The organism is Zhongshania aliphaticivorans (genome assembly GCF_902705855.1).
GTDB classification, from domain to species: domain Bacteria; phylum Pseudomonadota; class Gammaproteobacteria; order Pseudomonadales; family Spongiibacteraceae; genus Spongiibacter; species Spongiibacter aliphaticivorans_B.
Map to the genome: position 1 here is coordinate 115343 of NZ_CACSIJ010000012.1, position 57671 is coordinate 173013.

General features: G+C 49.0%; 53 protein-coding genes (2 of these 53 running past the window's edge). 31 read left to right on the forward strand and 22 right to left on the reverse strand.

What is annotated here, in order from left to right; genetic code table 11:
* The 3 genes from GVJ32_RS07625 to GVJ32_RS07635 all read right to left on the reverse strand — a co-directional run.
* Positions 1-456: the 5' portion of a hypothetical protein gene (locus tag GVJ32_RS07625; protein ID WP_159239464.1), read on the reverse strand. 24 nt of this gene lie to the left of the window's left edge; the window shows 456 of its 480 coding nt (coding positions 1-456); the start codon lies at positions 454-456; the stop codon falls past the left edge of the window.
* Positions 457-608: 152 nt separating this feature from the next.
* Positions 609-2195 (reverse strand): peptide chain release factor 3, encoded by a 1587-nt coding sequence (locus GVJ32_RS07630; protein WP_159239465.1) that lies wholly within the window; start codon positions 2193-2195, stop codon positions 609-611.
* Between the two features lie 196 nt (positions 2196-2391).
* Positions 2392-2829, reverse strand: a complete 438-nt coding sequence (locus GVJ32_RS07635; RefSeq protein WP_159239466.1) for an excinuclease ATPase subunit — start codon at positions 2827-2829, stop codon at positions 2392-2394.
* A 423-nt stretch (positions 2830-3252) separates the two neighbouring features.
* On the opposite strand from GVJ32_RS07635, the gene GVJ32_RS07640 reads away from it, so the two are divergent.
* The 19 genes from GVJ32_RS07640 to GVJ32_RS07730 all read left to right on the forward strand — a co-directional run bounded on the left by GVJ32_RS07640 (position 3253) and on the right by GVJ32_RS07730 (position 20086).
* Positions 3253-3963 carry a beta-ketoacyl synthase chain length factor gene (locus tag GVJ32_RS07640; protein ID WP_159239467.1) on the forward strand — a complete coding sequence of 237 codons (711 nt, stop codon included), beginning with the start codon at positions 3253-3255 and terminating at the stop codon, positions 3961-3963.
* A 4-nt stretch (positions 3964-3967) separates the two neighbouring features.
* Positions 3968-4795: a lysophospholipid acyltransferase family protein gene (locus GVJ32_RS07645; protein ID WP_159239468.1), complete on the forward strand. Its 828-nt coding sequence runs from the start codon at positions 3968-3970 to the stop codon at positions 4793-4795.
* Positions 4719-4991, forward strand: coding sequence for a phosphopantetheine-binding protein (locus tag GVJ32_RS07650; protein ID WP_159239469.1), 273 nt, complete (start codon positions 4719-4721; stop codon positions 4989-4991). The genes GVJ32_RS07645 and GVJ32_RS07650 overlap by 77 nt, the downstream gene beginning before the upstream one ends.
* 4 nt (positions 4992-4995) lie before the next feature.
* Positions 4996-5247, forward strand: a complete 252-nt coding sequence (locus tag GVJ32_RS07655) for an acyl carrier protein (protein WP_159239470.1) — start codon at positions 4996-4998, stop codon at positions 5245-5247.
* Positions 5240-5800: a hypothetical protein gene (locus GVJ32_RS07660; RefSeq protein ID WP_159239471.1), complete on the forward strand. Its 561-nt coding sequence runs from the start codon at positions 5240-5242 to the stop codon at positions 5798-5800. The genes GVJ32_RS07655 and GVJ32_RS07660 overlap by 8 nt, the downstream gene beginning before the upstream one ends.
* Complete coding sequence (locus tag GVJ32_RS07665) at positions 5787-7484, forward strand: AMP-binding protein (protein WP_159239472.1); 1698 nt, start codon at positions 5787-5789, stop codon at positions 7482-7484. The genes GVJ32_RS07660 and GVJ32_RS07665 overlap by 14 nt, the downstream gene beginning before the upstream one ends.
* Entirely contained in the window at positions 7477-8244 is a 768-nt protein-coding gene (locus GVJ32_RS07670; protein WP_159239473.1) for a glycosyltransferase family 2 protein, read from the forward strand. The genes GVJ32_RS07665 and GVJ32_RS07670 overlap by 8 nt, the downstream gene beginning before the upstream one ends.
* A complete protein-coding gene (locus tag GVJ32_RS07675; RefSeq protein WP_159239474.1) occupies positions 8241-9182 on the forward strand; it encodes an LpxL/LpxP family acyltransferase in 942 nt (313 codons plus the stop codon). The genes GVJ32_RS07670 and GVJ32_RS07675 overlap by 4 nt, the downstream gene beginning before the upstream one ends.
* On the forward strand, positions 9179-9619 hold the full coding sequence (locus GVJ32_RS07680) for an acyl-CoA thioesterase (protein ID WP_159239475.1): 441 nt from the start codon (positions 9179-9181) through the stop codon (positions 9617-9619). Before GVJ32_RS07675 ends, GVJ32_RS07680 begins: the two co-directional genes overlap by 4 nt.
* Complete coding sequence (locus GVJ32_RS07685) at positions 9616-10179, forward strand: outer membrane lipoprotein carrier protein LolA (RefSeq protein ID WP_159239476.1); 564 nt, start codon at positions 9616-9618, stop codon at positions 10177-10179. Before GVJ32_RS07680 ends, GVJ32_RS07685 begins: the two co-directional genes overlap by 4 nt.
* Positions 10180-10262: 83 nt before the next feature.
* Positions 10263-12518, forward strand: coding sequence for an MMPL family transporter (locus tag GVJ32_RS07690; RefSeq protein WP_159239477.1), 2256 nt, complete (start codon positions 10263-10265; stop codon positions 12516-12518).
* On the forward strand, positions 12511-13737 hold the full coding sequence (locus tag GVJ32_RS07695) for an NAD(P)/FAD-dependent oxidoreductase (protein ID WP_159239478.1): 1227 nt from the start codon (positions 12511-12513) through the stop codon (positions 13735-13737). The genes GVJ32_RS07690 and GVJ32_RS07695 overlap by 8 nt, the downstream gene beginning before the upstream one ends.
* The gene (locus GVJ32_RS07700; protein WP_159239479.1) at positions 13725-14270 is read left to right on the forward strand and encodes a DUF3261 domain-containing protein; all 546 of its coding nucleotides are present in this window, start codon (positions 13725-13727) and stop codon (positions 14268-14270) included. Before GVJ32_RS07695 ends, GVJ32_RS07700 begins: the two co-directional genes overlap by 13 nt.
* On the forward strand, positions 14267-15451 hold the full coding sequence (locus tag GVJ32_RS07705) for a beta-ketoacyl-ACP synthase (RefSeq protein WP_159239480.1): 1185 nt from the start codon (positions 14267-14269) through the stop codon (positions 15449-15451). The genes GVJ32_RS07700 and GVJ32_RS07705 overlap by 4 nt, the downstream gene beginning before the upstream one ends.
* Positions 15444-15923: an ApeP family dehydratase gene (locus GVJ32_RS07710; protein ID WP_159239481.1), complete on the forward strand. Its 480-nt coding sequence runs from the start codon at positions 15444-15446 to the stop codon at positions 15921-15923. Before GVJ32_RS07705 ends, GVJ32_RS07710 begins: the two co-directional genes overlap by 8 nt.
* Positions 15920-16645, forward strand: a complete 726-nt coding sequence (gene fabG / locus GVJ32_RS07715) for a 3-oxoacyl-ACP reductase FabG (protein ID WP_159239482.1) — start codon at positions 15920-15922, stop codon at positions 16643-16645. The genes GVJ32_RS07710 and fabG overlap by 4 nt, the downstream gene beginning before the upstream one ends.
* Entirely contained in the window at positions 16645-17877 is a 1233-nt protein-coding gene (locus tag GVJ32_RS07720; RefSeq protein ID WP_159239483.1) for a beta-ketoacyl-ACP synthase, read from the forward strand. The genes fabG and GVJ32_RS07720 overlap by 1 nt, the downstream gene beginning before the upstream one ends.
* Positions 17878-18110: 233 nt before the next feature.
* Entirely contained in the window at positions 18111-19421 is a 1311-nt protein-coding gene (locus GVJ32_RS07725) for a DEAD/DEAH box helicase (RefSeq protein ID WP_159239484.1), read from the forward strand.
* Positions 19422-19591: 170 nt separating this feature from the next.
* A complete protein-coding gene (locus GVJ32_RS07730) occupies positions 19592-20086 on the forward strand; it encodes a TIGR00645 family protein (RefSeq protein WP_159239485.1) in 495 nt (164 codons plus the stop codon).
* A gap of 12 nt (positions 20087-20098) precedes the next feature.
* Here GVJ32_RS07730 and GVJ32_RS07735 read toward each other — a convergent pair whose 3' ends face one another.
* From GVJ32_RS07735 to GVJ32_RS07755, 5 genes are all read right to left on the reverse strand, one after another.
* Positions 20099-20614: a shikimate kinase gene (locus tag GVJ32_RS07735; protein WP_159239486.1), complete on the reverse strand. Its 516-nt coding sequence runs from the start codon at positions 20612-20614 to the stop codon at positions 20099-20101.
* Positions 20615-20671: 57 nt separating this feature from the next.
* Complete coding sequence (gene dbpA / locus GVJ32_RS07740) at positions 20672-22060, reverse strand: ATP-dependent RNA helicase DbpA (protein WP_159239487.1); 1389 nt, start codon at positions 22058-22060, stop codon at positions 20672-20674.
* Positions 22061-22235: 175 nt separating this feature from the next.
* Entirely contained in the window at positions 22236-22442 is a 207-nt protein-coding gene (locus GVJ32_RS07745; protein WP_008251819.1) for a cold-shock protein, read from the reverse strand.
* 259 nt (positions 22443-22701) lie between these two features.
* Positions 22702-24144 carry a sucrose phosphorylase gene (gtfA, locus tag GVJ32_RS07750; protein WP_159239488.1) on the reverse strand — a complete coding sequence of 481 codons (1443 nt, stop codon included), beginning with the start codon at positions 24142-24144 and terminating at the stop codon, positions 22702-22704.
* A 111-nt stretch (positions 24145-24255) separates the two neighbouring features.
* Entirely contained in the window at positions 24256-25254 is a 999-nt protein-coding gene (locus tag GVJ32_RS07755) for a GlxA family transcriptional regulator (protein WP_159239489.1), read from the reverse strand.
* Positions 25255-25446: 192 nt separating this feature from the next.
* Between GVJ32_RS07755 and GVJ32_RS07760 the strand changes: the two genes are divergently transcribed.
* Positions 25447-25635: a hypothetical protein gene (locus GVJ32_RS07760; protein ID WP_159239490.1), complete on the forward strand. Its 189-nt coding sequence runs from the start codon at positions 25447-25449 to the stop codon at positions 25633-25635.
* A gap of 1 nt (position 25636) precedes the next feature.
* Positions 25637-26038, forward strand: coding sequence for a hypothetical protein (locus GVJ32_RS07765; protein ID WP_159239491.1), 402 nt, complete (start codon positions 25637-25639; stop codon positions 26036-26038).
* On the opposite strand, the gene GVJ32_RS07770 is transcribed toward GVJ32_RS07765, so the two are convergent.
* Together GVJ32_RS07770 and GVJ32_RS07775 are read right to left on the reverse strand one after the other, a co-directional pair.
* On the reverse strand, positions 26007-27044 hold the full coding sequence (locus tag GVJ32_RS07770) for an AraC family transcriptional regulator (RefSeq protein WP_159239492.1): 1038 nt from the start codon (positions 27042-27044) through the stop codon (positions 26007-26009). The genes GVJ32_RS07765 and GVJ32_RS07770 overlap by 32 nt on opposite strands.
* Positions 27034-27996, reverse strand: coding sequence for a GGDEF domain-containing protein (locus GVJ32_RS07775; RefSeq protein ID WP_159239493.1), 963 nt, complete (start codon positions 27994-27996; stop codon positions 27034-27036). Before GVJ32_RS07775 ends, GVJ32_RS07770 begins: the two co-directional genes overlap by 11 nt.
* Before the next feature lie 254 nt (positions 27997-28250).
* Here GVJ32_RS07775 and GVJ32_RS07780 point away from each other — a divergent pair, with 254 nt between their 5' ends.
* Together GVJ32_RS07780 and GVJ32_RS07785 are read left to right on the forward strand one after the other, a co-directional pair.
* A complete protein-coding gene (locus tag GVJ32_RS07780) occupies positions 28251-30464 on the forward strand; it encodes a TonB-dependent receptor plug domain-containing protein (protein WP_159239494.1) in 2214 nt (737 codons plus the stop codon).
* 72 nt (positions 30465-30536) lie between these two features.
* Entirely contained in the window at positions 30537-32090 is a 1554-nt protein-coding gene (locus GVJ32_RS07785; protein WP_159239495.1) for a phytase, read from the forward strand.
* Between the two features lie 112 nt (positions 32091-32202).
* On the opposite strand, the gene GVJ32_RS07790 is transcribed toward GVJ32_RS07785, so the two are convergent.
* Positions 32203-33444, reverse strand: coding sequence for a cytochrome P450 (locus GVJ32_RS07790; protein ID WP_159239496.1), 1242 nt, complete (start codon positions 33442-33444; stop codon positions 32203-32205).
* A gap of 126 nt (positions 33445-33570) precedes the next feature.
* The gene (gene roxB, locus GVJ32_RS07795; RefSeq protein WP_159239497.1) at positions 33571-35667 is read right to left on the reverse strand and encodes a rubber dioxygenase RoxB; all 2097 of its coding nucleotides are present in this window, start codon (positions 35665-35667) and stop codon (positions 33571-33573) included.
* A gap of 121 nt (positions 35668-35788) precedes the next feature.
* On the opposite strand from roxB, the gene GVJ32_RS07800 reads away from it, so the two are divergent.
* Positions 35789-36427 (forward strand): TetR/AcrR family transcriptional regulator, encoded by a 639-nt coding sequence (locus GVJ32_RS07800; protein WP_159239498.1) that lies wholly within the window; start codon positions 35789-35791, stop codon positions 36425-36427.
* 14 nt (positions 36428-36441) lie between these two features.
* Here the strand turns inward: GVJ32_RS07800 and ggpS are convergent, their stop codons facing one another.
* Positions 36442-38715, reverse strand: a complete 2274-nt coding sequence (ggpS, locus tag GVJ32_RS07805; RefSeq protein WP_159239499.1) for a glucosylglycerol-phosphate synthase — start codon at positions 38713-38715, stop codon at positions 36442-36444.
* Between the two features lie 394 nt (positions 38716-39109).
* On the opposite strand from ggpS, the gene doeB2 reads away from it, so the two are divergent.
* The 4 genes from doeB2 to GVJ32_RS07825 are packed head-to-tail and all read left to right on the forward strand — an operon-like array spanning position 39110 to position 44282.
* On the forward strand, positions 39110-40303 hold the full coding sequence (gene doeB2, locus GVJ32_RS07810) for a N(2)-acetyl-L-2,4-diaminobutanoate deacetylase DoeB2 (RefSeq protein WP_159239500.1): 1194 nt from the start codon (positions 39110-39112) through the stop codon (positions 40301-40303).
* Positions 40304-40357: 54 nt separating this feature from the next.
* Positions 40358-41596, forward strand: a complete 1239-nt coding sequence (locus GVJ32_RS07815; RefSeq protein WP_159239501.1) for an aspartate aminotransferase family protein — start codon at positions 40358-40360, stop codon at positions 41594-41596.
* Positions 41593-42864 carry an ectoine hydrolase gene (gene doeA / locus GVJ32_RS07820; protein WP_159239502.1) on the forward strand — a complete coding sequence of 424 codons (1272 nt, stop codon included), beginning with the start codon at positions 41593-41595 and terminating at the stop codon, positions 42862-42864. Before GVJ32_RS07815 ends, doeA begins: the two co-directional genes overlap by 4 nt.
* Positions 42865-42920: 56 nt before the next feature.
* On the forward strand, positions 42921-44282 hold the full coding sequence (locus GVJ32_RS07825) for an NAD-dependent succinate-semialdehyde dehydrogenase (protein WP_159239503.1): 1362 nt from the start codon (positions 42921-42923) through the stop codon (positions 44280-44282).
* A 186-nt stretch (positions 44283-44468) separates the two neighbouring features.
* Here the strand turns inward: GVJ32_RS07825 and GVJ32_RS07830 are convergent, their stop codons facing one another.
* The 5 genes from GVJ32_RS07830 to GVJ32_RS07850 form a co-directional block, all read right to left on the reverse strand.
* A complete protein-coding gene (locus GVJ32_RS07830) occupies positions 44469-44645 on the reverse strand; it encodes a ribbon-helix-helix domain-containing protein (RefSeq protein ID WP_200841371.1) in 177 nt (58 codons plus the stop codon).
* Between the two features lie 305 nt (positions 44646-44950).
* Positions 44951-46372 (reverse strand): pyruvate kinase, encoded by a 1422-nt coding sequence (gene pyk, locus GVJ32_RS07835; RefSeq protein WP_159239504.1) that lies wholly within the window; start codon positions 46370-46372, stop codon positions 44951-44953.
* 191 nt (positions 46373-46563) lie between these two features.
* On the reverse strand, positions 46564-47820 hold the full coding sequence (locus tag GVJ32_RS07840; RefSeq protein ID WP_435808071.1) for a flavin-dependent monooxygenase: 1257 nt from the start codon (positions 47818-47820) through the stop codon (positions 46564-46566).
* Between the two features lie 38 nt (positions 47821-47858).
* Positions 47859-48770 (reverse strand): VOC family protein, encoded by a 912-nt coding sequence (locus GVJ32_RS07845; RefSeq protein ID WP_159239506.1) that lies wholly within the window; start codon positions 48768-48770, stop codon positions 47859-47861.
* 27 nt (positions 48771-48797) lie between these two features.
* A complete protein-coding gene (locus tag GVJ32_RS07850; RefSeq protein WP_159239507.1) occupies positions 48798-49862 on the reverse strand; it encodes a Rieske 2Fe-2S domain-containing protein in 1065 nt (354 codons plus the stop codon).
* Between the two features lie 321 nt (positions 49863-50183).
* On the opposite strand from GVJ32_RS07850, the gene GVJ32_RS07855 reads away from it, so the two are divergent.
* Complete coding sequence (locus GVJ32_RS07855; RefSeq protein WP_159239508.1) at positions 50184-51743, forward strand: tetratricopeptide repeat-containing sulfotransferase family protein; 1560 nt, start codon at positions 50184-50186, stop codon at positions 51741-51743.
* Between the two features lie 7 nt (positions 51744-51750).
* Here the strand turns inward: GVJ32_RS07855 and GVJ32_RS07860 are convergent, their stop codons facing one another.
* Both GVJ32_RS07860 and GVJ32_RS07865 read right to left on the reverse strand, forming a co-directional pair.
* Positions 51751-52551, reverse strand: coding sequence for a glycosyltransferase family 25 protein (locus GVJ32_RS07860; RefSeq protein ID WP_159239509.1), 801 nt, complete (start codon positions 52549-52551; stop codon positions 51751-51753).
* A 161-nt stretch (positions 52552-52712) separates the two neighbouring features.
* Positions 52713-52910 carry a CPXCG motif-containing cysteine-rich protein gene (locus GVJ32_RS07865; protein ID WP_159239510.1) on the reverse strand — a complete coding sequence of 66 codons (198 nt, stop codon included), beginning with the start codon at positions 52908-52910 and terminating at the stop codon, positions 52713-52715.
* A gap of 126 nt (positions 52911-53036) precedes the next feature.
* Between GVJ32_RS07865 and GVJ32_RS07870 the strand changes: the two genes are divergently transcribed.
* The gene (locus GVJ32_RS07870; protein ID WP_159239511.1) at positions 53037-53951 is read left to right on the forward strand and encodes an SDR family NAD(P)-dependent oxidoreductase; all 915 of its coding nucleotides are present in this window, start codon (positions 53037-53039) and stop codon (positions 53949-53951) included.
* Between the two features lie 70 nt (positions 53952-54021).
* Here GVJ32_RS07870 and katG read toward each other — a convergent pair whose 3' ends face one another.
* A complete protein-coding gene (gene katG / locus GVJ32_RS07875; RefSeq protein WP_159239512.1) occupies positions 54022-56190 on the reverse strand; it encodes a catalase/peroxidase HPI in 2169 nt (722 codons plus the stop codon).
* 278 nt (positions 56191-56468) lie between these two features.
* Here katG and GVJ32_RS07880 point away from each other — a divergent pair, with 278 nt between their 5' ends.
* Positions 56469-56870 (forward strand): carboxymuconolactone decarboxylase family protein, encoded by a 402-nt coding sequence (locus GVJ32_RS07880; protein WP_159239513.1) that lies wholly within the window; start codon positions 56469-56471, stop codon positions 56868-56870.
* A gap of 81 nt (positions 56871-56951) precedes the next feature.
* Here the strand turns inward: GVJ32_RS07880 and GVJ32_RS07885 are convergent, their stop codons facing one another.
* Positions 56952-57671, reverse strand: the 3' portion of a protein-coding gene (locus GVJ32_RS07885) for an alpha/beta fold hydrolase (RefSeq protein WP_159239514.1). The gene runs 315 nt beyond the window's last position; the window shows 720 of its 1035 coding nt (coding positions 316-1035); the start codon falls outside the window, past its right edge; the stop codon is at positions 56952-56954.

The following is a 57671-nucleotide window of genomic DNA, read 5'->3' on the forward strand; positions in this document are numbered from 1 at the left end:
AACATTTGCATTAACCTTGATATTAGTCAGGCTACGCAATGCCGATTTTTTCTCTTCGATTTTAGCTTTTGTTTCAGCCTTAGCAGCTGCACGCTCTTCAGCACGAGCTTCTGCGTCAGCTTTCGCTTTTGCATCACGCTCAGCTTTAGCGGCTTTACGCTCAGCCTTTTCCGCTTCTGCTTTTGCCTTCATCTCTTCGCGCTTAGCTTTTGCTTCTGCTTTTTTCTCATCCATATCGGCTTTCATGGACTCGCGTTTCGCTTCAGCATTTGCTTTGGCACCCGCGGCTTTCTCGTCGATGTTGGTGTCAACACTCACATTAGCTTCAGCTTTTGCTTCTGACTTAGAGTCATCACCACCCAAGCCTAAACGGCTTAAAAAACTGCCCTCAGCAGCCATGACACTGCCACTTAAACCAACTAAAGTAGCTGCAATTACGATGTCTTTAATTTTCATGATGTTTTATTCCCCGTTTGAATTGTCGTGCCTGTTATGTGCTACCCATTGTAGGGAAGCATTCTTCTGTGACAAGTACTCAATCACGTAATTTTCACCGCAACTTTTTTAACTAATCACGGTCATGTTCAGCTTGGAGTCAGCTTTACCGCTTAATGCTCGCGGGTCGCCCTGAAGCGTACGTCAGGATGACGTTCCTCCGTTAGCGACAAGTTAACGCGGGTCGGAGCCAGGTAAGTTAAATGCCCGCCGCCGTCCACCGCCAAGTTCTCAGCGCATTTGCGTTTGAATTCTTCAAACTTCTTAGGATCATCACAGTCTACCCAGCGCGCGGTATATACATTAACAGGCTCGTACAGGGCTTCTACCTTGTATTCGTCTTTTAAACGATAAGCGACCACGTCAAACTGCAGGGTTCCTACCGCACCAACAACAAGGTCACTATTGCGCTGTGGCATAAATACTTGCGTAGAGCCTTCTTCAGAAAGCTGTTGTAAGCCCTTCTGCAATTGCTTTGATTTTAAAGGATCACGCAAGCGAATCCGGCGAAACAGCTCCGGTGCAAAATGCGGAATACCAGTAAATTTTAGGTCTTCACCTTCAGTAAAGGTATCCCCGATCTGGATAGTACCGTGATTATGCAAACCAATAATATCGCCCGACACCGCCTCGTCCAGTAGCTCTCTATCACCGGCAAGAAAACTCACAGCATCAGCAATTTTAATGTCTTTGCCAATCCGCACATGGCGCATTTTCATACCCTTGCGATAGGTACCCGAGCACACCCGCATAAAGGCAATACGGTCGCGGTGCTTAGGGTCCATATTGGCTTGAATTTTAAAAATGAATCCCGCAAACGCGTCTTCCTTCGCATCTACTTCGCGCTGAGCCGTCGCCCTATTCAACGGCGCCGGCGCCCACTCGACAAAACCATCCAACATTTCGCGAACACCAAAATTTGACAGCGCAGTACCAAAATACACCGGCGTCATTTTGCCGCTCAAATACTCGTCACAATTGAATTCATGGCTGGCACCACGCACTAACTCAATCTCGTCTAAATAATTTTCGTACTCGTCATCCAATAAGGCCTTAGCCTCATCGCTTTCTAAACCTTGAATCTGAATATCTTCGGCAATCACCGAGCCCTTACCCGGCTGAAATACGTGAATGACATCAGTGTATAAATTATAAACACCCTTAAAATCTCGGCCCATGCCAATAGGCCAGTTGATTGGCGCGGCAGCAATACCTAAGACGCTCTCTACCTCATCAAGTAGCTCAATAGGGTCGCGAATATCTCTATCCATCTTGTTAATAAAGCTAAGAATCGGAGTATCCCGCAGGCGACACACATTCATTAACTTGATAGTCCGATCTTCGACACCCTTGGCTCCGTCGATAATCATCAGTGCCGAGTCCACCGCCGTCAGCGTGCGGTAAGTGTCCTCAGAGAAATCCTCGTGTCCCGGGGTATCCAACAAGTTCACGATCCGGTTTTTATAGGGAAACTGCATTACCGAGGAAGTAACAGATATACCGCGTTCCTTTTCTAGGCTCATCCAGTCCGAGGTTGCCGCGCGATCGTTTTTCTTACCTTTAACCGTACCCGCCACCTGTATCAACTGCCCCAGCAGAATCAATTTTTCAGTAATCGTGGTTTTACCGGCATCGGGGTGAGAGATAATCGCGAACGTTCTACGCTTGGCGATTTCCTGCTTTAAAGGCGAATTCGACATCTGTGAGGGTCTTCTGGCTTAAATAATGGACGCGACACAAACACTGCCGCGGCGGAGGCAGGATTCTACGTTATTTACGTTGTTTTTTCACTGTGGTCAGAAACGACCAGAATCGAGGCTTTCTATGGAAATAATATACTATGCCGACGACAAGCCGCCAGCATAGTAAGCAAAATTTGCCGCCCATCGGCACAAATTAAGGCAAACGAACAATCTCACCCTTTAGCGCAACACCAGATATGAATGTACCAGTATGACATTCGTATTCAGTTTCGCTGGAAAACTCATTGCGCTTATAAAAACTCTCAACATTCACAACTGCGTTGCCGCCTGCAGCGATAGCGCTATTTTGAAGTGCTAGCAAAGCAGACAATAAAACCCACTCACAGGCTTGACGGTCTGATTTGTTAAACGCATTAGTTTTCTTGTTTGTAATCCTTTCACCCATTGTAGCGGCAGGGGTCGGATAGGATTGCTTGCCAAAGTAAAATTTAAAATCAGGATTCAATCGTGATTTAAAATCAACTGACTGCATGGCCTCTGATATCGACAACTTGTGCTGCCTGTCTGCGGCATAAGCTGTATTCATAGCAACGGTGAAGATCACCAGCACTGAAAGAATTATCCGTTTCATATAGTAAATTCCTAAACAATGAAAAAATATCAATTAGAAGACGCTGAAAAGCCTAGATATATTAGTCATGTACTCTCAGGAAGTCTAACTATGGCAATGCCAATTGATTCTTTGAGACCTCAACATAACTACTGCCCTCGCCAATACAGCATTAAAAATCAGCTTAAAATGCGCATTTACTCAAGTTAACCCGGCAATTACTCTGCATTCCCCTAATACACGCCATCCTTGGCGCTATCGGCTTTTGCGTTGATTTTAGCCTCGTCTTAGCCGCCCTCGTTACGTTATGCTGAAGTCTCTTTAGTGCTGCCGCTTGTTATAGGGTTGGTATCTGGTAGAATTGGGAACTAAATCACAAATTTGCTGTCCGCTCACTCCTGGTGAGAAACGAGCAACCCGCGCATTTACTATTATGGACTAGGAATGTCTATATCGTTTACAGTTTCTGAATGGTCTGGCTGGACCAGCGTGCCGATTAAAGGATTAGAAGGCAGTAGCCAACTGACATTTTCTGACAGCCCCGATGTACAAAACATCCCACCGATGCTCCGTCGCCGCCTGAATCTATTGGGGCGAGCCTGCGCAAGTGAAATTCTTCAGCATTGCGCTAAAGATGACGACATCCCGCTGGTTTACGCTAGCCGCCACGGCGACATAGAGCGCACATTATCTGTTTTACAAGAGCTTGCACTTGAACAACCCGTATCACCGATGAATTTTAGCCTTGCCGTCCACAATGCCATATGTGGCGTGGTATCCATCCATCAAGGCCTAAAAGGCAATATTTCAACGATTGCGGCAAGCAACGGGCTAGTTCCTGCGTTATTAGAAGCCTGCGGCCTTATTGAAGAGGGCAACGACAGGGTCCTATGTATTATTTGCGATACGAGCACCCCAGAAATATATCGAGACAGGCACGAAGCGGTAGAACAACCCTTCGCATGCTGCTTTATTGTGACAAAGGGTAACGCCCTGAATCTTGAAATGATTCCCAACGCGTCAAAACAAATCCCAGACGATAACACGCCGTTTTTGAACTATTCCGCACTACGCTTTGGTGCGTTTCTTAACTCCACTAGCACTAGCGCGAGCTTGCCCCACAATAATCAGCACTGGATGATTTCCAAAAATTAACACTATGACCTTGCGAGCCAAACTCAACTACTACTGGCGCCTGATTGCGACTGCACTCAGCTTCGCTTTATTTGGCATTGGCGGCGTTATTATTCCAGCTGTAGCCACCCCCGTTTTATGCCTTTTTGCTCCTGACAAAAGACGGATACTGGCGCGAAAATTAGTACATCTATCCTTCAAAAGCTTTGTTTACATCATGCGCGGACTGGGAATATTGCGCTGGGATATTACCGGCATAGAAAAGCTTAAGCGCAATCATGGACTTATATTAGCCAATCACCCCACCCTAATCGACGTGGTATTTCTAGTCGCCTTGATCCCGAACGCCAACTGCCTCGTAAAAGGACGCCTGCTTAGCAACCCCGCAATGCGTGGCTTTATATCACTTGCTGGCTACATCACCAATGACGACAGCAGTAGCTTATTAAACCCTGCGAACGACACTGACGGTCTTTTAGTAATATTTCCTGAAGGTACCCGCAGCACAGTAGGGCAGCCTCTAAAAATGCAGCGGGGAGCAGCTAATATCGCTATTCGCAAAGAAATGAATATCACGCCAGTCATGATACAGTGCACACCGGCAACACTGAGCAAACAACATAAGTGGTACCACATCCCTGAGCGCGCGTTTGTTATTTCGATCACAGTCAATAACGATATAGACATAGCTCAATATTTAGATGTGCCCGCAACACTGGCAGCCCGTCAACTTACCAAATACCTAGAACAGTATTTTTCACAGGAAAACCCAGTTTATGAGCAACCAGTCACTAATTCAGGAACTGAAAGCCCTATTGATTCAAGCCTTGGACTTGGAAGATATATCAATTGATGACATTTCAGACACTGATCCGCTTTTCCACGACGGCTTAGGACTAGACTCCATCGACGCACTCGAAATAGGCGTCGCGCTACAGAAAAAATATGGCATAAAACTGAACCCTGACTCGGACGATGTAAAAACCTATTTTTCCAGCGTCAGCCAACTTGCCAAACTGGTTGAGCTCAACAGAACAATAGAAGGGTAAAACCATGCATTCACGTTCAGAAATATATCAACATATTGTCAGCGTTATGAGCGACCTGTTCGAGATCGACCCTGCAAAACTAAGTGAAGACGCTGAGCTTTACGACGAGCTAGATATTGATAGTATCGATGCGGTAGATCTCATTGTTGAGTTAAAAAACTTCACCGGAAAGAAAATTGCACCTGAAGATTTTAAATCTGTCAGAACTCTGGGTGATATTGTTGATGCGGTAGAAGAATTGCTAAAAAATGACTAACAACGTCGGCATTCGCATTGCCCTCGGCCTGCTATTTCTTCTTTACCCGGTCATGGTTTATGTCGGCCTCGCTTTCTTCGACCCAAGGTGGCTGACTACCCTACTGCTCGTCACCGCCGCTGCGCGCTTGCTCGGCGGAAACTTTCCAAGAAAGGTATTAGTACTGTGGGCAGGCGCCGCGGTGCTTGCAATAGCAATTACCTTCATCGATGCCTCCGATATTGGACTTCTTCTTTACCCCATTCTCGTCAACGCCGTACTGCTTGCCCTCTTTGCGTGGAGCTACCTCAAGCCACCCAGCATCATCGAATCTATTGCCAGAAAAACCGAACCAGACCTATCGGAGGATGGCGTACGCTATACGCGCAAAGTCACCCTAGTTTGGTGTGCGTTTTTTTTAGGTAATGGTTTATTTTCGCTGTTTACATTAACTCAAAGCAGAGAATTTTGGGCACTATATAACGGCATGATTTCCTATATATTAATGGCGGTACTAATGGCCGCAGAATGGCTAATACGCCAACGAGTAAAAGCCAACCATGTCAGCGCTTAAGTCCCTCACCTCATATTGCGATCTTTCCACGCTCTACCCCGACGGCAAACTCATCGCCTACCGGGATTCCGAAGCCGTATTATGGTCCGAAGTATCCACACGCGTCGAACAATGGGAAAGCCAACTTGGTGGGATACCACAAACGTCCATTGCCGTTCATCAAAATAGCGGCATCGAGTTACTCGCCGTATTACTCGCCATTTGGCGACTCAATAAAATTGCCGTTATCCCCTCCAGTACACGCCGCAGTCACTTAGCGAGTGTTGTGTGCCCAACGGCTATATCTGAACTGGACGATACCGAAAATTTTGCGCTAGCAGCAATACATAACGCACCGACAAGCTCGGACGCCGCGCTGGTTATTTACACCTCCGGCTCAACCGGCCAAGCCCAGCCGTGTCAAAAAACTTTTGGCCAACTTAATGCTGAAATAGCCAGTTTTGAAGCATGCTGGGGACAAATACCAGCATGTAGCCTCTTTGCCAATTCGGTATCTAGGCATCACATGTATGGTCTGCCATTCGCGCTACTTTGGCCCTTTCTTCGCGGCAACCCATTTACCGATGTCCGCCTTCCCTATTTAGAATCGCTGGAACATTTACCCAGCAACTCATTTACCTTAGTGAGCAGCCCAGTCCAACTCGCAAACCTGCCACTTAGCTTAAACACTGCAAAAATTTCAAATGAATGCGTCGCAGTTTTCAGTGCCGGCGCGCCCTTGAATTCCGACGCGGCGGAACGCTGCCAACACTATTTTGGAAAACCGGTCACCGAAATTTACGGTAGCACCGAGACTGGGGCTATCGCTCGGCGCCACCAAACTATCAGTGATGCGTGGCAACTACTGCCAAATACCAAACTGCGAATTAGCGAATGTCAGCACATAGAAATTTTTTCTGCTGCTGCCGGTAGCACCAACAACTCTTGGCTACGACTTTCAGATATCGGAGAGCAACTAGACCCACAGCACTTCCACCTAAAAGGCCGCGACGACCAAATAGTGAAGGTGGGCGCAAAGCGAATATCACTAAATAGTATTAACGACCGACTGATATCGCACCCCTGGGTACGCGACGCGCGAACCATGCTACTAAGCGAGCGAAAATCAAGAATCGCTGCGGTTATATGCCTAACCCCAGAGGGCAACGACCAATTAACTGACACCGGGCGGCATAACGTAAACGCCGTATTACTCGATCATTTGGGCGACCATATCGAAACCATTGCTAGACCAAGGTATTGGAGATATTTATCTACAATGCCGATGAATAGCCAAGGCAAAGTTCATACCGAAGTACTGGAAAACCTATTTTTCAGCGAGCGCCAGCCCCGCCTACCAGAACTCGTCGCACGCAATACAACACCTGACGATACCTGCGCCAACGTCACACTGTTTGTGCCTCATCAACTCTTTTACTTTAATGGCCACTTCCCTGGCAATGCCATCCTTCCTGGGGTTGTACAGCTTAGCTGGGTCATGCATTTTGCACGACAGCATTTTCCTACACTGAGTAAATTCCAACGTTTAGAAGTGATCAAATTTCAGAAAATAATACGCCCCGGCGACACCATTCGTCTTGAACTAATATGGGACGCCGCCAAAAATCGTCTTGTATTTAACTACTACAACGGCGCTGAGCAAGCACTGTCTAGCGGCCGTATCGGGTTTGCTAGTCATGACTAATGTGTCGAGTAATTTTTTTGCACCCTGTGCGCTAATACCCGTTTACAACCACTCACTGGTACTCGCCAACACTTGTAAAACCATACTAGCCAAAGGCTTAGCAATAATTTTGGTCGACGATGGCAGTAATGAGCCGTGCAAAAAAATCATACAATCGATTATAAGCAGCAACGAGAAAATCACTCTAATTGAACACAGCACTAATCGCGGCAAAGGCGCTGCAATCAAAACTGGTATCACGGCCGCTCAACAACTTGGTTTTAGTCACGCCATTCAAGTAGACGCGGATGGGCAGCATAACCTCGCTGACATCGAGCGTTTTATTGGCGCGGCGAATAAGGCACCAAACGCGTTAATTTTAGGCTACCCCGCCTACGACGAGTCAGTACCACGCCACCGTTATTATGCACGCTACCTTACCCATATCTGGATATGGATAAATACACTATCAACCAGCATTAAAGACACCATGTGTGGCTTTAGGGTCTACCCCATACAGGAAAGCTCAGCTTTAATAGCTGCCTCAACAATTGGCGATCGAATGGAATTCGACTCAGAATTTGTCGTCATGTGGTACTGGTCAGGCTTAAGTATTGCTCAACACGAAACCGACGTGCGCTACCCACAAGACGGTATATCGCACTTCCGATTGCTAAAAGACAATCTTCTCATTTCAAAAATGCATGCCAAGCTTTTCTTTGGCATGTTGTGGCGACTGCCAAAACTACTTCAGCGTAAGCTAGTGATGGCAGGCAAATGAACAAAGCAAAAAATTGGTTTTCTATTAGAGAGTATGGTTCCAAAAAAGGGATTTCACTGCTGCTAGCCTGCTATAAATTTGGCGGCCGCTGGTTATTTGCTGGCATTCTATTTCCCGTTATTTTCTTTTACTTTTTATTGCGTCGAGACGCCCGCCACGCCTCCTATTTGTACTTAGAAAAGATGCACCACATTAACAATGCTTTTCCAAAGCCACGGGTTCAACACTGCTTTCTCCATTTCTGGCACTTTGGCCTCTGCCTGCTAGACAAATTTAATGTATGGATGGGATATATTCAGCGCAGCGATGTCACTATACACGGCGGCGAATATATTGCAGACATGATAGCGCAGGGTAAAGGTGGCGTAATTTTCACATCCCACCTTGGCAATTTTGAAATCTGTCATGCGCTCTCCGAAGGACGCGATGGCATGAGGCTGACAGTGCTTCACCACAGCCAACACACCGCAAAGTTTAATGAAGTACTGCGTCGCTATAGCCGCGACTCGCAAGTGGAGCTTATGCAGGTAGGCGACCTAAGTATCGGATCGGCAATACGCTTGAGTGAAAAAATATCCAGAGGCGAATTTATCGCAGTCGCCGCCGACAGAACACCAATCAACAATCCTACCGCCGTACAATTAATCGATTTTTTAGGTGTGCCAGCGGCATTCCCAACGGGACCATTTTCCATGGCTCTTGCACTGCAATGTCCCATCTTTGCGCTGCACTGTATCAAGCTTAATGGCCGCTATCACATTCATTTTGAGCCTTTATCTAAAGGTGAAATCAGCAGCCGTAAACAGCGCGAGACCATCCTTGCTACACTGATGAAAAAACACGTTCAACGCCTCGAACACTTTTGCAAACAAGCGCCTTGGCAGTGGTTTAACTTTTACCCATTCTGGCCATCTGATGACACGGACAATCAACCATGAGCTCGTCAAACAAAGCAACCGTCACCCACAGCGCAAATGTCATTATTGACGTACCCTTCCACGACGTCGATTCAGCGCAAATCGCCTGGCATGGCCACTACGCCAAATACTTTGAAGTTGCGCGTTGTGCGCTATTAGAAACCGTTGACTACAACTATTTACAAATGAGCGAATCTGGTTATTTTTGGCCAGTAGTCGATATGAGAATTCGCTACATTAACCCAGCCTTATTTGGCCAAAAAATACGAGTTAACGCGACCATTACCGAGTGGGAACACCGCCTTCGGATTGATTACAAAATATTTGATAATGAATCCGGCCAACGTTTAACCAAGGGCTACACCATTCAGGTCGCCGTCGGCATTGAAAGTAAAGAACTACTACTAGCCTCGCCCCCAGTGCTGTTTGAAAAGCTTGGTCTGGACGACACACTATGATTCGCGTCCTTCTCTTCGCCATAAGCCTCTTAAGTTGCGGCGCAAACGCGGGGGCCGCCATTGAACAACTTGCTATCGATGCAAAGAGCATCCAAGGGATTAACGGCAAATTCACCCAGTCTCGCCACATTGCCATTCTAAGCACACCACTCCGCTCCGCTGGTGAGTTCCGCTATCAGCGCGAGATTGGCCTTGTATGGCATGTTAGCCACCCGGTAGAAAGCACATTGGAAATCTCTTACGACAAAGGTCTACGATTAGTTAATGACGATGGCGAGGCCAAATCAGTCACCGGGGCGGAGTTGCTCACTCAATTATTCTTAGGCCTTTTTTCTGGTAATCTCGATGCGCTTTTAGATATTTTCAATATCGATGAACATAAAGACGAAGCAACTTGGCGCCTGCATCTAACGCCGAAAAGCGACGCCCTTCGCCAGCATATAAGCCATATCAATATTGTAGGAAACAATGGCGTTAATGCCATAACCGTTGTAGAAACCAGTGGCGACCGCAACGAAATTCACTTGCTAGAACAACACATAGAGCGATCTATTGAATGACATCGATCGCGACAAAAAAACCTGCACAACGCCTATTTGTAGGAATATGGTTTAGCCTCCTATTGTGCATTACGGTATTTTGCGTGCAACATATTCGTCAGGGCGATGCCTTCGAAAGCAATATTCTTGGGCTACTGCCCAACTCAGTAAGTGAAAATATACAGAGCAGCACCAACCCGTCTTTAAATATTGAGCGCAAATTTGTATTACTTATCGGCAAGGCCAACCCTTCGCCAAACTCGGCCCTTGATGCAAGTCGTGAGCTACTCCATCAGCTGAGCGACCTAAACGAAGTGCGGATAGACCAACATAATGGCGAACAATTAAAACAGCTACAAAACTTTTACCAACCCTATACCAATCAACTTCTCACATCCACATGGCGCCACCGCCTTACAACTGACACACCTAAAAGCATAGCCCAAGCCGCCTATGCTGAGCTATTTAGCCCAGTCGGCACTTACCGCCCCTATAATTTTCAACATGATCCATTTAATTTGGCGGGTGATTGGTTACAGCAACTATTACCCCAGCAAGGTCAGTTTCGCGCATCGGAGATACCCTCTTTAAAAGACGGCAATCAACTGTGGTATGTGATTTCTGGCGAGCTGCAAGCGAGTCCATTTTCGCCAGACGGTCAGCAAGCTCTTATTTACGTCTTAAACAATTTTGCTAAAAACCACCAAGATCTTACAATCTTGCGCTCCGGCATCGTGTTTCACGCCGCCGAAGCAACAGCTTTATCTACAAAAGAAATTTCCACCGTGGGGCTCGGCTCTATACTCGCGATCATCGTCTTGGTCATTGCCGTCTTTCGCTCCTCAAAATCTCTGCTGGCAATTCTGGCAACACTCAGCGCTAGTGTTGTTGCCGGCCTTGGGTCGTGCTTTTTAATCTTTGACCAAGTACACCTTATTACCATCGCATTCGGATCAACACTGCTCGGTCTCGCAGTAGATTATTGCTTTCATTTTCTCATAAAGTACCGGCAATTACAGAACGCCCAGTTTGCGGTACAACACATGAAAAAAGGTCTCATCTTTAGTGCGGGATCAAGTATTTTAGCCTATGTTTTTCAATTTTTATCACCCCTCGCAGGACTACAACAAATTGCAGTGTTTATGTGTGCAGGCCTTGCTGCTGCAGCAATTAACATTGCGGTTTTGGGCTTCTATTTTAACGACTCACGATCAGTGTCGTTTTCCACCTACTTACAGATATTTCCTAAGTACATTGCGCCCCACTACCTCCGGCTAACTCACACAAAACTAACGACGAGCTTTATACTGCTCCTGTCGGTAATTATAATGGTCGCCGTCATTATTCATCGCGGCGGTAGTGATGATATTAGAAGTTTGAACTCGTCTAGCGCCGGCTTGATAGCGTCTGAAATAAAAGTACAGACATTACTCAACTTTCCCGACCAACAACGCTATTTACAAATCAGCGCCCAAAGCAGCCAACAATTATTAAGCCATAGCGCCTTGCTAGCAAATGAGCTCAACAACAATGGGGTAGCGACGTCTGCCTCTCATGTTATCGGCCTCGCACTGCCCTCACTGATCCAGCAGCAAGAAGATTTTGCGCTCATCAAAGAAAAAGTTTATGGCCCTAGCGGTGCGCTCACAGAATTATGTAAACTATTAGCCAACGACTGCAGCGCGTGGCCAACAAAATCGATAGAATTTAGCTCATCGTTAACGCCGAACAATATACCCCAAGGCCTTAAAATGCTGGTGCCTGCATTCATTATGAGCAACACCTTAGATACCCGCATATTACTTGCCCGCGACACTAACATTGCGCCCGAGTTAAACGCACTTATTAACACTGAACCTAACGTATTATATGTCGACACGGTTGCGAACTTGTCCCACAGCCTTCAACTATTACGACACAACACCAGTCTCGCACTTGGCGGCTTTTTGATTATTTTCTCACTGTGCCTTATCGCCGTTTATCGTAATAAAGCCTTGGCGCCACTTATTGCATTGGGTATTACTATAACCGCGAGTATTGCGTTTGGCGCTAACAACGGCGTTAGCTTATTCCATATTCTTGCGCTACTGCTTGTCATCGGCTTGTCGGTAGATACCTCTATTTTCTATCTAGAGTTAGGGCTAAATGCAGAGACATGGCTGGCCGCCGGCCTCTCAGCAATTACCTCTATACTTGCCTTTGGCTTACTGGCGTTGAGTAAAGTCCCTGTTTTACATCAGTTCGGCAGTGTGGTCTTTGTCGGGCTGGTATGTACTTGGCTAATCAGCCCACTGATATTTTATCTTTTAAACCTAAACAATATCCCTCCCCATGTAACAAGGAAATGTAGTGATGAATGAGCACTGTGATGTTGCAATTATAGGCGCAGGACCAGCTGGTAGCATCGCAGCGGCGCTGTTACGTAAAGCGGGGCACCACGTCGTAGTATTAGAGCAAAGCCATTTTCCGCGCTTCTCTATTGGCGAAAGCTTGCTTCCGCAATGCATGGAATTTGTTGAAGAGGCGGGAATGCTCGATGCGGTCAACAACGCCGGATTCCAGTTTAAAAATGGCGCGGCGTTTAGCCGCAACAATGCGCCAGGGGCATTTGATTTTACGCAGAAGTTTAGCGATGGTCCCGGCACCACATTCCAAGTCCAACGCGCAGATTTCGACCACTTATTAGCAAAGCAAGCTATTGCAGCCGGTGCTGACATTCGCTTTGGCAGACGTATTGACGGATTTGGCTATGATGACACAGACTTGCCAGTCTTGAATTACCGTGACGAGAGCGGCGACACTCATACTCTACACAGTAAATTTGTACTCGACGCCTCGGGCTTTGGTCGTGTTTTACCACGACTATTAGATTTAGAAACCCCCTCAGACTTCCCAGTTCGCCGCTCGCTTTTCACGCATGTAGAAGACAATATCAGCGATGACAACTATGACCGAGACAAGATTCTGATTGTTGTACACCCCGAGCATAAAGACGTATGGTTTTGGTTAATTCCCTTTAGCAACGGTCGCTGCTCTCTCGGCGTAGTTGCTAGGCAGGAATATTTTGATCTAGACAATAATGACGCCGAGGTTTTACTAAAGCTTGTTGTAAGCGAAAGTCCTGAACTTAAACGGATACTGGCCAACGCCAAGTTTGACACGGCGGTGACTGTACTCGGCGGCTACGCTTGCAAGGTTAAATCTTTGTGGGGCAAACATTTCGCATTACTCGGAAACGCCGGCGAGTTTTTAGACCCCGTATTCTCATCTGGCGTGACCATCGCAATGAAATCGGCAAGCCTTGCCGTACCGCAGGTAAACCGAGAACTTGCCGGCGAGGACGTCGATTGGCAGCAAAGCTATGCCGCCCCGCTACAGTTAGGTATCAACACATTCCGCGCCTATGTTAACGCATGGTATGACGGCTCATTTCAAGATGTGATCTTTTCATACAAGCAGCAACCAGAAGTACGCGGTATGATTTGCTCGATTTTAGCGGGTTACGCATGGGATCAAAGCAACCCCTTTGTCAGCAATCCAAAACGACTCCAAACCGTGGTTTCGCTATGTCGCGAATAGCAATACTGCTGGGGCTTTTAGTGCTGCAAGCCTGTGCCTCGTATCGTCAGGCGCAGTTATACCAGTTGGATCTTCCGTCGCACACCGCACTGAATTGCTGCTGGCAGTCACAGGAGTCTATCCTAGTATCTAGTGGTGGGCGTAGCACCCAGATCCTCAGTGTCTTAGAGTTGGTGGATGATCACCTCACCATTGTGATTTTAGATCCCCTTGGACGCAGCCTAGCCACCTTCCAACAGGACGCCAGCGGCCTACATACACGAACGGCACCAGATGGTTGGGACCCACGCCTGAGCAGACAAATGCTGCTCGCCATCTACCTAGACCAACTATCGGCATCTGAATGGCAATTCACACAAGCCGGCTGGTCTGCCGAAATTAATGAGCAGCGCCGAGTCTTACGCTATAACGACAGTATTAAATTATTTATAGAGTATGACACCAATCAGCAAAGCCAGCGTCGGCGCCAAGTTCACTTCGCCGACCAAGCACTGACACTCGAGATCAAAACTCTCTCAAGGACAGTCCTGTGAATTCGACACCAATATATTTAAATCACGCGGGTATATGCTGCGCATTAGGAAATACCATTACCGAGGTAGAAGACGCCCTATTCGCAAAAAACCCCACCAGCCCATTACAACCTAGCGACGAATTTTCTCCAGGAACCGCGATCCCGTTTGGGCGAGTTCGAGGAGATATTCCGCACATTTCTCTCAGTGGCGAAAATAGCAGAAACAACCGAATATTAGCGCAGGCCATCGAACCAATACGGCAGGAAATCGACACTCTAATTAAACGCTATGGCAGAGATCGTATTGGCGTCATTATTGGTACCAGCACATCCGGTGTCGCCGAAGGTGAAGCAGCCATGCTTCCCACCGAAGATGGCTTTCAATTGGCCCCCGGCTACCACTACAACAATCAAGAACTCGCAGCCCCAAGCCGTTTTTTAGCTGCTTGGCTTGGACTTGAGGGGCCATGTTGGAGCGTATCATCCGCCTGTACCTCTGGCGGCAAAGCGCTCGCCAGTGCGGCACGACTGCTCAAAACAGGAATGTGCGACGTGGTTATCGCGGGCGGTGTCGACAGCCTATGCCGTATGACGGTGAATGGTTTTGGCGCATTGGGAGTCACCACCCCAAACCTATGCAATCCGTTTAGTGCTAATCGAGACGGCGTAAACCTTGGTGAAGGTGCAGCGGTATTTGTTATTAGCCGCGAACATGCCGCCGTAAAACTGGCAGGCTACGGTGAAACATCCGATGCCCATCACGTCTCCTCGCCAGATCCTGAAGGCAAAGGCGCGGAAGCGGCCATCAGAAAAGCATTAGCCAATGCCAATTTACAGGCCGGCGACGTCGACTATATAAATCTACACGGCACCGCAACCCTACAAAATGACCTAATGGAAGGCAACGCAATTCACCGTGTATTTAATAGCGATGTTGCGTGCAGCTCAACCAAACCTTTAACCGGCCACACCTTAGCGGCAGCCGGTGCCATCGAAGCCGTATTCTGCTGGCTCACTGTACAACGTGACGACGCCCTCCTGCCGCCCCATTTATGGGATGGTATTGAAGATAGCAATATACTCGGTGTACGCGGCTTGGGGCGCTCGGCAAGCACTCAAACCCATGTAGTGATGAGTAACTCCTTCGCCTTCGGCGGCAATAATTTGTCCTTAATTTTAACTAGAGAACCCCATGAGTAGTTACAATACGGATGGCGCTATAATGTCGCCGATGAGAATCGAGCCATTTATCCCCCATGACGGCGCCATGTCGCTATTAGACGACATTATTTCGCAACGCCCGCACGGCATCACCGCGCAAGTACGTATTAGCGAAGACGCCTTATTTGCAGAGCCAGAAGGTGTTCCCAGCTGGGTGGGTATCGAATACATGGGACAAGCGGTTGCCGCTTATGCAGGTCATAAAGCAAGAACCTGCGGTGCGGCTGTTAAGATTGGATTTCTTGTTAGCACCCGCCGTTACGATGCGGGATGCAGCCACTTTCCCGTCGGGGCGATATTGAATGTCTCAGTGGACGCCATCACCGACGGCGATACCGGATTACAGATTTTCAAGTGCCGAATTAGCGGTGGAGACATTAACATTCAAGCGAATCTAAACGTTTTTATGCCTGAGAATGTAGAGCAATTTATGCAGGAGAATAGTTTATGAGCGGTAGCGTACTCGTTACTGGTTCAAGTCGTGGCATCGGACGCGCCATTGCCCTCGAAATTGCCAAAGCCGGATACACCGTCATTATTCACTGTCGCAGTGAACGAGGCCAAGCGGAAGACCTTCAAAAGCAAATTACCGATCTCGGAGGCAACACCCGCATACTTCAATTCGACGTTACAGATCGTGCGCAATGTAAGCAGGTACTTGAAGCAGACATCGACGCACATGGCGCTTATTATGGCGTTGTATGCAATGCGGGTATTATTCGCGACGGTGCATTTCCCGCACTCAGCGGCGAAGATTGGGATGCGGTCATACACACCAACCTAGACGCGTTTTACAATGTGTTACACCCATTGATAATGCCCATGGTTCGACGCCGCCAAGCAGGTCGCATTATTACCTTAGCATCGGTATCAGGCTTAATGGGCAACCGCGGCCAAACAAATTATAGCGCCTCAAAAGCCGGCATCATTGCCGCTAGTAAGTCGCTGGCCTTAGAGCTCGCAAAACGAGAAATTACCGTTAATTGTGTTGCCCCAGGTCTCATTGAAACCGAAATGACCGAGACAGTATTAAGCAAAGAGGTCATGGCCATGATTCCCGCGCGGCGCGTCGGCAAGGCCTCCGAAGTAGGCTCACTGGTTAAATATTTACTATCACCCGAGGCGGCCTACATCACCCGTCAGGTGATCTCTATCAATGGAGGTATGTGCTAATGAGGCGTGTCGTTGTTACAGGTATGTCAGGCATATCTCCCATTGGCTCAGACTGGCAAACAATCGAGCACCACCTGCGTACAGGGAAAAACGGCATACAGGTGATGGATGAATGGAATAAATATACCGAGCTCAACACCCGCCTAGGTGCGCCGGTAAATGATTTTGTGCGCCCCGCTCACTACTCCCGCAAAAAAATTCGCAGCATGGGCCGCGTAGCCCTTATGAGTACCCGCGCCACCGAACTGGCATTAGAGCAAGCCGGATTACTTGACGACCCGTGTATCCGAGACGGCCGTATGGGGGTCAGCTATGGCTCATCAACCGGCAGCCCAGACGCCGTCGCTGATTTCGGCAATATGCTAATGAATCACGCCAGCGCAGGTATTAATGCAAACTCCTATTTAAAAATGATGAGCCACACCGCTGCAGTCAACATCGGCGTATTCTTTGAATTAAAAGGTCGCGTTATACCCACGTCAAGCGCGTGCACCTCCGCCAGCCAAGGCATCGGCTACGCCTACGAAGCCATCAAATATGGCCATCAAGAACTGATGGTCGCAGGCGGCGGCGAAGAACTCTGTGCCACCGAAGCCGCCGTATTTGACACCCTTTATGCCACTAGCACTCGTAATACCGAACCCGAGTTAACCCCGCGACCCTTTGATAAAGACCGCGATGGCCTAGTTATTGGCGAAGGCGCATGCACATTAATACTAGAAGAGCGTGAACATGCCATCGCCCGAGGCGCAGACATCCTCGCCGAAATTGTAGGCTTTGGCACAAACTCAGATGGTAGCCACGTAACCCAGCCACAAGCAGAAACCATGTATATGGCCATGCAACGCGCCTTAAAAATTGCAGATATTCCCGCATCAGCAATTGGCTACATTAGCGCCCACGGAACAGCAACAGATCGCGGCGACATCGCCGAGTCGCAAGCAACAGCGAAGTTATTCGGAAATTCAGTACCGATTAGCGCACTAAAAAGCTTTACCGGCCACACTCTCGGTGCATGTGGTTCATTAGAAGCCATGACCGCCATCGAAATGATGAATAGAGGATGGTTCCACGGTACTGCGAATCTTAATACCGTAGACCCAGAATGCGGAGAACTCGACTATTTAACTGGTGACGGACGAAATCTCGATGTTGATTATATTATGAGCAACAACTTTGCATTTGGAGGAATAAATACTTCTTTGATCTTCAAACGTACTAAGGCCTACTAACACCAGCTCGATTGACGCAGGGTCTATAGCCCTGTGTCAATCGAGATAAGTCTATTTTAAACAATGCACGTATTATTAAATCACTTTCCGCACCAGCACATGGATCATTACTCCGTCCTATTCACACTCTGTAGTCTGGCACCAAAGTAGCTTTTCCCGTAAGCTGCACGCCGCTGTCACCTTGGCTGCGACCATCACGCCGCGACATGCGACATTTTTGAGAAGATCATTTTATGAGTTTTACCTCCCTGGGCTTATCTGCCCCGATTTTGGCCGCTGTGGCTGAGCAAGGTTACGACACTCCATCCCCCATTCAAGCTCAAGCCATACCCGCCGTATTAGAAGGCCGTGATGTTATGGCCGCGGCACAAACTGGCACCGGCAAAACGGCGGGATTCACACTGCCTATTTTGGAATTACTGTCACGGGGCGAGCGCGCGCAAGCAAACCAAGCCCGCGTACTGATTCTTACCCCCACCCGTGAACTAGCGGCGCAGGTTGGCGAAAGCGTAGCAACCTATGGCAAACATCTACCACTGCGTTCGGCTGTGGTATTTGGCGGCGTTAAAATCAACCCGCAAATGATTAAATTGCGCCGTGGTGTAGACGTGTTGGTCGCCACCCCCGGCCGCTTATTAGATTTGTATAATCAAAATGCCGTCAAATTCAAGCAGCTAGAAATTTTGGTATTGGATGAAGCTGATCGCATGTTGGATATGGGCTTTATTCACGACATCCGCAAAATTCTCGCGGTATTACCCAAGCAGCGTCAGAACCTGATGTTCTCGGCCACCTTCTCTGGGGATATTCGCCAGCTCGCAAAAGGCTTGGTAAACAATCCCGTAGAAATTTCGGTTAGCCCAGAAAACACGACGGCCAAAAGCGTTACTCAGTCTATTTATCCCGTTGATAAAAGCCAAAAGCCGGCCTTGCTAACTCATCTGATTCACAGCAATGATTGGCAGCAGGTGCTTATTTTCTCTAAAACCAAGCACGGCGCCAACCGTTTAGCGGCACACCTTGAGAAAGCGGGCATTGGCGCAGCAGCGATCCATGGCAACAAAAGCCAAGGCGCACGCACCAAAGCCTTAGCCGATTTTAAAAGCGGTGCAGTTCGCGCTTTAGTCGCAACTGATATTGCCGCACGTGGTTTGGATATTGACCAACTTCCACAAGTCGTCAATTTCGATTTACCGAATGTACCAGAAGACTATGTTCACCGTATTGGCCGTACCGGTCGTGCCGGCGCAACGGGCAATGCGGTGTCACTGGTATGCTCAGATGACTTTAAACTGCTAGCCGATATTGAGCGCCTGATTCAAGAAGTATTGCCGCGTGAAACGCTAGAGGGATTCACGCCCACGCATGCCCTACCAGAGTCACGCATCAATCAACGCCCGCCACGCAAGCCGCGCCCTAAAAACCACAGTGAGCATCGCGATGGTCAGCGCCCCGCTGGCAATCCCGCTAACCGTAGTGGCCGAAATAGTCGTCCCAGCGGCAACCGCAGTGGTAATACTGGACGAAGCGCACCCAAAGCGTAGAATGTACGTTGGCGCGACGACCACTTGCGGTTGTCGCGCCCGCCCCTCCTGGCTCAATCGGCCATATCAATCCGATTTAAAATAAAATCCACTTAAATACTTTGCCTTCCCGGCCAGCACCACTAAAATGCCGAGCAGAAAATCATCATGCTGCCATTAGGGTGTTTTACATGCTTGAAAAAGTGTTTGAACGTATTTTGTATTCAGCTCGCTGGTTACTGGCGCCAATCTATCTCGGATTAAGTTTTGCGCTGCTAGCACTCGCCATCAAATTTTTCCAAGAATTATTTCATGTGTTGCCACACATATTTGAAACATCCGAAATGGATTTGGTATTGCTGGTACTGTCGCTCATCGACATCTCACTGGTCGGCGGCTTACTCGTGATGGTGATGTTCTCAGGCTATGAAAACTTCGTCTCTCAAATAGATTTAGACGATAGCGATCACAAGCTTAATTGGTTGGGAAAACTCGATACCGGAAGCCTTAAAAACAAGGTTGCCGCGTCTATTGTTGCGATATCGTCCATTCACTTATTAAAAGTATTTATGAACGCAGACAAAATCGATGATGGAAAATTGATGTGGTATGTGATCATCCATCTGACCTTTGTGATCTCCGCCTTTGCGATGGGCATGCTAGACAAACTCACCCGACACGATTAAGTCGGCGTGCTCTTAAAGCTCAATACTTTCGAGATCGACATTTTTAGTCAATAAGGTTTTACGCCCGTGAAAACGAGTGTAAAACTCTTTATGGGCGGCGTAGGAAAACTCATCATCGCGCTCATCATACTGAGCAATCCAGCCTATCAGCATTTCTAGATTTGCATCCTGCGCCGCTTTTGAGGGATATTTATGCGACTCCCACGGGCGTGTCTTTGCGTTGGCAATACACGCCTCAACAGGTAAATTCATAAATACAATATGGTCGGCATCTGCGCTGACTAACGCCAATAGATCGGTATAACACCCCTCTATCACCCAGCCGCTACTCGCGGTATTGTCTTTAATAAAGTCTTGTAGTTGAGTATTGGCGTCCGCAAGAGGTGCTCGCTGCGGTGGCGATGTAGGTAGCCAAGCGAGGGTGTCTAAATCGAGGTGAGCAAAACCTCGGCTAGCAGCCAATGCACTCGCCAAGGTCGATTTTCCTGAGCCGGAATTACCAAAGATAAGAATATGTTGAGACGGCATTATTTGCTTCCCCCAAAAAACGCCGCTCAAACGCCATCAAGCCAATCGTTGATAGCTCTAACCGCGTATACGGCGCACTCTAAAATTACGGCCCTTTAGCTTACCTTCACTCAGTTTACGCAGCGCATCGGCAGCCACGTCATTGCGCACCGCGACGTAGGCGGTATTGTCGAAGACATGAATTTTGCCAACGTCAGTACCTTCAATCCCATCCTCGCCAGTGAGCGCGCCAACGATATCACCGGGACGTACCTTCTGCTTTTTACCACCGTCAATCTGCAAACACGCCATGGGCGGCTTGAAGGTGGGTTTATCAAGGTGATTAATATCCGGCAAGGCTTCAGGAACCACTTTATTACCGCGCATTTCTTCAATACGGGCAATTTTGGCACTTTCGCGATCGGTATAGAGGCTACACGCAATGCCTTTACCACCGGCACGTCCGGTACGACCAATGCGGTGAATATGCACTTCGGCGTCGCGGGCGATATGGTAGTTAATAACTGCGTCTAGAGCGTCGATGTCCAAGCCCCGCGCGGCAACGTCAGTGGCCACTAATACCGATACGCTTTTATTGGCGAAGCGGACCAAGGTCTGGTCACGCATTTTTTGATCAAGATCGCCATGTAAAGCCTGCACGCTAAAACCTGCTTCGCGCAAATCATCGCAGACTTGCTGGGTTTCATGGCGGGTATTACAAAAGATAACCGTCGAATCGGGGCGGTATCTAAGCAGCAGTAATTTCACCGCAACAATACGCTGGGTATTATCGGCTACTTTGAAAAAGTGCTGGGCTATGCTGTCGTTGTCGTGAGTAGATTCTACCTTAACCAACAAAGGACGCTGCATAATCCGCATCGCCACATCTTGAATCTCGTCAGGATACGTTGCGCTAAACAGCAGGCTTTGGCGCTCTTTAGGGATGTAGCCAATAATGGTGTCTAGCGAATCCTGGAAACCCATTTCCAACATACGATCCGCTTCGTCTAAAACTAGGGTATTCACATTTTCTAATTTGAGTGTGCCTTTACGCACATGCTCTTCAATACGCCCCGGTGTGCCCACAACAATATGCGCGCCGTGCTCCAACGAACCGATCTGCGGCCCAAAGGGCATGCCGCCACACAAGGTCAGAATTTTAATATTGTGGATGGTACGGGCTAATTTACGCAACTCTTTAGCCACCTGGTCTGCCAACTCACGGGTTGGACACAGCACCAAAGACTGCACACAGAAGCGTTTAACATCCAATTTTTGCAGTTGCGTCAAACCAAATACGGCGGTTTTCCCTGAGCCGGTTTTCCCCTGTGCAATCACGTCTTTGCCATGCAAGGTGTGCGGCAAGGCCTTGGCCTGAATGGGGGTCATTTCGGTATAACCCAATGAATTCAGGTTGTCTAATAAAGCGGGATTTAAGGGAAGGGTAGAAAATTCTAGCTGACTCACGGTGTTTTTCCTGTAATACCGCCAGAATAAATACGCGGCGGTGGCGCAATGTACGCAGAGATAAATAGTGTTGCTGAAAAGAAAAAAGGGCAAGACCCGTAGGTCCTGCCCCTTTAGCATTCAATCCACAAGGGTTTGAAGCTGGCTGGAACCCGAAGGCCCAGCCCATAGCAAATTACAGTGCTACGATGTTCTCTGCTTGAGGACCTTTTTGTCCTTGAGTAACAGTGAACTGTACGCGCTGGCCTTCAACCAAAGTTTTGAAGCCTGAACCAGAGATAGCGCTGAAGTGAGCGAAAACGTCTGGGCCAGATTCTTGCTCGATGAAGCCAAAGCCTTTAGATTCGTTGAACCATTTTACTGTGCCAGTAGTAGTAGACATAATTTTATTCCTGAAATATTCAAAGGTAATTTTGATCTAAAATCAGATCGGTTAGGCTGGAAGTGATTCTATTACTTATGAAGTACAGGACGAAAACTACAGACAGGACTTCGAAATGGTGTACATAAATATAGGTCGAACTTTCTAGCTGGGACTGAGTATATAGACATTTCTGTACTTGTCTACCCCCTATTACTACCAAACGCCTGCGTAATACCCTTATAAATTCAGGGTTTACACAAAGTTTTGTCACAATGCCTTAACACTGCAGCCGACACTCAGCCAAAGAATCTTCGTCTAGATAGGTCACCGTGGCGGTATTAAAGTTAAGGTCGACAAACAAATGGCAGTAAAAATCACCGTGCCGCCACCCCATAGACACACTAGAATCATTGGAATAGCCCAGCTCAAAGTGGCCATCAAAGGCAGGGTAATTGTTCCGAAACCGCATAAGCGCTAGCAATCGCTGCACGATTGGCTGCTCAACTGCTTCGTCAATTTCCGCCATGCTGTAGTAATGGCGATTAATATCGCGCAATTCGCCAGTCGCCTCCATCAGCTCATTATCATTACAGCCAGCCAATAGGCCCACGTAGTAAACCTGCGGAATACCTGGTGTGAAAAATTGGATGGCGCGCGCCGCCAAATAGGCATCGTCATTGCGCATTAAGGCGTCGTAAAAAGTGCAGGTTAATTGGTAAATGGCGCCCACACTGTGAATATTGGCGGCCGAGCGTCGCAAAATGGGATCGGCGCTGCGGCTAGAAATATTGTCGATTAGGGCGCGAATCTTTTCCTCGGGTAAGGCCCCTTCCACATCGGGAATGCATATGCCGTCGTGGGTATCTAGCACCGTGACCATATTGCGCGGGCACATACGCAGCCAATTCTTAAGGTAGACACTATTAGCGTCCAACAGAGAGAACAACAATAGCGGCGGTAAGGCAAAGCCATAGGGATGCATATTGCGACGACTAATGGCGTACTGGTAGCTGCTGTGATCGTGCACTTCTGGTAAAACTTCAGCGCCGTGTAACTGCGCCACGCCGTTGATCCAATCAAGATTTCGATACACATCAGGCTCAACCAAAAAGCAGCTGGTGCCAATGCGCTTGGTGGTATATCCGAAAGCGTCTAACCGAAACAATTTAACCCCGCGCTGCGCCAAAAAACCGATGTAGTTTTCCATCAATTGGAAGGTCAGCTCAGATTCGTAATTTAAATCTATTTGATGCTCAGTAAAGGTGCACCACACGCGCCCCGTGCCGCCATCGGCAAAGTCGACTCGGCGGAACGGCTCCTTCTCTTTGCGAATATGAATCTTTGCCAGGTCATCCGAGCTTATCTCGCCAAATTTTTCAACATGAACAAAGAGATCGGCATATTCAGACTCATAGCCTTTGGCTACAAAATCCTTAAACTCTTCCGACTCATCGGAAATATGATTTACCGTAACATCGCAGCAAAGGTCATATTGTGATGAGATACGCTCAATGTCTTCCCAAGTGCCGTACTCAGGATCGACTTCTTTGTGGGTCAGCGGTGAAAATCCCGCGTCGGCATTCGAGGGGAAAAACGGCAGAATATGCACACCGCCAATCGCGTCCGAAAAGTGCCGTTCAATCACGGTGTGTAAATCTTTTAAGTTGTTACCAAGACGATTGGGATAACAAATCATCTGCACAGCATTGCGTAAGGCCATTCAACGGCTCCGGTCTGTGAGTGATGCTTAACCATAACCATTGCTCGGCAAGCATGCAAACCGCTAACGCCCACTTCTTCGCTATTTACTGTGCTAAATCGCAGCTTATATTTAATGCAGCTCAGACGGACGCACAAATCGCTGCCGATATTCCCGCGGTGTCATTTGGCAATAACGCTTAAATAGCCGTCTAAATGCACTTTCATCTTGGTAGCCACAGCGCTGCACAATTTCTGAAAATCTAAGCTGGGTGGTTTCCAATAATATTTTACTGCGCTCTATTCTCAGCTTTTGAGTTAGCCCTTGGGGTGATTCGCCGATGGCATTGTTAAAGCGACGGATTAGGGTTCGCGGGCTCACCGCCACACTCGCCGCTAGATCTTCAATTTTAAAATCACGCGCCAAATTTGTTCGTATCCACTGTTCAGATTTATTGACCACCTCATCGCTACTGTCGAACAAAGACAGTATTGCGTACGGCGCTTGGGTAACACGCTGACTGTCGAGCATCATGTATTTTGCCAGCAAACGCGCAAATGGCTTGCCAGCGTACTTCTCGATAACGCTCAAACCAACGTCTAAATAGGAGCTAGACCCCGCACCAGTAAGCACATTGCCCGAGTACACACATATTGCGTCTCTATCTACCTGAATATTGGGATAGCGACGCTGCATTTCACTTTGCAACCACCACGCCGTGGTCACACGACCATCCTCTAACAAGCCCGCCTCGGCCACCGCATAACTGCCGCTGCAATTAGTGGCAATAAGCTCTAAATCCTTACCATGCTCGCCCAGCCAATCAATCAGCTCTCGCCACTGCAGCAGGTTCTCGCCAACGCTAGCGGCATTAGGAATCATAAACGCGGGGCTAAACAGAGTATCGCCAGCGCGAATATCATCAACACTGCCGTCCACCTCCATACGACAACCGTTTACGCACTCGATAGCCCCCCCATCCATCGACACAAAACGCACATCAAACAAAGGCCCTGCGCTTTTTGCCGTGTTCTTGGCGATCATATTCGCAACCATAAATAAATCGCGATTGCCCACCAAGCTGCTCGCCATCGCGCCATTAACCGCGAGAATAAATATCCGTCTACTCATACCGCCTCCATCACCACCGCTTATTCAACACGCTAAGTGCCATATACGCCACATTATCAATAAATTAGCGCGGCGCAAGCTGAACTTTAGCATATGGCGTAAATAACACTTTATATGTCATATAAGACACTGTAGCGATTATTACACCGCGCCTAAACTAATTCCAAGTTAAAGCAGCAGGAGAACCTCCCAGTGAAAACACTGAATAGACGGCGTTTCTTAGCGAATCTTGGCATCGCCTTAAGCGCAGCAAGCCTCAGCACGCTAGGCCTCACCGCTTGCAGCAATATCCCTCCCCAGCCCTTTCATTTAGGCAAAGTGGTTAAGCCACCACTGGGCTGCCAAGAATTATTGGCACGGGACCAACGTGGAGATTGCTGAGATGGGCGCACTTAAAAAAGAACTGCAATATATTCACCATACCGTGAGCAAGCACTTCGTACAGGCCAATGACGCAGGCGAAAGCTGGGATATGCCCCCAGAGGGTTATAACGGTCGCCAGTGGCTGCGGGACGATTGCGACGGTTTTTGCCTAGCCTGCCGTGTATTGTTAAGAGACAGGGGGATTCCAAGCAGACTCGTCTACTGCGAGCTAGAGCGCAGCGGTCACCTCGTCGTAGAGGTACAAGGCTGGATTCTAGACTTACGCCAAAGTGGCGTCGTCGCCAATACCCTACTCCCCAATTACCGATGGCTGAGAATATCCGGATACGAAGCGGGGGAACCCTGGCGGGAGATTGTTAATAGCGGCGCTACTTTACAAGTGGCGGCATTAGATCATTAAAATTTGCTTTCATCAGACTCGGGCTCAATCCCGTCCAGCGTTTGAATGCGCGCCGAAAATTACTGCTGTCATGAAAATTTAGGCGTGCGGCGGCGTCATCCACAGAGGTTCTTTTTAACAATAATTCAATCAGGGCTAACTCAAGTTGGTATTGATCCAACTGCTGCTGAAAGGATAAGCCGTGCTCACGCAGGCGACGCTTCAGCGTGGCTTGGCTAATACCAAGTTTTACTGAGCAGGCAGAAAGATCACTGTGCCCCCCACCCTCGCTAGCTAGTATTTTTTGCAAACGCTCGCTTAAATAAGACGCATTCGGCAACAAGGCCTCACAGTCGGCAATCGCAACTTGGCTACGCACGCTAATCGATACAGATTCTTTATCAGCCTCATCGACAAGCAGGCGCACACCATCAAATGGTGCTGAAAAACAGCAGCTGCCATTCAAATGCGCGATGAAATGCTCGCGGTGCTCACCGGCGGACGATCGAAAATAATAACGCGCCTCGCGCAGCCCAGAAAACCGTTTAATAATGCTGGCCAAGGTGGTTATTGCCGCTACCAAAGCCAGCCCATCGACACTGGCAAACGCAGATGGCCTAAACATAATGAGTATTTCATTCGGCGCGGGCCTCACTAAGCGCATAGCCAAATCCGGAGACAACAACACCGAGTAGTCACAGAGTAATGTTAAAACCGTCGGTAGCTCAGAATAGCTATCCACCAGCGCGCTTATCGGCCCTAAGCCATGGTGTAATAACTGATGACCTAACTGAAACGGAAAATCTGCACCCGGCCAAAGACGGTTGGCGTTGCGCAGTAATTGCTGAAACTGAAGCAAACTGATATATCGCCCCGTAAAGGGCAAATCACTCGCAAACAAAGCCGTATTAAGCAAAAGCTCATGGGTGTCTATTCCCCTAGCTGCGCACAAATCCAATATCGCAACCGGTTGCAACCATGCAGGAATAACTTTATCGCTAGCGACAAGATAGCAACTAGTCTTCATTGTCGATGCGCTTCATAGCCAAAATATTTGAGTTCGCGCGGGCCAACAATTCATCCGCATTTTCTCCGCTGCGCGATTCAACGACCGCCAAGCGCACTGCAATATCAAAACTGTCGCCCGCCTGATTGTATAAAGCTAGCTGTATCGCTTCACTCAACAAACGCCCTAAAGCTCCCTGCAGTCCGGGTCGCTGGGGATTATTTGCTATTACGGCAAAACGATCGCCACCGTAACGACACACCAATGCCCCCTCCGGCGCTGCCGCCACCAAGGTTGCGGCGACGCGATTTAGCACAGCGTCACCGCAGGCAAAACCGTAATACCGATTCACCGCACTAAAATTATCTAAATCAATTAACCATAACGTCGCAGTTTTGGAATTCGACAGTGTTGCGTCAAGCGCTCGACGACAATACGCACCGCTGTACAAATCCGTTACCGGATCGATATCACGATGATCGCGAATACCGGCCTCTCTGCGTCTCTGCTGACGCGCCAATACCCGCTGTTCCTGACTTAAGGCCAATACCGCATAGGTTATTAGCAACACCGCCAACGGCGTTACTACCGATTCTAATGAGGCACCCCAACCTGCCCCGCCCAAACGGATAAACTCGTCTAGCACATCAAGATAAAAGCCAAAGCCAAGGCAGCCAAAGCCCGCAAGCAAACACTGTGTCACCGGCCCCGGTGGCCGCCACTGCAATAAAAAATGCAGCCAACTTAGAGCCGCAATGACGACCAAACCTTCGCCACCCACGTCCAACCAGTCAATCTCGGCCCAGGTTTTTAACTCCCCACCTAGGGAAGCCGCCAAGGCAAATAGAGCGAATACCAAAACCATCAGCCCGTATACCCGCCCATAGCGATAACGACTCGCGGAATGTAGCGCCGGCACCTTGCGATGCAGGGCGGGCCAGTCAGAAAAGCTCAGCGAATTTTGCTTTTTCATTCATTTATCCATTTAAGCGCAGGCCATATCGCCCGCAAACGCCCACTCACAGCGTGCAGAACCATCAAATTAGCCATTAGTGTACCCAGCAAAGGTTTCAGAAAAAGGTCATATCAGCTCAGCACCCTCGTAAACCCCGCCGATATCGCAAGATCCCGCCCTCCCTTAGAGCCGCTGTCAACGAACTGTCACACAGCATCTTTAACGTGCTCAGTCATTACGTAACTCAACACCTTTTTGCAGAGGAATAGTTCATGAAGGCCACCACCCAACAGCGTTTTCACCCACTAACAATGGCAGCCATTGCACTCGTACTTGGCAGCCCCAGCCTGCTCGCCCAAGAGCAGGCGACGGCGAAAATGGAAAACGTACAGGTCATTGCAAAGCGCGTGGTAAAACGTAATCACGTGAATAGCCCTTCGCCAAAATTGGTGTACGACGCCGATTTCTTCCAACGCTTTGAACCGATTTCTGTTGGCGACATGCTCAAGCGGGTTCCCGGTGTTAGTTTTAATAGTGATGTTGGTGAATACGATCTTCCCCGCCTGCGAGGCTTAGATTCTCGCTACACTCAGGTGCTTATCAATGGCCGCCGCCTCTCTGGCGAAGAAGACAGCGGCGCGATTGCGGTAGATCGAATTCCCGCAGAGATGGTCGAAAAAATAGAAATCATCCGCAGCCCCAGCAGTGACATCAGCAGCCAAGGTATTGGTGGCACCCTAAATATTATTCTCAAGGACGGCGCCCGCCACGAAGGCGGAATCTGGCGCGTAGGCGTCGTTAATATGGAAGAAAATCGCGGTAGCGGCTTTGTCGGTATGTCGGGTGTTAGCGACAAAATCGAATACGGCTTTTCAGTCAATATTCAAGAGCGCTACAACCCAAAAGACAAGACCTCCAGCGAACAAGAGGAAGATGAGCGCGAAGACATTATTGAAAGTGATGTGCGCGACAGCCGCGATGTCGCCTTTGCCGCCGACGTGGCATTTCAGTTAAGCGAGAAAAGTAAATTACGCCTAAATCTTCTGCATATTGATACAGAGCGTGAAGAAAAAGAAAATACTCGAGTCACCGCACTTGAACGCGCCGATAGTTCATCGCCATTCGCGATTGATGAAATTGCTCTAGAAAATCAGTTAGAAGACATCGACCAAAGCAACACCAGTCTCGGCATAGATTACGAACTTGCCACAGCCAGCGGCGAATTAAACGTCTACGCCAGCACGCATCAATTTAAGCAAGACAAACGCGAAACAAATTTTGAAGCAGACTTAGGTGACCCACTCGAATTAGACGCACAAGAATTAACTGATATCGACGACACCGAAGACCGCATTGGCTTTAGCTGGAAACGTGAATCAGCTAATAGTGAATCTAAGCTGGGCTTAGAATACGTCAGCAAAACGCGAGATTTTAATCTTAAAGCAATGGATGACAACGGCGATCTTGACGAGGAAAATGACGAATTCGCCGATTTTAGCGTCGACGATAAAGGCTTTAACGCATTCGCCAGTAACAGCTGGAAACTGCGTGATGATTTAGAAGTAGAGCTAGGCCTGCGCGCAGAGTATCGCGATGTAGGCATAGTTGGCCGAGACTTCGATGGCAATATAAGCCGCAGCAATAATGATAGTATCGACTACAACCCCTCAGCGCATATTCGCTGGCACCTAAACGAGAACGAGCAATTTCGCGCCAGTATTGCCCGCACCCTTCGCCGTCCACAGTTCGACCAACTAAACCCCGTCGAACTGACCATCGACGATGAGAAATTTCGTGGAAATAGCGATTTAGATCCAGAGAGCGCCATTGGTATTGACCTTGGCTACGATCACTTCATTGCCGACAGCGGCGTGATCGGCATTAACTTTTTCTATCGCGAAGTGGAGGATTTAATTGAGTATCGCCAAACCGACATTACTGTTGGCGGAACAGATTTTGAATTGCGTCAAGCGATCAACAACCGCAACACCGGCAAGGTTATGGGCGTTGAATTGGATTTCAGCGCGCCAATGACATTAATAGACTTACCATCTGCACAAGCGTTTTTCAATCTCACACTATTGGATTCTGAAGTTGAAGACGACTATTTTGACGGTGTAAAAAGACGATTCAGCGGGCAAGCAAAATATGTTTACAACCTAGGTTTTGAACACGAACTTGCAGCCTTGCAAGCTAGCTATGGTCTCAGCTATCAAAAGCAAGGTGACAGCGAGGAATTTGAAGGTAATGAAATTAATCGCATACGCTACGACGGCAATTTAGAAGTATTTATTGAAAAACGCTTTGACAATGGCAACTACGCACTGCGTCTGTCTGGTCAAAATTTACTAGACGCCGAAAAGAATGAGCTTATTCGCAAATACGACGACACCGCAGCACTGCGCGCTGGACAGCTCGAATCAACAGAGACCGAAATCGAACACACCTCACCAGCTATTTTGCTAACACTGCGCGGTAGCTTTTAAGCGAGCCTATTCTGAATTGCAATGGCAGACTGATTTAGCAGCCTGCGACATTTACTCTATTTTGGAATTTTTATGAATACTTTTGGAAAAACATTACTCGCCAGCGCCCTACTCGGTATTAGCGCCTGCTCCCCTTTAGCCAGTGTAACGAATCCCAGCGCCAATGCCTTAAGCTTCAATAAACAGCATATCTTTTACACTGACGCGTCGATTTATAGCAGCCAAAACGAAATAGAAGCCGTCACTAAATCCGGTGAATGGCTCATATGGGCGGAGGACCCACAACGGGAACTATGGATGGCATCGCTAAGTGACAACACACTGACACCCACAAAAATTGCCATCCTAGACCACGGTGTTGACGGTCTCTGTGCCGCGCCATTGTCCGACACTGCACTAGACGTTTTTATTAGCGACGGCGATGGCGGCATGCACCACTACTGGCTTACTCCACAAGGCGGGCAATTCCACGCCGTACGCAATCTTGCTATCAACCCCGATGTAGAACGCTGCCTGTTAAATGAATCGTCATTAATCTACCTAGACCCTTATTTGGGGGCCATGAGTGTCGATCGCAACCCCGAAACCGATACCGTGATTCGCCCCGCCAATGTGGCGGCTAATCGCCACCTGATCGAGAAACTTTCGTCGGCACCTGAATCCCTGATACTCGAACACGCCCATTCAGCACCGCAGGCACCATTCCCGCTTATTAGCGCTGACCTTGAAACCGACTCGGTTGATCGCGCCGGTGACGCCGCCGACGACCCAGCCATCTTAGTCTCCGATAAGGGCACACTATGGATTGCCGGTACCGACAAACAGCAAGGCCTTCGGGTATATAACGCACAGGGCAAGCAAATCCACTTCCTTAAACGGGGCCGCTTAAACAATGTTGATAGCCTTGCGCTAACCAACAACCGTTTCTTGCTGTCCGCCACCAATCGCACAAGTCACAGCATTGATTTATTTATAGCCGAGCCTGATAAAAACCGTATCGAATTCATCTCTGCCATACCGCTCGCCATGGACGACCCCTACGGCTTGTGCATGGCCAAAGACGCCAGCGGCAAGATCGCGGTCTTTGCCGGTGACTCTGAAGGCTTGGTTCAATACTGGCAGCTAGATAATAATTACCGCAGCGGTAATATGCTTGCAGAATACCATTTTGATTCCCAAACCGAAGGCTGTGTTTACAACACCGTAGACCAACAGCTCTACGTTGGCCAAGAAGACAAAGGTATTTGGAAAATAGCGCCGATGAGCGGTGAAAAGACCCTGATTGAAACCATGGCGCAGGGCAATTTAGTCGCGGATGTAGAGGGCTTAGATATTTATTACGGCGACCAGCAATACCTCATTGCCTCTAGCCAAGGCGATGACAGCTATGTTGTCTATCAAATTGCGCCATGGAAGATGCTTAGCAAATTTCGCATTGGCCCCAACACCCACACTGGACTTGATGGCGCCTCTGAAACCGACGGCCTTGCAGTAAGCGCAAAACCTATTAAGGACTACCCTCAGGGAATAATGGTCGTGCAAGACGGTCGTAACGTAAGCCCCGCCGCTAATCAAAATTTTAAGATTATTGATTGGCGTAAAGTCGAAGATTTGCTAAATAATTAGCTCTTACCATATTAGAAAAAAGGCACATCAGTAAAAAATACTGATGTGCCTTTTTTAACTGAGCTATATCCACAGATAATTTTTTACTCGTAAATATGGTGCCCTACATAAATCAGCCTTTAAATTTATATTTAATCGGCAGCGAATTTAAACCACTCACAAAATGACTGGGGATGTAAGTCGGCTCACCGTTAAACTCAATACTTTCCAACTGCGGTAGGAGCAAGCGGAAAAAGGTTTCTATCTCCATTCTCGCCAAGTGCATACCTAGACAGTTATGGCGCCCGTGGCCAAAGGCCAGATGTTTACTGCCCTTACGGGATACGTCAAACACCTCTGGTCGATCAATTGCCGAGGCATCGCGGTTCGCAGATTCAAAGAACATGGCAACGGTATCGCCCTTTTTAAGACTCACACCACTTAACTCGGTGTCCGCTAGTACAGTGCGGGCAAAATGCTTAACCGGCGTTACCCAGCGAATGCATTCGTCTGCAGCTGTCGCGTATAGCGTCGGGTCGTCAAGCAAGGCTTTGCGTTGTTCAGGAAATTGAATAAGTGCCTGCAGGCCACCAGCAATACTGGCACTGGTCGTATCGTGCCCCGCAGTAGCAAGCAGCACGAAATAGGATGTAAGCGTAAAGGGGTCGATCAATTCACCATTGAGTTTGGCATTGGCTAGCACACTGGCGATATCATCTTTTGGCGTCGCTCTGCGATCCTCAGCCAGTGCAGTAAAGTATTCCGCCATTGCCTGCACACATTCCATAAACACCGTCATCGCGTCTTTTTCTTCCGTCGCGAAACCTTCTGGCGCAAACAGTTGCTGGGTTAAGCTTAGAATATGCGCTTCGTCTTTTTCTGGTATACCAATCAACTGCAAGATCACCCGCAGTGGATACCAAAATGCGATGTCACTGGCAAAATCGCACTCGCCATCTTTGTCTTTCATGCGTGCGATAAAGCTTTCTGCCAGCTCAGCGACATGGCCGCGCATCTTCGCAATATTGGCAGGCATAAACCAATCACGAGTAATTTTACGCAGCGCCATGTGTTGCTCACCATCCATGTGAACAAGAGTTTTCACACCCATAATCTCGCCAAAGCGCGCCTGATTCATTTCTTCTAATGCTTGTAAAATTAAAACCGCACGGGGCTCGGCACTAAATAACTCAGGTGTCGATTCAATATAGCGAATATCCTCGTAGCGACTTATAGCCCAATACGGCCGAATATCGCCAGGTTCAATCAGACAAATTGGCCGATGCTCCCTCAATTCTGCGAGCTTGGCGCTAATGTCTGCAGGCCGTGTATATGACATGGCATCGCTGAGAATGGAATCACTAAAATTAGACATTTTTTATTTCCTATAACTACGCGAAACCTTTGCAGAATTGTTTAACTTACTACAAACCTGCTTTGGTCTCTTATCATTAATATTAATACTAGCGCTCAATTTCTGTGGCGCTATTTCACTCAACACTTAAAGCGTTTTTAGGTATTCCTTTATCGCCCGCCGCTCGGTGCCTGTCAGTACACTGGTAAATTCGTGACCGCTATTTCCTTGGCTATAGAAATTAGTGTTATAAATTTTCCGCTCTTCAATTTGTTGGTTGCTGGCGATAGGTATATTGATTAAATTCCAAGCCAAACCGCCATTGCCCCACAACAACGAAAGTGCATCCTGCAAGCTTGCGCCATTGGGATCGAGGGGATTGCAGTCAATTCCTGGGGTAACCACACCAATTAGCGGTATGGGCAAACCCGAGCCGCATTCCACCGTGTCGTAATGCCAGCCAATTTTTTCAGCGTCATAGCCCGTCTTAAAGCTGTAGTCAAAACCCATCACGACCTTACCGGCTAAATCGGCTGGTGCATCAACAGAACGACGACGCCAAATAGCAGGCCGCGAAGCTGGATTTAATACACTTTCTATATCTGGCACCGAGCCATTGTGGAAATACGGCGCAGTTGCCCACACCCCATAGAGTGGCGGTGCTAAATAGCCCAGCTCGCGATCGCCGCGTAGCGACTCATCGGCCCAGTCACCACACAGCGATACGCCGTCATCGTTGAAGGGGCCGTCTGAATAGGCAAACCAGTTATTTCTCGAATATTCTGCTACCCGTTGGGAGTTACCATTTAAGCGCGCTGGATCGGTATTGATAATATCGATAGGCGTGATATACGCCGCTATCCCGTCCAGCAAGGGTGAATCCAAATAGGCTTTATCGTTTACATAACGCGGTGAATACGCACCGTGACAACTTGCGCATGAGCCATTACCACCCTCAGGCCGCGATACAGGATTATTCAAACTTGGCGCCCACAGATCTTTAGCGTGAAACAGTACAGCCCCCGCTTCTGCTAGGGCAACGTCGATATCACCCAAAGCGGACTCAGGCCAAACCGGCGACTTTAATGAGCTTATCCACGCATCGCCATCTTGCTGATTGTCCAATACCCACTGTTTTGCCGCTTCAATGTCATTGAAGAAATCTGGGAAGTGGAATGACAATTCAATACGCTTGGAGTCGACAACCTGACCGCCGTCATAAAACTTGGCGGTGCGACTTCCCACATTCCACCAAACTGGTGGATCTTCAGTGCCGGTTGAGGGCTCCGCTTGTATGGTGAGATAGGACGGAATGCTTTCGTAGTCGGCGAGGGTCAACACCCCAAAAAGCTGGAAGTTGGTGATATTGCCGGTACCCCGTACCTTATTCTGAGAAATAATTGCCAGCGCGGCTTGCTGTGGCGCAAGACGCGCCAACTCAGAAAACATCACCGTAATATCACTGAGACTATTGGTGCCGTACATCGGCCCCATGCCCTCGGCCTCGTCGGCCATGCCAACCGCACCACCGTGACAAATACTACAAGTCACATTGAGCTGACCAGTCCACGTTCCATCTGTTTTGCGGAGCTGGGTTATGCCCATTGGCAGCTGACCGCTACCACCACCGTTTGCATTCGGGTCTTCACCTGATAATGGATAGGGATTGCGAACCACCGACAGAGGCATCCCCCAACGCTGAGCCACTAACTCGTCATACTGCGCTGGGCGCTCGCTCAAACTCCACACAGACTTCCACATTTCAGCATAGGCATCGGCAGGAAAGGAGTAACTGGACTCACTGGCATCGCCAGAAAAGAAACTTGCCGCACCGGGCCGACCTTCAGCCGCAACCAGTGCTAAACCGTGCTCTTCACGCTGGCGCAGCTCCCTGCAATTTGCAGGTTGATTATCGTCTTGGCAGGTTTGCCACCACGCGTTCATCAACACCGCTTTATTTTCGTTTACCCCCGGCACCACCATTTCGCGGGGGTCGGCTGGAACCGGCGTACTGTCAGGCTTATTTTCACAGTAGTCATGCCAGTAATGTCCTCCACGTCGACTCACCAGCAACTCTTGTGTGGCTGGGTTTGAACCGGAATCCCCCCCGCCATTGCTGTCACCACCGTTATTACCACCATCCGTTACCGGCGGTGGCTGCGGAGAAGGGTTGCTCGATGAGCCGCCGCAGGCACTCAGAATTAGCACCGAACATGTCGTTACAAGGAATAGGAATTTCTGCATTGCTAGCCTGCCTCACGCTATTTTTATTGTTATCTTTTCTCAAACTACACTAATGTACTTTTGTATGCTTTAGTGATTTGTACATTTGTATGTTATCTAAGTCAAGTGCTATGATTCCGCCATGACCGAAATCGCCGCCATCACTTCTGCCATCTCCGCCGCTAGATCACCGCAGCAAGCCCGCGGTCGCCAGCGTTTTGAACGCATACTCGAAGCAGCTGAAGAACAACTCATCCAACGCGGTTTGAGCGACTTTTCTATTCCCGAACTAGCATCGTCATTAAATTGCACGCGAACCAGCATCTACCATTTTTTTCCAACACCTTACGCCATCCTCAACGAGCTAACGCGGCGGCACTTAATTACGCTGGAAGAAGAAGTAGAAAAGCTGAGTTATACGATAGAAGGGAAACCTTGGCAGCAAGTTATCGGCGAGGTCGCCGATATTGTGGCCGATTACTACAACCAGCACCAAGCCGCCCGCATCCTTATATTGGGCAGCGTCGCGAGCCACGAAAGTCATCAGGCTTTGCACCTAACTATTTCGCATATTGGTCACCATGTAGACACCTTGATGCGCGCAATTGGGGTGATCTTACCTAGCGACAATCCCGACGCCAAAGCACTAGTAGTAGAACTTGGCACCGCCTGTTTACGGCTATCGTATTTTCTCCACGGCGAAATCACCCCTGCGTATCGGCGGGAATGCGCCGTTGCGATGATCGCCTACTTAGAGCGTATTATTCAGCAGAGCGAGTAAACCCGTATTAAAGGCTAAGCCACTTTGCAGGGCAGCTCGCTTAGTAGCGATTTTTCACTACGCCGACAAGCATCCACCGCACTCATAAATTCGTCGCCCCACACATTAATGTCATTGTGCTTAACAATGTCGTAAGCCTCCCGCATTCGGCTGCGCGCCTCGTCGCGATTAAGTGTTAGCGCCAAATAGCAGGTTTTCACTAACTCACTTCGGTCGTGGGGATTTGCCAAAATAGGCCCACGTAATTCTGCAGCGGCTCCGGCAAATTCAGACAAGACCAACACACCTGCCCCATCGGTCATCCCCTGGGTGGCAATATATTCTTTGGCGACCAAGTTTAGGCCGTCCCGCAGCGGTGTAATCCACATCACATCCGCCATGCTGTAATAAGCTACCAATTCGGCAAACGGCAAGCTGCGGAAGAAGAACTGCAATGGCGTCCAACCCACTTTGGCAAAGCGGCCATTTATACGCCCCACGGCCTGCTCAATGTGATTTTGTAAATCACGATAAATCGTCATTTCACTGGCGGCGGGTACACAAACCATCATTAGCGTTACTTTGTCGTGCAGATCTGGATGCTCATCCAATAAGCGCTCATAAGCCTCAAGCTGTTCGATTATGCCCTTGGTGTAATCCAACCTACCCACCGACAAAATCATGCGAGTGCCGTGCAGCTCTTGCCGCAATTCATCCATACGCTGCTGGACCTTTTCCTCTTTCAAGGCATTCTCTACCCGCTTCAAGTCCAAACCGACCGGGTGTGCACCCAAACAAATACGGCGATCATTCACCTTAATTTCAGTGCTCATTTCATCCAAACCTACCGCACAGCCGTAGGTGAAAAAGCGTGGCGCACAATTCATTTTTGCCGTGACTTCCAAAGGTGTTACGCCTCGGGCCACGTCGACAAAATTCTCGGACTGGCGGGGAATATGAAAGCCAATATAATCGCACTGCAGCAAGCTGCCGATTATGTCTCGACGCCAAGGAATGACATTGAACACATCCGCCGAGGGGAAATAAGTGTGGTGAAAAAATGCAATAACAACGTCTGGACGTAGCTCGCGCAAATATGCCGGCACCATCCACAAATTGTAATCGTGTATCCAAACCGTTGCGCCTTCTGCAGCTTCTGCGGCGGCTGATTCTGCAAAGCGTCGATTCACATCGAGAAACACTTGCCAGTGATCTTCTCTAAAAGTGGCCCGCTCCCAAAACGTGTGTAACGTAGGCCAAAAGGCTTCTTTAGAGAACTTCTTATAAAAAATATCGACGTCGCTTTTACTCAAGGCCACCCGCGACGCGACAAGATTGGGATATTGAGCCGTATCAACTTCGGTATGGGTTTCAAACTTACCGTCGGTCGGCTCGTGAATAGACCACGCCACCCATGAGCCCGCACGCCCATCAGCAAAAAAGCTCATCAGCGTTGGAATAATGCCATTGGGCGATGTGGGCTTGCGGCGAATGGTTTGGCCATTTTCACGAAACTCTTCATAGGGAAGACGGTGATACACAATCACCAAATCAGACTTTCCCGGCACTGCTACATCGCGCTGTTCTGCCTCCATACCAGCCGTACCGAGAAAGCCAAAATGCTTAAACGCTTGCAGTATGCCACCACAACCCGGTTGCTCAGCGTGATAGACACGTGCTCTATTTTCAGTGCTTTTTAGCAATGCTGGCTCAGAGTCACCCACGCAAACCCCGATAAAACCATGCTCGTACATAGAGAGGTCATTTAAAGTATCGCCGGCCACCAAGACATTTTCATCGCCAATACCTAGCAGCTCGACTAAGCCTCGTAGCGTAGAGCCCTTATTGACTCCCTTAGGCAAAATATCCAAATACAAACCAGCCGAATACAAGAGTTCGCAATCTAGGTCGCGCACCACGGCTTCAAGCTCGCTGCTAATGGCCTCTGCGCCACAAAAGAAGGAGAAGCGCCGCTCCTGAGGAACATCCTGACGTTGTAAATTTGGGATATGTGCCACCGCTTGTTCAACCACATGCTCACCCGGCCAACGTTTATCAATATCGCCCTGTAGTGGTTGAATAGCTTGCTGGGTATGACCATCTACGACGGTACAACCCACGTCGCAAATAATGTAATCAGGTTCAGGAATCGTTGGATCAGCAAGCAGCGGTAACACCGACTCAAGCCCGCGACCGGTGACAAAGGCCAGTTTGATTTCGGGATGAGCCGCAATCAACTGATAGAGTTTAAGGCGTTGATCGTTATCGCCCGCTAAAAATGTACCGTCTAAATCCGTTGCTAAAAGCATTTCAATACCTGCGTTTGAACGCAGAGCCCAGCTCCCACCAGACTCCGGGTGCTGTTACAAAAATTCATAACACCAACATACTACACAGCCACACTACATAATGATTTATATATATTGCGCCGTGCTTACTTTGAACACAGAGAAACATGCAGAAACTGTGCCGACCAAAAACAAGAAAACACTATAAATCCAGCTGAAAACACCACAATGTATAACGATACGCAGTTTAAAAAATATTGAAATTTTATCAAAAAAAATAATTTTCATACTTTTTCACACTCTAGCGCACCAACTGATCAAGAATCGCACCAAAGCAGCGCGCTCGAAAAAATTCATAAAAATAGTTAAAAGTAAGTTTGCCCCAACGCAAAAGCTGTGCCACAGTAAAAACGTAATGACTACTTTCTGGCTAGACACTATGGCCGCCGCGCAAACTCTGCGCCGCGACTTACACGCCCACCCCGAGCCCGGCTGGCAAGAGGTTCGCACCGCTGAAACGGTACGCAACGCCCTCGATCGCCTAGCCATACCTTGGCGCAAATGTGCAGGCACTGGCACCATTGCCACCTTACAAGCATCAAACCCTCAATACGGCACTAAACATATTGCTTTGCGCGGTGATATCGACGCCCTTCCCATTATTGAACAAACCGGCAAAGCGTGGTCGTCTACCCAATCCGGCTGTATGCACGCCTGTGGTCACGACGGTCATACCGCCACCTTATTGGCCAGTGCCCAATGGCTAAAACACAATGAACAAAGTCTAACTGGCCCTGTCACATTATTATTCCAACCAGCAGAAGAAGGCGGGCACGGCGCACGAGAAATGATTAACGAAGGCGCACTAGACGGTATCGACGAAATTTACGGCTGGCATAATTGGCCTGCCATACCCTTCGGGAAGCTTGTTTGCCCCGACGATATTGTTATGTGTGGCAACGGCACCTTCACCATTACCGTCATTGGCAAAGGTGGCCACGCCAGCCAACCTGAACTCTGCCGCGATCCGGTACTGGCCGCCAGTGCGATTACCTTGGCACTGCAACAGATTGTGAGTCGGCGCCTAGCGCCACAACAAGCTGCGGTGATCAGCGTAACCTCATTCATGGCTGACAGCGGGCCGACTATTATTCCGCAGCAAGCCGTATTAGGCGGCAGTATTAGAGTGCCGGATGATGCTACCCGCCATCAGATCAACACGCTCATTACCGAAGTCAGCCAGCAAACGGCGCAGAGTTATGGGGTGGAATGCCGTGTAGAAATTACGCCGCGCTATAACCCGACTATTAACCATCCCGCACAAGCGCAGCGCGTTCGCCAGCTATGGCAAGACAGCTACGGCACAGATTCTATCGACCTAAACACCCGCACGCCCATTATGGCGTCTGAAGATTTTAGTTATTACCTCCGAGAAATTCCCGGCGCATTTGCGCTCATCGGTGCAGATGATGGTGACGAACACCATCAAGTGCCCTGTCACAGTCCGCATTACGACTTTAACGACAAATTAATTCCGCTAGTGAGCACATTGTTTTCTCGCCTTTGTGGCGTGACGACGCCCGAAAAACCTGCACAACAAACCATCTAAAAAATAGTACAACGTCGATACGTCGACCGACTTTATTTACAAGAAGGAGTTCGCATGAGTATTTTTGAGCAACGTGAATCAGACATCCGCGCCTATTGCCGGGTTTACCCCGTGGTATTCGACAAAGCCGTAAATGCCCGCCAAACCGATGAAGATGGCAAACAATACATCGACTTTTTTGCCGGCGCTGGGGTGTTAAATTTCGGTCACAACAATCCGCGCATGAAAAAGGCCATGATTCAGTATTTGGAATCAGACGGCGTTACCCACACCCTAGACATGCACTCCACGGCCAAACGCGCCTTTATGGAACGCTTTGTGAAAACCATTCTCGAACCCCGTAACATGAGCCACAAAATGCAGTTCATGGGCCCCACCGGCACCAATGCGGTAGAGGCTGCGCTAAAAATTGCGCGCCGCGCAACAGGCAGGCAAGAAATTGCCGCCTTTACCCACGGCTTTCATGGCATGACATTGGGCTCTCTGGCCTGCACTGCCAATGCCTATTTCCGTGGCGCCGCAGGCGTACCGCTCAACCATGTGTCACACCACAAATTTGGCTGCACAGAGCATCTTGAACAACTCGCCGCTTACTACGCCGATGCCTCCAGCGGCATCACGCCCCCTGCCGCATTTTTAGTCGAAACCATTCAGGCCGAAGGTGGTGTTAACGTCGCCAGTAAAGAATGGCTACAAGGCTTGGCGAAACTTGCCAAAGACGTGGGCGCGCTATTCATTATTGATGACATCCAAGTCGGCTGTGGCCGCACCGGAAACTATTTTAGCTTCGACGACATGGATCTCGACCCCGATGTAGTTTGCCTCGCTAAAGGCGTTGGCGGCATGGGCACCCCTATGGCGCTCAACCTCGTCAAACCCGAGATAGATAAGCACTGGTCGCCCGGCGAACATACCGGCACATTTAGGGGGCAATCTCTATCGTTTGTAGCCGGCTCAGAAGCATTGAGTTATTTCGAAGACGACGAGCTGATGACCGAAGTAAGTAGTAAAGCTGGCGTCATGGCGCGCGCACTCGCGCCGCTAGAGAAAAACTTTAGCGCGGTTGCCGTACGCGGCAAGGGCATGATCCTCGGTTTAGACGTTGGCAGTGGCGAACGAGCCAAGGCGATTGTCGACAGTTGCTTTGCCGACGGCCTACTTATAGCCAGCTGCGGCACGGGTGGCCGCGTGGTTAAATTAATACCACCGCTGACTATTCCGGATGAAGACTTACAACAGGGCCTAGATACCTTGGTTCGCAATACCACCAGAATCATGGAGGCTGCCGCATGATCAATCGTGACGACATGACTTTCCCGTTTGAGGAATATGAACGCCGCCTTAGTGAGTTGCGGCTACGCATTGCCGATCGACGCTTAGATGCCGTGGTGATTTCTGATCCAGAAAACATTATGTATCTAACCGACTACCAAACCACCGGTTACTCCTTCTTCCAAGCCTTGGTGGTGCCCGTAGACGACGAGCCCTTTATGATTACTCGCGCACTGGAGGAGTCAAACATCATCGCCCGCACCTGGGTAGAGCGCACCCGCCCCTACCCAGACACCGGCGATGCCATACAAATGTTGGTGGATGCCTTACGGGAATTTGGTCTATCCAAGAAACGTATCGGCTATGAACGCAATAGCTACTTCTTCCCCGCTTACCAACAAGATCGTATACATACCACACTGACCGAAGCCAAATTATTGGACTGCTTTGGGATTGTTGAGCAAGGACGTATTTGCAAATCACCCGCTGAAATTCAGCTTATGCGTAAAGCGGCCTTCGCCACTGAAGCAGGCATGCAAGCGGGTATAGACGCCTGCCAAGCCGGCGTAACTGAGAATGAAATTGGCGCCGCGATCAGTGCCGCCATGTTCCGCGCCGGCGGCGAACCACCTGCCGTTATGCCTTATGTCACCTCTGGCCCAAGAACCATGATTGGTCACGCCACATGGGAAGGCCGCGCCGTACTACCCGGCGAGCATGTATTCTTAGAAGTTGGCGGCTGCTATCGGCGCTACCACACCGCCATGATGCGCACCGTGGTACTGGGTAAACTCAGTGATTCTATGCATCACGCCCAAGAGCGTATGAAACACGCATTACAGGCCGTGCATGAAAAAGTACAACCAGGAATGACCGTCTCTGACGCCGACAATCTGGTGCGAAATATTATTTCTGAAAATGACGTAGGCGCACGGCTTATCACCCGCTCAGGTTATTCAATTGGCATCGCCTTTCCACCTAGCTGGGACGAAGGCTATATCGTCAGCCTTAAGCAAGGCGAATCTACCGTATTACAACCGGGTATGACCTTTCATATTATTCCGTGGATGTGGGGAGTAGATGGCGATAAAACCTGTGGGATCTCAGACACAATTTATATTACCGATGACGGCTGTGAATCATTTTTCACAATGGACAGAGACTTCACCGTCAAACCGGAACAAGCAGAACCGGCGCTACTAGAGTTTGACGAAGCGCGTAAAAACAAACGTGAAAAAGCCGAGGCCGGCAAAATTGACGATAAGGCCAAAGCAAAAAGCGGCGAATAATATAGCCATTAATTTAAAGCCCTTTTTGACTAAACCAACATCACGATGAGGTAGCCATGCTGATAGCGACAAACCCTTGTAGCGGCAAAATTATTGCCGAATACCCTACCCTCAATAATACCGAACTCCACGAACGTATCGGCGACGCCTTCCGAGCCACCGATCAATGGCAGGCGCGCAGTTACCAAGAGCGCGGGCAAGTGTTGCGAGCGGTTGCCGCTGAACTCCGAAACCAAAAAGACCATCTAGCGAAACTGATGGCAATGGAGATGGGCAAACCCATTAAAGAAGGCACCGCCGAGGTTGAAAAAGCCGCAGGCTGCGCCGAATATTACGCCGAACACGCCGCTGAGTATTTGGCCCCGCAAACGCTGCCATCCGACGCGAGCATTAGCTATGTTTGCCATCCGCCGCTGGGGACATTACTGGGCATTCTGCCGTGGAACGCGCCGCTGTGGCTGGCCTTCCGTTACCTTGCACCCGCACTAATGGCGGGCAACACCTGCGTAATGAAACACGACCCCAATGTGCCGGCCTGCGCAATTGCCATCGCCAAAGTATTCGCCGACGCCGGTGCGCCCGAAAATATTGTGGTAAACCTTCCCATCGAAAATGACACCATCGAAACCGCTATTCGCGATCCACGTATCGCCGCTGTATCCTTCACAGGCTCAGGTAACGCCGGCCGTATCGTTGCGGCAGTAGCCGGTTCAGAAATCAAACCCACGGTACTTGAGCTAGGTGGCTCAGACCCCTGCATTGTGCTCGCTGATGCCAACTTAGAGACAGCGGCTGACATTGCCACCCTATCGCGCATGATCAATGCCGGACAATCTTGCATTGCAGCCAAACGTATTATTGTGGAAGACGCGGTATACGATGTTTTTGTAGAAAAACTACAAAGCCGCATGGCTAAATTTAAATCGGGCGACCCTCTGCTGGCCGATACCGACGTAGGCCCTATCGCCCGCGAAGACCTACGCCAAAACCTGCATCGCCAAGTAACAGCAACCATCAATGCTGGCGCCAAATGTCTGCTAGGCGGCGAGCTAAGCGATGGCCCCGGCTTCTTCTACCCGCCAACCTTACTCATCGATGTAACAGAAGACATGTGCGCGTTTAAAGAAGAAACCTTCGGCCCCATCATGGTTGTTATACGTGCTGCCGACGTTGAAGAGGCCGTGCAGCTCGCCAATGAAACCCCCTATGGCCTCGGCGCCGCAGTCTGGACAGCTAATGCCGAACTTGCCACCAATATCGCCAATCGCCTAGAGGCGGGTCAAGTTGCTATTAATGGCATTGTCAAAACCGACTCACGCCTACCCAGCGGCGGCATAAAAGGTTCTGGCTACGGCCGCGAACTTGGACCGCATGGAATTCGGGAATTTGTGAACACTAAGCAAATTTGGGTGAAGTGAAATACCTACTTATCCGCCCGATCAACACCTCACTCGTTGCAAGTGTAGACCCAAATATCGACGAGATTGGATTCCGCCTCCGGCGTTATTTCAAGTCCAAGTACTACTCTGCAGCCTTGATGCGTTTACGTTCAGCCCTTTTAGCAGCAGACATATCTACTAGCGGACGTAATTTACCACTGGTTCTCATCCTTCTTTGAGCGCCTGCCTAAGCTCTAAAAGGCGCTCCTGGAAATATTGATCCTGTCTGATGAAATGGAGGATGTATTCACTGTCATTGCCGAAATGCCCACCATCAACCTGACACTTCACCCAGCTTTCTTGTTGTTCCGTTCGCGTGATAGTTTTCCGATGCATGCTCATGGCAGCCCCTAAACCAACCCGAAAGTATGACAATATCGTACTAATACCTAGCCACAAATCAAACTAGCTGTGATTTTATGTTCACCAATGTGACTATTCGGCCAATATTTAGGTGAAAATCACCTCAAACTGCAATAGAAAGTAAATACTCAGTGTTTATGATCAGTACATGATGCGAAAGTGTTGTTAGCGTTGAGGGAATTCAACACAATGCTGGCTTCCACACTTTTAACGAGGGCAGCGCTTACGAAATTTCATTAATTATCCGAAAGCGCCTTCAATTAAAATAATTCAAACTGACGGAATCAATTCACCCGCACAATTTTTAAGGTGTTGGTGTGCCCATCTACACCGACCTCATCCCCCGTTGTACCCAAAATCAGATCATCGGTTTCAACGTAGCCGCGCGCTCGAATTGCCTCCACACAGGCGGCAACGTCTATGCCAGCCGAATCGCTGGCGACGGCATAAACACCACGGTATAAACTTACCCGGTTGCAGGTATCTGGATTGCGGCTAAAGGCAAAAATAGGAATTCCCGACGTCAGCCGCGACATAAGCAATACGGTTCTGCCGGTTTCTGTCATTGATACAATCGCCTTTACACCCACTTGGTGGTTTGCTGCGTAGACAGCACTCATTGCCAAGGTTTCTTCTACAGTGTCGAATTTCCGTTCAAGCCGATAGCTAGATTTACGTGCTGATGGGTAGAGTTCAGCACCTTCGCAGTTGCGGGCCATGGCTTTGACGGTTTCTACGGGGTACAGGCCGGAGGCGGTTTCTGCCGATAGCATTACTGCGTCGGTGCCATCTAAAACCGCATTCGCGACATCAAAGACCTCTGCACGGGTAGGAACTGGGCTGCTCACCATGGATTCCATCATTTGTGTTGCAGTAATAACCGGACGGTTTAATACCCGCGCACGTTTAATAATATGCTTTTGTAAACCTATCAAACTCGCATCGCCAATTTCGACACCGAGATCACCCCGCGCGACCATCACACCATCGCAGGCGCGAATTAAGTTATCGAGGTGTTCATCGTTGGCAACAGCCTCGGCCCGTTCGATTTTGCCGATGATATGGGCAAAACAGCCCGCACTTTCTAATTTACGCCGCGCATCTTCAATATCTTCTGCGCTACTAGGAAAAGAGACCGCAATAAAATCAAGGCCAATCTGGGCCGCCAGCTTGATATCTTCCATGTCTTTATCGGTCAATGCCGGCGCCGACAAGCCGCCGCCCAAGCGGTTAATACCCTTGCGAGACTGTAATTTACCCACGCTCTCTGAGCGGCAAAATACTTTTTCCCCTTCGACACGATCTACACTCAAGCGCAAACGGCCATCGTCTAGCAGCAACACGTCGCCCGCACTAACCGAGCGCGCCAAGGGTTCATAATCAACACCGATATGTGCGGCATCACCCTCGCCATCTGCGAGCTCAGTGTCCAAAATTAGCTCTGTGCCTTTTTTAAGCTCGATGGGGTCAACCGCAAGCTTGCGCAGACGAATCTTCGGCCCCTGCAAGTCACCCAGCAGGCCAACATAAGCCCCAGCTTCGGCGGCCAATTCACGAATCGTCGCGGCGCGATCAGCATGCTCTTCCGCTGTACCGTGAGAAAAATTCAATCGAAATACGTTTACTCCGGCGCTGATCATCTCAGCGAGGGTTTCCCGAGAATCACAAGCGGGTCCGACGGTGGCCACAATCTTAGTTCGACGCATGAATACCGCTATCCTTAAAATAAATAGTTAGGAAAAACCCTATGTTACACCTCTGATTCGCAGACAGCGACTAAGCTTATGGGTAGATTTTATGACGCTATGAATTCTTCAATTAAAAATGCTCAAAATTTGAGCAATAAAAAACCCAGCAATGCTGGGTTTAAAAATAACGCAATTGGCCGAAACGCGATTTACACGAAGAAATCGCCGTTTTCCATTCCCAAGCCCACACCACCTAAATTGCGCGCAAAGCTTGTGGGGTTATTCGCCACATGCGCACGCGCGGTGTGAATATCGAGAAAACGCTGCTGAATTTCGCTATCCAAAAATACCGACTGCCCGCCCGCCACTTCAAACAGGGAATCAACAATCTCAATACTCTTGGTGATAACCAAAGAGGCGTGATAGCGGTAGCGAACTCGGTCTTCCAAGGGAACAGGTTTCCCCGCCTCCACCAAGGCCATCATCGAATCGAAATTGCGGAATAACAGTGCCTCCATTTCGTCGATGCCATTCAACGCCGCAGCGATGCGCTCCTGTACCTGGGTATCGCCAGCCAGCTTGGTTGGATCGCCACTGGCCTTGTTCAACACCGCATGTTTATAAAGATCGACGGCGGCCTTACAAGCGCCAATCGCCGGCGTACATACAACACGAATAAAGGTCTGCGCCCAGGGCAACTGATATAACGGCGCGGTGTTTAATGCTTGGCCGGGATTTGTGCAGGCAAAACCATCAGTCTGCTTATGAGTCATATAGTCCGGCACAAAGACATCATTTACCGCAATATCGTTGCTGCCAGTTCCCTGCAGCCCCATCGACTGCCAGGTATCGATAATTTCATAATCACCCTTGGGCACTAAAAAGGTTCTGTAACCATCGCCCGGAATTATCGCTCCCAGCAAGGCCCACGTGCAGTGATCACTGCCGCTAGACCAGCCCCAACGGCCACTTAATTTAAANCCGCCATCCACTACCGTCACCTTGCCCATCGGCGCATAAGATGAGGAAACCCGTGTATGGATATTGTCGCCCCAAACAGCTTGCTGGGCACGATCATCCATAAGCGCAATTTGAAAAGCGTGGACGGCAATAATCCCACTCGCCCACGCCGTTGACATACACGCTTCCGCCAATGCAATTTGCATGCGGAAAAAATCCTGTGGCGTCAGCTCAAGCCCACCGTAACGCTTTGGCTGTAGCGCTAGAAAAAAGCCAATATTCTGTAATTCATCTATAGAGGTCTGCGGCACCTTACGCAGCTGCTTTGTCTCTGCCGCCCGCTCGCGCAGACGCGGCTGCATATCGGTAATTGCCGCCATCATTTCTGCAACTGACAAGGCTTTCGTATTGTTCTTAGCTTGCGCTACGCTCATCGGACTTCTCCTGTATTCATTCTTATTGGCGAGGCGAAAATCAAATAGTGAACAGCCCGACCACGATATCATTCTGTGCAGCGATCAACCGCAACATAAGCAGACACAAACTAAGCGTCTGGCATATTAAATTTATGGCCCCACAAACTGGGCAAACTGGTTACCGTGGGGGTAAAGCCCTCCCAATCCATTTGCAAACCATCGGTGCCAAATTCCATTGCAAAGCCCGTCGGGGTTGCCATGTAAAACGACAGCATATTGTCGTTAGTATGGCGCCCCAGGGTAGAGACAATTGGAATACCCGCCGCCTCAACGCGATCAAGGCAGTAACCGACTTCATCTACTTCGGTAACTTCCAACATCAAATGCACACAGCCAACGGGATTAGCTTGATCTTCATACAAGGCCAAGCTGTGGTGACGAGGATTGTTTACGTGCATAAAGTTCAGACCTTGGCCCGGATCATCAGGGTCTGGCGAAAATTGAAAATGCATGTAGTCGCTATCACCAAAGCCGAGCACATCTTTATAAAAATTATGAGTCTCTACTAACTTTGCCGCGGGTAACACCGCATGCCCAAAGCCCATATCGCCGTTAAAACCAGTTTCAAAACCCGAAATACCTTTTGGCGATATAAATTTAGCGTAGTCCAACTCACCACCCCAGAACAATTCCAAGCCATTGCCTGAAGGATCTTGTAAGCGAATCAAGTCGCGAACGCGACGCGCTTTTGCATCAGCCGCAGAGGCCTCTTCAAAGGCAATACCCGCAGCCTGCAATTCTGCCTTTGCAGCAGTAAAACCCGCCTCGTCTGCCAACTCCCAGCCACAATACGCCAGCCTGTTTTGATCTGACTTAACAACCGCAAAACGATAGGGCCGAGTATCCATTTTTAAATAGACATTGCTATCATCTGGCATTGTCGGCGCAATCATTAGGCCTAAAATATTGGTGCCATAGTCCAGCCACTGCTGTGGCTCGGTCGATTCAATAACTACGTAAGCTAAACTGCGAACATCCATTACTAGGTCCTATTATTTTATCTACGATCAACTATTGCGGATGGCGTAATCCACCACGTATTCACGCTTTTCATTATAGATTTCTGGCACGTCGGCTAGGTCTAGGTAGAACTGGTTGTACCACTGACGCAAACGATTAATCGGACCATCACCGTCACACAACACAGGATTATCTACCCGTGTTTTGGTGTGCCAAATATGCACGTCTTGGAAAAAGGCTGTGCGATTTTGTTCAGTATATTGACGCGCCATTTCATTGTTTTGCTCGTCTGTCATACCCGCGATTTTTTTCACTGCCACGCCAAAGCGCAAATCAAAACTATGATGATCAATCGGCACATGGGTCACCAACAAACGTGAGGCCACATCCACGCCTTCAAAATGACCTGTCATATAGGTATTCATATAAGCGGGACCATAGTAAGTTGCCTCAGAGCTAAGCTCACCGTCCTCGGCCAATAACTCAGAACCACCCGTTAACTCTTGCCGATAAGTATGTTTATAAACGATATTTTTAAACTCTTTTATCGGTGCACCATGAATGGGGCCAAAATGTGCCACATCAGCCATATTGTCGATAAGCTCGCGGGCATTGGTTTGAATCGTCATTAAATCCATTTGCCAGATTGTCCACTCGTCACTAAATACGTCATCAATGCGCGGTGGACGCTGCTCTTCAATCGGCGGGTTTCCTTCAGGATCAAACCACACAAACAATAAATGGTTTTCTTCTAACGTTGGATAAGAGCGAATAACGGCCTTGGACGGAATGCGTTTGGCGTAAGGAATGTCATCACACACCCCATCTGCACCCCAGCGCCATGCATGAAAAGGACAGCGTATAGAATTCCCCTCAACACAGCCTTCGCTTAAATCAGCCCCCATGTGTGGGCAGTAACCGTCAAGAATATGTATCTCGCCATCTTCACCGCGATAAGCGACCAAGCGAGTACCAAAATAATTGAGTTTAACCGGTGTACTGGTATATTCGCTCGCCAGACCGAGACAGTACCAACCGCGGGCATAGCGGTCGGGTAATTCCGCTGCCTCAATAATATGCGGCTGACGCGGCACTTGCGCTACCTGACTCATTGTTATTCTCCTTCAGACGCGTTTCTCATGGGGGTTCTGCATGGTGAAAAATTCTCACACATGCCCCCTAGCCACACCACCCTCCGTTTAGACGAGCCGAAACATAGTAATAACACCCTGTTTTTATTGATTTTTTATAGCCCAGACAAGTTCGGCATCAATACATATTCACGACTGAAAATTAATAGCACTCGCTGTCGCCAGCGATTAGCAGCCGTTACAATGTGAATTAATTTCGGAAGCAGCGGCCAATACGTCACAAACAGATTATGTCTAGATAGTCACAGTGCCGCGCCCACCCCTCTTACAATCTGGCAGGCAATGAAAAGTAAAAAATCAGCAGGTAAATCGCAGGTCGATAAACACGAGCGCAAGAACGTCACCATGAGTCTTCCCGGTCGCCCAGGCAGCAATATAATGCCGGCGAGCCAAGCGCTAAACTTCGTCGCACAATTGGCTCAAGACAGCAAATGGCCGGTTGTCATCGTATTGTGCCAACAATTACTAGCGCAGATTCCCCAGCTCACACGCGCGGGACATTTTTTGTTTAAAGGCCTAAACGAGGCAGGCGACTACAGCGGATTATTGGCCGCCACGGAACAACATTTAATACATAAACCCCGCGACGTAATAAGCCTACTTTTTCACGCAAGCGCCCTTAGAATGCTAGGCCAGCACGACAAGGCTCTGCAAGCTATTGCAAAGGTTTTACGTTTAGAGCCAGCAAATATAAACGCCTTAAACCAACAGGGCGTTATATTAAAAGAAATTGGCAAAATGCCAGAGGCGCTAGCCAGCTTTAATCGCTGTATACGTCTATCACCACTCGACGGCCACGCGTATTGGAATAGATCAGATTTACTGCACGACATCAAAAGCAAAGATCTCGATGAGATTGAAGCGGTGCTGAACAAGCCCACGGTATCTGCGCACAATAAAGCTCGGATTCACTATGCGCTGGCCCGCGGCTATGAATTTAGTGGCGACGCAGCAAAGCAATTTTTCCACATTGAAAGTGGCGCAGCACTAAAGCGCAGCTTGCTTGAATACAATCATGCGGAGGAAATACAAGAGACCCGCAATATCCCCCAACATTTTACACCGGCGCTTTTAAAGCAAACGCCGCTTCCCCGCGACGCAAGCAATGCCAAACCTATCTTTATTTGCGGCCTACCCCGCAGCGGCACCACTTTGGTAGAGCAGATTGTTTCAACACACTCGATGGTCACCGCAGGTGATGAATTAGTCGCATTGCAACGTGCTACTGCCGCTGTATTGCGACAAAAGCGCATCGACAAACCCTTTCCGCTTTGGGCAAATGAGCTACAGCCAAGCGACTGGAAAGCCATCGGCGACAATTATCAAACGCTTACCAAAGAACTCCATATAACACCGTTTTTTACCGACAAAAATCTGCAAAATTACAAAGCGCTCGGCTTAATTCATCTAGCCAGTCCCGAGGCAAAAATTATTTTCTGCCGACGCAATCCCATGGATAATTTATGGGGATGCTATCGCCAGTATTTTGCCGACGGTTTGCGCTTCACCTATGACCAAGAAGAATTAGCCGACACCTACCATGCTGCTGCAGAGCTATATCGATACTGGCAACAAGTATTGGCAGATAAAATCTTCTTTTTAGAATACGAAACCTTAATCAATGACTATGAGGCAACCGTAAAAGCCCTACTGAATTTTTTAGATTTGCCCTGGGAAGAAAATTGCCTGCACTTTTATAACAACCCAAGAGCCGTCAGAACCACCTCAGCCACACAGGTAAGATCTCCCATCAACAGCAGCCGCATAGATCAGTGGAAAAGATTTGAGCCGCAATTACAAACTATGTATAAGCACCTGCACGAACTCGGTGAAGTGGAATAAATCTAAATCAATCAGGATTAGAGCGGGGAAATTTAATACTGGGGTCCGGCAAGGTGTTTGGATAAAAATCAGAATAATTTGCCAATCGGTAATATCGCATCAATACACCGCGATACAATTTAAACATACGCCAGCGTATTTCCGTCATCCGCGATGGCGCCATTGTTCCCCAAGGCTTGGCAATACTAGATACGTGCTTACGCTCTGCGGCCACATGGGGCTCGACACCGTATGCGCGAATATCGGTCTCCCAGAAGCAGTCGTAAAATCCATCCACCGGCATACTGATTCGTTGATACTGCCGTAAAAATTTATCCATCGCAGGGCGATTCATCACATATGCCTGCGCCCCGCACCACCCGCGCAGCGGCCTCACCAATTGCCAAGAGCCCGCCAATGTCGCAATGGTTTTTCGACGCCGACGTTTTAAGCCCATCAACCTCACCATCTCTACTTCGCTAGGCAATGAAACAATTGCATCTACTACCTCGGCAAATCCAGCTAATATTTCGACGTCATCCTCTAGGATTAAAATTCTCTCCACGCCGCTATCATAGGCTTGCCGAATGACGCGGGCGTGGGACAAAAAACACCCCACTTCCGACGTAGTTACCTCTGAGCGCCGGCGCAGCACAGACATTTTTTGATCGACAGATTCAGCATCGTGCAAGTCTGGCATAGCACTGCGACCATCAATTGCGGAGAAAATCTCTGCCGTAAAACCAAGATTAGCTAGAGAATTTACTAAGGAAATAACCGCTGGCGATTGGGGCGCTAACGAAATGACAACAATAGGCAAATCAGGCATGAAAAATCCAATATAAATAAAGCCAATGTAAAATCCGCGACCGCGCCTATCTACGCGTCGCCGCAATTTTCATTTAACGCAATATCTGTGACAAAGTTGTTACCTAGTCACCAAATCGGATTAACGCCGCCTATTTGAAGTCAGCATACGATTGCAGACCATCAATACGCGTCGTTTTCCGCATACACTCGAACACATAATTCCTGCTCACTATCAAAACTAAGGGCAATGCTTATTGGACGACAGCACACCTCACAATCTTCAATATACTCGTCATCTCCCCCTGAGGCGTCTATAAGTAACTCAATAGATTCTCCACAATAAGGACAATATTCAGAAATGGATTCAATACGATTCATAAACAATCGCCTCCGTCATTCAAGCAAGCTTGGTGTTGCACGTATACTGAGTATACCTTTCGTCTAGTGTACTATCTCGATGGCTAAGATTGTGCAGACTAAAATAACATTACTGAGGATTGTTAAATGACCATTCGTTTTGATGGAAAAGTCGCCATCGTCACCGGTGCGGGCAATGGCCTAGGGCGCAGCCACGCGTTGGAGCTGGCAAAACGCGGCGCGAAAGTCGTGATTAATGACCTAGGCGGCAACCGAGATGGTAGCGGTGCCTCATCAGACGCCGCCAAAGCGGTTGTCGCTGAGATTGAAGCCTTAGGTGGCGAGGCAATTTCCCACGGCGCCAATGTTGCGGTATTCAGCGAAGTCGAAGATATGGTTCAGCAAACCATTCAAAAATGGGGCAGAGTCGATATTCTAATAAACAATGCCGGCATACTCCGCGATAAAACATTCTCTAAAATGTCCTTAGACGATTTTAATCTCGTCATGGATGTTCATCTCATGGGCTCAGTAAATTGCAGTAAAGCAGTGTGGGACATTATGAAAGAACAACAATATGGCCGTATTGTAATGACCACCTCCTCCAGCGGTTTATACGGTAACTTTGGGCAAAGTAATTACGGTGCGGCCAAATTGGCTGTAGTCGGTCTAATGAACACCCTGGGCATTGAAGGCGCGAAAAATAATGTCCGTGTAAATGCGCTGGCGCCTACCGCCGCAACGCGTATGACCGAAGATCTTATGCCTACGGAGGTACTAGCCATGCTGGTTCCTGAAGCCGTTACCGCTGGCGCATTAGTACTTTGCCATGACGACGCGCCAAGCAGACACATTTTATGCGCCGGTGCTGGCGGATATGCCAGTAGCGCAATTTTTGAAACCGAAGGTATCTATCTTGCACCTGACAAGCAAACGCCGGAAGCGGTCGTCGAGCACTGGGAGCAGATCTGCGACACGTCGCAACAAACAACATTAGATACTGGGTTCAAACAATCTGAGAATTTTTTATTAAAAGCACAAATATTTTTACAAAATCAATAAGCTCGTTACTTCTTTAAACCATTCCAAAAAAAAAGCCCCAGCATGCTGGGGCTATCATCAACTTTGTATTTTAGGCTAGATCAAAGCGATCTAAATTCATCACTTTAGTCCACGCTGCCACAAAGTCTTTTACAAATCGCGCCTGCGCATCTGAACTGCCATAAACCTCTGCCAAGGCACGCAGCTGGGAGTTGGAACCAAACACCAAATCAGCTCGTGTGCCCGTCCATTTCACTTCGCCCGTGCTGCGATCACGACCTTCAAACTCTTCTTCAGATTTTGATGTCGCCTTCCACTCCGTACCCATATCCAGCAGATTCACAAAAAAGTCATTGCTCAGCGAGCCAACATTTTTGGTGAAAACACCGTGCTGCGATTCGCCAACATTGGCACCCAATACCCGCATACCGCCGATAAGGACCGTCATCTCTGGGGCAGTTAAGGTCATCAACTGCGCACGATCTACCAATAAGGCCTCTGTGGGAACGGAGTATCTGCCTTTCAAGTAATTACGGAAGCCATCAGCAATAGGTTCCAGTGCTGCAAAAGACGCCACATCGGTTTGCTCTAGTGAGGCATCCATGCGGCCCGGCGTAAACGGCACAGCCACCGGATTACCCGCATTTTTAGCGGCCTGCTCTACACCGACACTACCTGCCAGCACGATCAAATCGGCAATGGATACTTTTTTCGCACCGCCGTTAAAGTCGCTCTGAATACCTTCGAGTACCTTAAGTACCTTGGCCAATTGTGCGGGCTGATTCACTTCCCAGTCTTTCTGAGGAGCTAGGCGAATACGCGCACCATTTGCACCACCGCGCATATCTGAACCACGGTAGGTGGATGCCGACGCCCATGCGGTAGAAACCAACTCGCCAATAGATAAGCCTGCCGCCGCGATTTTCGCTTTCAGTGCCGCAATGTCACTGTCGTTCACCAGCTCATGATCGACTGCTGGAATCGGGTCTTGCCAAATAAGCTCTTCAGCAGGCACCTCTGGGCCGAGAAAGCGAACCCGTGGACCCATGTCGCGGTGAGTTAATTTAAACCACGCTCTGGCGAAGGCATCTGCAAACTGATCTGGGTTCGCAAAGAAATTCCGCGAGATTTTCTCGTAGGCCGGATCAACACGAAGCGCCAAATCGGTAGTCAACATGGTCGGTACACGGCGTTTAGATGCATCAAACGCGTCAGGAATCGCACCTGCACCCCCGCCATTTTTTGGCTGCCATTGATGTGCACCAGCGGGACTCTTAGTCAATTCCCATTCAAAACCAAATAGGTTCTCAAAGAAGTTATGGCTCCATTGGGTTGGCGTACTCGTCCACGTCACTTCTAAACCGCTGGTGATGGCATCACCGCCCTTACCGCTGGCGTGGCTGCTCTTCCAGCCAAAACCTTGCTGCTCGATACCCGCCGCTTCTGGCTCCGCACCAACAAGCGCGGCATCACCGGCACCATGAGTCTTACCAAAGCTGTGACCACCGGCAATCAAGGCAACCGTCTCTTCATCATCCATTGCCATACGAGCAAAGGTTTCACGAATATCTACCGCTGCCGCCAATGGGTCTGGCACACCGTTCGGGCCTTCTGGATTTACGTAAATCAAGCCCATTTGTACCGCCGCAAGCGGGTTTTCTAGATCGCGCTCACCGGAGTAACGCTTGTCATCCAACCATTCGCCTTCAGCACCCCAGTAAATATCTAGCTCAGGTTCCCATATATCTTCGCGGCCACCGGCAAAGCCAAAGGTTTTGAAACCCATTGTCTCTAGGGCAACATTGCCCGTAAGAATCATCAGATCAGCCCAAGAAATTTTCTTGCCGTATTTTTGTTTAACCGGCCACAGCAAACGCCGCGCCTTGTCCAAATTGCCGTTATCAGGCCAGCTATTCAATGGCGCGAAACGCTGACTGCCACTGCCTCCGCCACCACGGCCATCCGCAATACGATAGGTGCCTGCACTATGCCATGCCATACGAATAAACAAAGGTCCGTAGTGACCAAAGTCGGCTGGCCACCAATCCTGCGAATCCGTCATCACCGCAGCGATATCACTTTTAAGCGCGGCAAGATCGAGGCTTTTAAATTCTTCGGCATAGTTGAAATCTTCACCCATAGGGTTTGATTTAGTCGAATGCTGATGCAACATATCTAGGCGTAGCTGATTTGGCCACCAGTCTCGATTCGTCGTACCCGTGCCAGCAGCGTGGTTCACTGGACATTTGTTATTAGACATAGCGTGTCTCCCTTGGATTAATAATTTGTTCCTGCTGGCTACCTTTATAGACCTTAGCTGGCAAGCTATCCAACTGTACTTATCAATCATGACGATAGGTTTTAACTGTTGAACGTAGAATGGGACCGTAGGGACTGTGATAATGTCCCTAAATCATGGGCACAAGCAATGCGGCACTAAGCTAGCCCCAAGGTCTAAGCCTGTAGCAAGTACCGTAATTACTATGCTCTGCGGTTAATATTGGATCATCAGAAAGTAGATATAAAAGGAACGGCGCCATGCCTGAAGAAAAAACCCAAAAAATAAAAGACACTGCTGCGGCGCTTTTCGGCGGCTACAACGACGAAAAACCCTATGAATTGTGGCTGAGTTTTGACAAGGAACTGGCCAAGGAAATGTCCCGCTTTGTGGTCGGTGACATGTACGCGAGAAACGTACTCCCCCGCAGCACACGTCAGTTAGTGGCCATTGCCGCACTCAGTGCAATGGGTAAGCAGGATGAGCTAAAATTGCATATTCACGCGGCATTGAACGTAGGCTGCACGCCAAAAGAAATCGCTGAAGCTATTTTCCAAATTGGCGTTTATGCAGGCTTCCCAGCCATGAATAATGCCCTACTTACTCTACGCAGCGTACTTGAGGAAAATGGCCATTGGCCGCTTGATCAGAAAGAAGATTAATCCACTACGTCGAACTACATGCCGAGCACTAAGGGCTATTTAATACTCGGCATGCTTTACTGAAAAGAAGCTGTTCGATTGTTATAGCGAATGAAAAAATTCGATCAATAATCGATTCACATCCTCTGGACGCTCCTGCTGAGTCCAATGGCCACAACCTGCAAGAACATGAGTGCCACGGTAATTAGGAATCCTTTCAGACGCGCGAGCTATGGCTTCTTGCCCCCAACCATAACAAATATCTAAATCACCTAGAATCAGGGTGGCTGGCACCTGCAGTGGGCTATCGCCCATAGACGCTAAATCTTCCCAGCTCGCATTCAAGTTTTTGTAATACATCAACGGTCCCGCAAAACCGCTGCTCACAAAGGCATTGGTATAGGCATCTAAGTCTTCCTCATCAAACCAACTTGGTAACGACGGGACGTCAAAAAAACGATCTTTCATCTGCGCCCCATGTGCAATACATAGCGCGCTGCCACGAATAAGATCCAGAGGGTCCATGGCCGCAAAATCCATCCCCGTCGGACCTAGCCCATCACCGGACAGGCTCAGCACTGCACCGCGCAACCATCCCCGAACATCAGCTTCCATTTCAGTTATCGCGCCGTCAAGCTTGCCAAAATGAGTTTGATAGAAATCTTGTCCGGGACCAGCAAGGGCTTCGTGTAGAGGATCTGGCTCTAACTCCCCAAAGGGGCTGCTCGGCAACGGGATAATACCTCTACCGCCGAATGGCACAGACAGCGAAGCGACCGCAGGAAAGATATCGGGGCTAAGCCACGCTGCGCTCCATGCAAC

Bases quoted from the DNA above. Each gene is read 5' to 3' on its own strand.
- GVJ32_RS07630 (WP_159239465.1), bottom strand. From the start codon at position 2,195: ATGTCGAATTCGCCTTTAAAGCAGGAAATCGCCAAGCGTAGAACGTTC.
- GVJ32_RS07635 (WP_159239466.1), bottom strand. From the start codon at position 2,829: ATGAAACGGATAATTCTTTCAGTGCTGGTGATCTTCACCGTTGCTATG.
- GVJ32_RS07640 (WP_159239467.1), top strand. From the start codon at position 3,253: ATGTCTATATCGTTTACAGTTTCTGAATGGTCTGGCTGGACCAGCGTG.
- GVJ32_RS07645 (WP_159239468.1), top strand. From the start codon at position 3,968: ATGACCTTGCGAGCCAAACTCAACTACTACTGGCGCCTGATTGCGACT.
- GVJ32_RS07650 (WP_159239469.1), top strand. From the start codon at position 4,719: ATGAGCAACCAGTCACTAATTCAGGAACTGAAAGCCCTATTGATTCAA.
- GVJ32_RS07655 (WP_159239470.1), top strand. From the start codon at position 4,996: ATGCATTCACGTTCAGAAATATATCAACATATTGTCAGCGTTATGAGC.
- GVJ32_RS07660 (WP_159239471.1), top strand. From the start codon at position 5,240: ATGACTAACAACGTCGGCATTCGCATTGCCCTCGGCCTGCTATTTCTT.
- GVJ32_RS07665 (WP_159239472.1), top strand. From the start codon at position 5,787: ATGTCAGCGCTTAAGTCCCTCACCTCATATTGCGATCTTTCCACGCTC.
- GVJ32_RS07670 (WP_159239473.1), top strand. From the start codon at position 7,477: ATGACTAATGTGTCGAGTAATTTTTTTGCACCCTGTGCGCTAATACCC.
- GVJ32_RS07675 (WP_159239474.1), top strand. From the start codon at position 8,241: ATGAACAAAGCAAAAAATTGGTTTTCTATTAGAGAGTATGGTTCCAAA.
- GVJ32_RS07680 (WP_159239475.1), top strand. From the start codon at position 9,179: ATGAGCTCGTCAAACAAAGCAACCGTCACCCACAGCGCAAATGTCATT.
- GVJ32_RS07685 (WP_159239476.1), top strand. From the start codon at position 9,616: ATGATTCGCGTCCTTCTCTTCGCCATAAGCCTCTTAAGTTGCGGCGCA.
- GVJ32_RS07695 (WP_159239478.1), top strand. From the start codon at position 12,511: ATGAATGAGCACTGTGATGTTGCAATTATAGGCGCAGGACCAGCTGGT.
- GVJ32_RS07700 (WP_159239479.1), top strand. From the start codon at position 13,725: ATGTCGCGAATAGCAATACTGCTGGGGCTTTTAGTGCTGCAAGCCTGT.
- GVJ32_RS07710 (WP_159239481.1), top strand. From the start codon at position 15,444: ATGAGTAGTTACAATACGGATGGCGCTATAATGTCGCCGATGAGAATC.
- fabG (WP_159239482.1), top strand. From the start codon at position 15,920: ATGAGCGGTAGCGTACTCGTTACTGGTTCAAGTCGTGGCATCGGACGC.
- GVJ32_RS07720 (WP_159239483.1), top strand. From the start codon at position 16,645: ATGAGGCGTGTCGTTGTTACAGGTATGTCAGGCATATCTCCCATTGGC.
- GVJ32_RS07725 (WP_159239484.1), top strand. From the start codon at position 18,111: ATGAGTTTTACCTCCCTGGGCTTATCTGCCCCGATTTTGGCCGCTGTG.
- GVJ32_RS07730 (WP_159239485.1), top strand. From the start codon at position 19,592: ATGCTTGAAAAAGTGTTTGAACGTATTTTGTATTCAGCTCGCTGGTTA.
- GVJ32_RS07735 (WP_159239486.1), bottom strand. From the start codon at position 20,614: ATGCCGTCTCAACATATTCTTATCTTTGGTAATTCCGGCTCAGGAAAA.
- GVJ32_RS07745 (WP_008251819.1), bottom strand. From the start codon at position 22,442: ATGTCTACTACTACTGGCACAGTAAAATGGTTCAACGAATCTAAAGGC.
- gtfA (WP_159239488.1), bottom strand. From the start codon at position 24,144: ATGGCCTTACGCAATGCTGTGCAGATGATTTGTTATCCCAATCGTCTT.
- GVJ32_RS07755 (WP_159239489.1), bottom strand. From the start codon at position 25,254: ATGAGTAGACGGATATTTATTCTCGCGGTTAATGGCGCGATGGCGAGC.
- GVJ32_RS07765 (WP_159239491.1), top strand. From the start codon at position 25,637: ATGGGCGCACTTAAAAAAGAACTGCAATATATTCACCATACCGTGAGC.
- GVJ32_RS07770 (WP_159239492.1), bottom strand. From the start codon at position 27,044: ATGAAGACTAGTTGCTATCTTGTCGCTAGCGATAAAGTTATTCCTGCA.
- GVJ32_RS07775 (WP_159239493.1), bottom strand. From the start codon at position 27,996: ATGAAAAAGCAAAATTCGCTGAGCTTTTCTGACTGGCCCGCCCTGCAT.
- GVJ32_RS07780 (WP_159239494.1), top strand. From the start codon at position 28,251: ATGAAGGCCACCACCCAACAGCGTTTTCACCCACTAACAATGGCAGCC.
- GVJ32_RS07785 (WP_159239495.1), top strand. From the start codon at position 30,537: ATGAATACTTTTGGAAAAACATTACTCGCCAGCGCCCTACTCGGTATT.
- GVJ32_RS07790 (WP_159239496.1), bottom strand. From the start codon at position 33,444: ATGTCTAATTTTAGTGATTCCATTCTCAGCGATGCCATGTCATATACA.
- roxB (WP_159239497.1), bottom strand. From the start codon at position 35,667: ATGCAGAAATTCCTATTCCTTGTAACGACATGTTCGGTGCTAATTCTG.
- GVJ32_RS07800 (WP_159239498.1), top strand. From the start codon at position 35,789: ATGACCGAAATCGCCGCCATCACTTCTGCCATCTCCGCCGCTAGATCA.
- ggpS (WP_159239499.1), bottom strand. From the start codon at position 38,715: ATGCTTTTAGCAACGGATTTAGACGGTACATTTTTAGCGGGCGATAAC.
- doeB2 (WP_159239500.1), top strand. From the start codon at position 39,110: ATGACTACTTTCTGGCTAGACACTATGGCCGCCGCGCAAACTCTGCGC.
- GVJ32_RS07815 (WP_159239501.1), top strand. From the start codon at position 40,358: ATGAGTATTTTTGAGCAACGTGAATCAGACATCCGCGCCTATTGCCGG.
- doeA (WP_159239502.1), top strand. From the start codon at position 41,593: ATGATCAATCGTGACGACATGACTTTCCCGTTTGAGGAATATGAACGC.
- GVJ32_RS07825 (WP_159239503.1), top strand. From the start codon at position 42,921: ATGCTGATAGCGACAAACCCTTGTAGCGGCAAAATTATTGCCGAATAC.
- GVJ32_RS07830 (WP_200841371.1), bottom strand. From the start codon at position 44,645: ATGAGCATGCATCGGAAAACTATCACGCGAACGGAACAACAAGAAAGC.
- pyk (WP_159239504.1), bottom strand. From the start codon at position 46,372: ATGCGTCGAACTAAGATTGTGGCCACCGTCGGACCCGCTTGTGATTCT.
- GVJ32_RS07845 (WP_159239506.1), bottom strand. From the start codon at position 48,770: ATGGATGTTCGCAGTTTAGCTTACGTAGTTATTGAATCGACCGAGCCA.
- GVJ32_RS07850 (WP_159239507.1), bottom strand. From the start codon at position 49,862: ATGAGTCAGGTAGCGCAAGTGCCGCGTCAGCCGCATATTATTGAGGCA.
- GVJ32_RS07855 (WP_159239508.1), top strand. From the start codon at position 50,184: ATGAAAAGTAAAAAATCAGCAGGTAAATCGCAGGTCGATAAACACGAG.
- GVJ32_RS07860 (WP_159239509.1), bottom strand. From the start codon at position 52,551: ATGCCTGATTTGCCTATTGTTGTCATTTCGTTAGCGCCCCAATCGCCA.
- GVJ32_RS07865 (WP_159239510.1), bottom strand. From the start codon at position 52,910: ATGAATCGTATTGAATCCATTTCTGAATATTGTCCTTATTGTGGAGAA.
- GVJ32_RS07870 (WP_159239511.1), top strand. From the start codon at position 53,037: ATGACCATTCGTTTTGATGGAAAAGTCGCCATCGTCACCGGTGCGGGC.
- katG (WP_159239512.1), bottom strand. From the start codon at position 56,190: ATGTCTAATAACAAATGTCCAGTGAACCACGCTGCTGGCACGGGTACG.
- GVJ32_RS07880 (WP_159239513.1), top strand. From the start codon at position 56,469: ATGCCTGAAGAAAAAACCCAAAAAATAAAAGACACTGCTGCGGCGCTT.